Genomic DNA, 57,671 nt, shown 5'->3' with positions numbered 1-57,671 from the left:
CGAGCCCGATCGTGACGGCCGCCGACCTCGACGTGCCGCTGACCTACGAGGATCTGGCCCGGCTCGGGTCCGGCATGGGCGCCGGCGCGCTGATGGTCATAGACGAGGACGTCGATCCCATCGCCCTGGCCCAGGGCGTGTCGCGCTTCTTGGCCGTGGAGTCCTGTGGCCAGTGCCGGCCGTGCAAGCAGGACGGCATCGAGATCGCCTCGATCCTCGAGCGGGCCCTCTCGTCCGCCCCCGCCGGCCGCGACCGGACCGAGCTGGACTCCCGGCTCGCCTCCATCACGGTCGGCGCCCGCTGCTCGCTCGCCACCCAGCACCAGACGGTGGTGGGCAGCATCCTCGCCGCGTTCCCCGGCGCCTGGGAGCGCCACGCCGAGGCCGGGGCCGCGCCGGCGACCCCGGTGCAGATCGCCGAGATCGCCCGCATCGACGACGACGAGGCCGTCCTCGACGCGGGCCAGGCCACCAAGCAGCCCGACTGGAGCCACCACGACACCGACTCGGGCGCCGCGCCCGCCGATCGGATCGACCAGCGGGCCGACGCCCAGATGGGGCTCGCGGCGGAGGATGCCGTCGAGCGCTAGGCCCTACGCCAGGCCGAGGCGCCGGGCCAGGGCGGCGTGGTCCGCCGGCTCCAGCACGGTGCTGGCCAGGCCGAACACGCCCTGGAACACCTCGGGCGGAGCGCCGGCCTGCATGCCGCTGAGCATGTCGGTCCGGTCGTCGAGGTTCATGGCCGGCAGCATCATGGCCAGGGCCCGGGCCATGTCGTCGGGGGCGATGCCGGCCAGGATCTGCTGGTGGATGGCGAAGGTCTGCTCGGGGCCCACGGCCGCCTCCAGCGCCGGCATGATCGTGCGCTCCTCGATGTCCTGGTGGGCCAGGTAGATGCTGGTGAAGCCGGCCAGGTCGAGGTAGAGGGCGTGGAGCAGGATGCGGCGGTCGTCGGGGTGCGCCTCGGCCACCGCGTCGGCCAGGTCCACCAGGTAGGCGCCCCGGCCCTCGAACAGGCGGTGGTCCTCGGTGATCTTCTCGCCCAGCTCGGGCAGGTGGACCTCGAGCACCGGGGCGACGGCACCGTCCTCGTGCTCGGCGTGCTGGTCGAGGAAGTCGACGAGATCCCGCACCGACAGCGCCAGCCCGGCGCGGGCCGCGTCGTCGTTCGGGTCGGTGCGACCGGCGGTCGCGGTCGCGGTGAAGAGGCCCACCCGGATGGCCTTGTGGACATCTCGGTAGAGGTCCTCGACGACAGCGGTGGGGACTTCGAAGGTGTCGAGCGCAGTCATGTTCTGTTCCTTTGATCGGTGCGCCCGCCGTCTCCGGTGGCGCTGCTGGTGTGTGCTTCGATCGTGCGGGAACGCCGTGAGCTGCGCTGCTGAAAGGCTCGTGAGCGAATGCTAAGAATTCGCTCACTTCGCGCCGATCGCCCATGGAGGGGCTGGCACCCGTGCTGAACGCAGAGATCCAGGCCCACCTCGAGGCCGGGTCGTCCGAGGTCATCGGGCTCGTCGGAGCCGACGGGCGCCCGTACGCCACGCGGGGCTGGGGCATGCGGGTCCTCGATGCCCAGGCGGGGACCGTCCGCGTGCTGGTGCGCGAGGTCGACCTCCAGCCGCTGGGCCTGAGCGCGGGCGCCGAGCCCGACGTGGCGATCGCCCTCACCGCCACCGACGTCCCCACCCTGTTCTCGCTCCAGCTCAAGGGCCGGCTCGAGGCGGTGGAGGCGGCCGCCGCGGCCGATGTCGCCATCGTCGAGCGCTACTGCGACCAGTTCATCGATGACGTGGTCGGCATCGACCACTTCTCCCGCGAGCTGATGGACCGGTGGCGGCCCTCCGGGACGATGGTCGCCTGCCGCATCCGGGTCGACGAGCTGTTCGGCCAGACCCCAGGGCCCGATGCCGGCGCCCGCCTGAGCCGGACGTGAGGGGCCCATCCCGATGAGCGACGACACGGCGGCCGCCCGGCCGCTCACCCTCGCCGACCTGCGCGGCTGCTTCGAGGGCACGGTGCCGGCGGTGCTGTGCACGTCGTCCGCCGAGGGCATCCCGAACGTCACCTTCCTCTCGAAGGTCCGCCAGGCCGGCCCCGGCCGGATCGTGGTGTCGAACCAGTTCTTCTCCAAGACCGCCCGCAACATCGTCGAGCACCCCCAGGCCAGCCTGCTGCTCGTCGACGCCGAGACCCACGACGAGTACCGCCTCGCCATCACCTACGAGCGCACCGAGCGCCGGGGCCCGCTGTTCGACCAGCTGCGCGACGAGGTCGAGGCCATCGCCGCGCTGACGGGGATGCAGGACGTCTTCCACCTCCAGGCCGCCGACGTCTACCGCGTCGACCACCTCGAGATCGTCAACCGCCGGAGCCCGACGCCCCCCGCCACCGCCCCTGCCCGACCCGACGCCGCCCAGGGCCTGGGCGAGCTGTGCGCCCGCCTGAGCCGGTGCGCCGACCTCGACTCGCTCGTGCGGGTGGCGATCGACGGCCTCGCCGACCTGCTCGGCCACCAGCACGGCATGCTCCTGCTGGCCGACGAGGACGGCAAGCACCTGTTCACCATCGCCAGCCGCGGCTACGACACCGAGGGCATCGGGGCCGAGGTGCCCATCGGCGAGGGGATCGTCGGGATGGCCGCGGCCCAGTGCGCGCCGCTGCGCGTCGGCAACCTCCGCCAGATGACCAAGTACTCGCAGACGGTCCGGCGCTCCTTCGAGGAGTCCGGCACCATCGGGCCGGGGCGGGAGGTGCCCATGTCGGGCCTGGAGCTCGCCGACAGCCGCATGGCGGTGCCGGCCATGGCGCTCGGCCAGCTCGTCGGGGTGGTGATGGTCGAGAGCGACCGCTCCGGCGCGTTCTCCGACGCCGACGAGGCGACGCTGCAGGTGGTCGCCTCCCTGCTCGGCAGCGCGGTGGAGACCGTCCGGGCCGAGGAGCGAGCGGTCGAGGCCCGGGCCACCGGACCGGCCGTCCGGCCCGCGGCACCCGAGACGGCCACCGTCACCCACGTCCGCTTCTTCCCGGTCGACGGCAGCACCTTCCTCGACGGCGACTACCTCATCAAGGGCGTGGCGGGCCGGATCCTGTGGTCGCTGCTGCGCCAGCACACCGATGAGGGCCGCGTCGACTTCACCAACCGCGAGGTCCGCCTCGACCCCTCGCTCGACCTGCCCGACTTCCGCGACAACTTCGAGAGCCGGCTCATCCTGCTCAAGCGCCGCCTCGACGAGCGCGACGCACCGGTGCGGATCCAGAAGACCGGCCGCGGCCGCTTCCGCCTCGACGCCACCACCGCCCTCCGCCTGGAAACGATGGGCGCCCCCGACTGAGCGCGGCGTGGCAGGATGCCGCCACCGCCGTCCGAAAGCAGGGTCCCGTGCCGTTCCCCCATGACGAGGTCGCCGCCGCGGCCGCCAGCTACCGCCTCCTGCGAGAGGCCATCGAGCGGGGTGAGCGGGTGTGGACCGACCTGGCCGACCTGTTCACCGAGGACGCCGTCTACATCGACCCGGCCTGGGGCCGCATCGAGGGCCGCGACGAGATCCGCACGTTCATGGCGGAGTCGATGACGGGGCTCGAGGACTGGACCTTCCCCGTGGAGTTCATCGCCATCGAGGGCGACGACGTGGTGGTGAAGTGGACCCAGGAGCTGCCCGGCACCAAGGCCGACGGCAGCCGCTGGACCCAGTCGGGCTACTCCACGCTCGTCTACGCCGGCGACGGCCGGTTCTCGTACGAGGAGGACCTGCTCAACATGGTCCAGGTGATCGACGACATCGTCGCCAGCGGCTGGGCCCCCGGCCCCGGCTTCACCGCCCCGCCGGCCCAGCCGAACCGCGACGTGTCCCGCCCCACCTGACCAGCCGCGGCCCTCAGGATTTACCGCCGCCTTACCGAGGTCGCCCCGTCTCCTGACCAGCGGGTCCATAGGTTCCCTCCAGGGTCGAGCTCGGGATGGCTGGCGTGGTCGAACAGTCGCTGCAGGAACGGACGACGGCGGGGGCCCGGCCGCGGCCCACCGACGGTGCCGCCACCGGCGGCGACGAGGGGCGACGAGCGGTCTGGCGCGCCGTCGGGATCACCGGCGGCCTCATGGCGGCGTTCGTGCTCATCGGGTTCGAGGCACCGTCGGTGCGCCGCGGCGTCGGCCGGCCGGCCCTCGCCCGCCCACCCCTCTACGGCGACTACGTCCCCCATGTCGGCACCCACCTGGTGGTCCCGCTGGCGGCAGCCGTCGTCCTCATCACCGCGGCCGCGCTCTGGCCGCGGCTCTCGGATCGGGCGGTGCCGCCGGTCGCCTACCTGGCGCTCGTGACGGTGTCGTGGGCCGTGGCCCAGACGACCGGTCAGCAGGCGCGGCTGTTCGCCGGGTACCACCGACCGGCGGAGGCCGCCGAGGCCCGCCTCGTCGGACAGATCGGGCTGCGCCGCTACGTGGCGGGCTACGGCGAGCGCACCCTGCCGCAGGTGCTCAGCAACCACCCGCCAGGGCGGGTCCTGGTGCGGGCCGGGCTCCAGCACCTCTTCGGCAGCGGCGTGGTGGGCCCGTCGATCGTCCTGTGCCTTGTGGCCGGGCTGGTCGTGTTCCCCACCTGGGGTCTCGCCCGGGAGCTCGCCGGGACCGCGGTCGCCCGCCCGGCCGTGCTGCTGCTCGCCGCGTCACCGGCGGTGCTCCTGTACTCGTGGGCGTCGTGGGAGGCCATCGAGGCACCGATCCTGTTGACCGCCGCGTTCCTGCTGGCTCGGGGCCTCGCCCGCGACGAGCTCCGGACGGGGTGGGCGCTGGCCGGCGGGATGGTGCTCGGCCTGTCCACGTTCTGGACCTACAGCGGCGCGTTCCTCGGCCTCGCCGTCGTGCTGCTCGTGCTGGTGCCCAGCCGGGGCCGGGCCTGGCGCCGGCTCCTCGCGCCCGCCGCCGGGGTCGCCATCGGGATCGGCCTGCTCTGGGCGCTGCTCGGAGACAACGTGGTCCACACCTACCTCGCCACCCGGGCTGCGCCCGAGGAGCGCATCCAGTACCGCATCGCCCACCACGACATGCGCAACGGGGCGTACTGGCTGGTCGGGGGGCCGGTGGCCTGGTTGATCGGGGCCGGTGCGCCGGTGGTGGCGCTGACGGTGCTGGCGCTGCGCCGGATCCCCTGGACCCGCGCCCTGCTCGCCGTGCTGGGGCCCCTCGTGCTGTACGCCTCGCTCCCCGCCACCGTGACGTCGTTGATCCCCGGTGAGCTCGAGCGGACCTGGCTCTGGGTGTACCCGCTCGCCGCCGTGACCGCCGCGGCCGCCCTCGCCCCGATCGTGGACCGCGACCGGCAGGGCGACGGGCCGTGGCGGCGGCTCGTGCCCGGGCTCGTCGGCATCGGCGTGGCGACCGCCATCGCCATCGAGGCGCTGTGGATGCTCCCGGCATGACATCGCCTGCTGCTCCCATCGGCGGCACCGCCGCGACCCTCGACGACCAGCGCGCCGGCCCCGCGCTGCTCGTGAAGGTCCCCGAGGTCCTCGTCTGGTTCTGGATCGTGAAGGTGGCGACGACGGCCCTGGGCGAGTCGGTCTCGGACTACCTGGTCAACCGGTACGACCCGGTGCTGGTCGTCGTCGTGGGCTTCGTGGCCTTCGCCGCCGCCCTCGCCTGGCAGTTCCGGGTGCCGCGCTACGTGGCGTGGGTGTACTGGTCGACGGCCCTCATGGTCAGCACCTTCGGCACCATGGCGGCCGACGTGGCCCACGTGGGCCTGGGCATCCCGTACGCGGTGTCCACCGCGCTGAGCTCCGCCGTCCTGGCGGCGACCTTCGTGGTGTGGTTCCGCACCGAGCAGACCCTGTCGATCCACAGCATCTCCACCACCCGCCGCGAGGCGTTCTACTGGGCGACGGCGCTGGTGACCTTCGCGCTGGGCACCGCGGTGGGCGACCTCACCGCGGTGACGCTGCACCTCGGCTACCTCTCGTCGGGGATCCTGTTCGGCATCGTGTTCGCCCTGGCCGGGATCGCCTGGCGGGTGGGGCTGAACCCGGTGGTGGCGTTCTGGTGGGCGTACATCGCCACCCGGCCGTTCGGCGCCTCGTTCGCCGACTGGTTCGCCAAGCCGACCGCCTCCGGTGGCCTCGGGTACGGCCAGGGCCCGGTCAGCCTCGTGCTGGCGGTCGTCATCGTGACGGGCGTGACCTACCTGGCCGTGAGCCGCATCGACGACCCGAACGGGTCTCAGAGGTCGTAGGCGGCGACGGCCTCATCGGGGCCGACCAGGCGCTCGCACGTGGGGCACCACGGGCGCAGCTCGATGCCTGTGCCGCAGACCGCGTGGAAGGGCTCGACCGGGGCGCCTTCGGCGGCCGCGCCCCACCCGGCCAGGGCCACCAGCGCCGTGGCCAGCTCGCGGCCCGAGGCGGTGAGGTCGTAGGTGAAGCGGACCGGGCGCTCCGAGTACGGCGTCGCCACGACCAGGCCCTCCACCTCGAGCCGGCGCAGGCGGTCGGTGAGGATGTTGGGCGCCGCGCCCACCCGGTCGGCGAGCTCGCCGAAGCGCAGCGGGCCGTCGGCGAGGGCGTCGACCACCAGGAGCACCCATCGGTCGCCGATGCGGTCGAGCGCCGCCCGCAGGGGCGAGCCGGCGACGGGCTTGGGACGGCGGGGCACGGATCCCAGTCTGCCCGTCGCAACCGGCGCACCCGGCCCTAGAGTCACTTGCAAGTCACAAGTAACCCTCTGGAGCGCCTCATGAGCACCATCCCCAACCCCCTCGCCGACCTCTCGGCCGCCGCCCGCACCGCGGCGGCCACCTCGGCCCCGTCCACCGTCGCCATCGGCCGCCAGGGCCGCGGCACCGGCGTGGTCGTCGGTCCCGACCGCGTCCTCACCAACGCCCACAACCTCCGCGACCGCACCACCCAGGTCACCTTCGCCGACGGCCGCGCCGTGCAGGGCCGGGTCGTGGGCGCCGACCCCGACCACGACCTGGTGGTGCTGGACGTCGAGACCGCCGACGCCCCTCCCCTGACCTGGTCCGACCACGAGCTCGAGGTGGGCGACACGGTCTTCGCCGCCGCCCGCGGCACGCGCGGCCACCGGGTCACGTTCGGCATGGTGTCCGCCGCCGACCGCGCCTTCCGCGGCCCGCGCGGCCGGCGGGTCAAGGGCGCCGTCGAGCACACCGCACCCCTCGCGCGGGGCTCGTCGGGCGGTCCCCTGCTCGACGCCGAGGGCCGCCTGGCCGGCATCAACACGCACCGGCTCGGCGAGGGGTTCTACCTGGCCCAGCCCGCCGACGCCGACCTGCGCGAGCGCGTCGGCCTGCTCGCCGCCGGCACCCACATCGGCGGCCGCCGCCTGGGCGTCGCCATCGTGGGCGCCGACGAGACGGCCCGCCTGCGCCGCCGAGTCGGGCTCCCGGAGCAGGCCGGCCTGCTGATCCAGGGCGTCGTGGCCGGCTCCCCCGCGGCCGACGCCGGCCTCGGCGAAGGCGACCTCGTCACCGCGATCGACGGCACCGCGGTGCGCGACGTCGACGACGTCTGGGATGCGCTCGACGCGGGCGGCGACACCGTGGCGGTCGAGGTGGTCCGCGGCTCCGAGACCCGCACGGTGTCCGTCACGTTCACCGCCGCCACGGAGGAGGACGAGGCTTGACCGGCACCGGCGCGCGCATGATCTAGGCACGCCGAGCCGAGGGACGAGATGAGCACCACCGACGACCAGACGGACGCCAACGCGGCCCTCACCCCCCAGCACATCGAGGAGCTGGCGTCGTTCGGCGAGGTGCGGGAGTTCGCAGCAGGCGATCTCCTCTACCGGGCGGGCGACCTCGAGTACGACTTCATCGTGGTGCTCGAGGGCACGGTCACCATCGAGCGCCCCGACACCGAGGGCGGCCACTCGGTCGCCACGTTCTCGGCCGGGGCCTTCCTCGGGGAGCTGAGCCTGATCACCGGCCAGCGGCCGTACCTGACCGCCCGCGCCATCGAGTCGGGACGGGCGCTCGCCATCGGCCCCGCCGCGTTCCGGACGGTGCTCAGCTCCAAGCCCGACATCGCCGACATCGTGTTCCCGGCCCTGGTGGCACGCCGGGAGATCCTGCGCACCGGCGACGGCTCGCTGGCGGTGCGGATCATCGGCTCGCGGTTCTCCCCCGAGGCGCTGGCCCTGCGGGCCTTCGCCACCCGCCTGCACCTCGTCCACGCGTGGATCGACCTCGAGGACGCCGACGACCCCGACGAGCTGCTCGCCGGCCTCGGCCTGCAGCCCGGCGACACCCCGGCGGTCATCACGCCCACGCGGGTCCTGCGCCGCACCACCCCCGGAGAGCTCGCCGACCACCTCGGCCTGACCTACCACCCGGTGCCCGGGTTCGTGTTCGACCTGGTGGTCGTGGGCACCGGCCCCGCCGGGCTCGCCGCCGCGGTGTACGGCGCATCCGAGGGGCTGCGGACCGTGTCGATCGACGCCGTGGCCACCGGCGGGCAGGCGGGAGCCAGCTCGCGGATCGAGAACTACCTCGGCTTCCCCAACGGCATCTCCGGCGAAGAGCTGGCCACGCGAGCGGCGATGCAGGCGCAGCGGCTCGGGGCCACCCTCAACGCCCCGTGCGTGGCCGCGGGCCTGCGCACGGAGGGCGGCTACCACGTCATCAGCCTGGCCGACGGGAGCGAGATGCCGGCCCGGGCGGTCATCATCGCGTCGGGGGCGCGCTACCGGCGGCTCGCCGTCGACGACCTCGCCCGGTTCGAGGGCGCCGGCGTCTACTACGCCGCCACCGACGTCGAGGCCCAGGTGTGCCGCGGCAGCGGGGTCGTGGTGGTCGGCGGCGGCAACTCCGCCGGGCAGGCGGCCATCTACCTGGCCCAGAACGCGTGCGACGTCACCATCGTGATCCGCCGGTCCGACCTGGCCGCCACCATGTCCCGGTACCTGATCGAGCGGATCGAGGCCGACCCGCGCATCACCGTCCTGGGCGAGACCGAGGTCGGCGCGCTCGATGGCGACGGCCACCTCGGCCAGGTCTCGATCTGCCACCGGCCCACCGGCGCCACCACGGCCATGGCGTGCGCCGGCCTGTTCTGCTTCATCGGCGCCGAGCCCGCCACCGGCTGGCTCGACGGAGCCGTCGCCCTCGACGAGGACGGCTTCATCCTCACCGACCGCGACCTGCCCGCCGCGGGCGACGCCGGCGCGCCCATCCCGCTCGCCTACGAGACGTCGGTGCCCGGCGTGTTCGCCGTCGGCGACGTCCGCCACGGCTCGCTCAAGCGGGTGGCCGCCGCGGTCGGCGAGGGCTCCAGCGCGGTCCGCTCCGTCCACACCCGCCTCGCCGCGAGCACCTGACGGGCCCGTTCAGGGTGCCGGCGGCCGCACCGGATCGCCGGTGATGCGGGCCACGGCCAGCGGCGCGCCCACGGCCTCGGCGGCCGCTTCGGCCTGGGCGAACCACTCGGCCGCCGCGGCCTGCTCGCCGGCCAGGGCGTCGAGCCGGCCGAGCTGGTGGGCGACGGGCCCCCAGTACGCGCCGCCGCCGCCGTAGCAGTTGAGGAGCGCGTGGTACGGCGCCGCCGGGAGGAGCTGCTCGCGGAGGGGCGCGACGGCATCGGCGTCGCCCAGCTGCACGGCGGCGTCGGCCAGCACCACCAGCGTGAGGAGCCGGTTGGTGTCGTGGGGCACCTGCCGGAACGCCGTGGCACGGAAGTGCTCGTAGCTGCGCTCGGCCGCCACGGCATCGCCGGCCTCCACGGCGCAGAGGGCGTGGACCGCCCGGTAGCAGGGGATGTGCGGCGACTCGTCGGCCGCCGCCTCCAGCAGCTCCAGCACCTCGCCCGAGCGGCCCTGGTAGAGGCGCACGTTGACCAGGTTCACGCCCAGGCACGCCTGGGCGCCGCCCTCGGCCCCCTGCAGGGCGACCGCCTCGAACGCCCGGGCCTCGGCGCCGTCGAGGTCACCGTCGACGAGGGCGCCGAGGCCCTGCCACGCGGCCGCCGCCCACGTCCAGTACGGGTGCTGCGAGCGGTCGGCGAGCGCCACCGCCTCGGCGAGCGAACGGCGCGACGCGTCGCGCTCGCCCGCCAGCAGCAGGTCCTCGTGGCGGTAGACCAGGGCGGCGAGGGTGGCGTCGACGCTGCGACCCGAGGGCGCGATGGCCAGCACCTGGTCGAGGTCGGAGATGCGCCCGCGGACCTGCTCGGGCTCGAACCGCGACAGCCGCGAGATCAGCAGGGCGCGGGCGGTCAGGCGGGTGTCGGGCGGATCGAGCCGTCGGGCCCGGGCCACGGCTCGGCGGGCCAGCACGTCGCGCTCCTCGCGCGGCGAGGTGAGCGACACGGCCAGCAGGAGCTCGCCCTCGATGCGGCAGGCCAGCGCCTCGCGCCGCACCCGCTCCGAGCGGACGTCGGGCCCGGCCGGGGCCGCGGCCAGCGGCGAGCGGACCTCCAGGTCCTCCAGGCCGTCGAGCGACTCCCGCAGCAGCGCCGCCTGCTCCAGGTCCGAGAGGCGCTGGGTCACGCCGCGCCCGGCCCGGCCGACCAGCACCACCACGGCCTCCGCCAGCTCGAGCGGCAGCCGGTGCGAACGGGCGATGGCGAGGACCTCGTCGAGCAGCTCCTCCGCCTCGTCGCGGCGGCGCTGGAGGTGCAGCGCCTCGGCCAGCCCGGTCAGCGCACCGGCGCGGATCGCGGGCTCGTCCGGCGCGGCGCGCCCGGCATCGCGGAACAGCTGCTCGGCCGCGGACCAGGCACCGGTGTCGAGCGCCTCGCGGCCGGCGAGCACGAGCATGCGCCCGGCCTCGGTGGCATGGGCGTGACCGGCCCGGTCCAGGTGGTGGGCGATGGCCGCCGTCCGGCCCGGTGCGGGCGGCGACGCGGCCAGCGCCTCGGCCACCGCGGCGTGCAGCCGCGCCCGGCGCGTGGGGCTGATCCGCTCGTACACCGCATCGCGGGTGATCAGGTGCGGGAAGGCGAACACGTCGACCCGATCGGTCTCCACCAAGAAGCCGTCGTCGACCAGCAGCTCGAACTGGTCGAGCGCCTCGTCGACGGTGATGCGGGCGCACGCCGCGACCGTGGCCACGTTGCCCTCCTCCCCCATCACCGCGGCGAGGTCGAGCCGGGAGCGCAGCGGCTTGGTGAGCGCATCGGCGCGGTGCCCGATCCAGTCGCGCACCCCGTCGGGCACCTGGCTCGGGTCGATGGCGCGGCCGCTCCGCCACGGCGCGATCGCGATCTCCGACACGAAGAACGGGTGGCCGCCCGTGCGCCGGTGGAGCTCCGCGGCCTGGGTCGCCTCCTCGAACAGCGGGAGCAGGTCCTGCTCGTCCAGTCCCCGCAGGCTGACCTGCGACGCGGGCAGGGTGCGGTGGAGGCGGGCGAGCACGTCGTGGACCGAGGCCGGGAGGCCTCGACCGGTCGTGATGACGAGCAGCGGCCCGGCCAGCTCGAGCAGCGTCTCCTCGAGGGCCGCGGCCACGTCGTCGCTGGCCCACTGCAGGTCGTCGATCACCAGGACCGCCGGCGCCGAAGCCAGCGCCCGCATGCCGGCGGTGACGGCGCGACGGGCATCGGTGCGGGCCGTGGTGGCGTCGGTCGGCTCGGCGTCGCCCCCTGGCGTGCCGGTGGCGGGCGAGGCCTGCTCGATCTCGACCGCCGAGGCCAGCGGCTCGAACGCGAGGGACGTGCCCGGCAGGCACCGCGCCCAGCGGACCGTGGCGCCCTCGGCGGCGGCGAGGGCGCCCAGCTCGTCGGCCAGGCGGGTCTTGCCGATGCCGGAGCGCCCGAGGATCTCGACCAGCCGCGGGCGGCGCTCGTCGACGACGGCGCGCCAGGCGGCCACGAGCACGGCCAGCTCCTCCTGCCGTCCGAGGAAGATGGCCCCCGGATCATCGTCGCCCTCCCGGTCGTCGCGACGAGGGAGCGGCGCCGCGGCCATCGGCGCCACCGGGACCGGAGGGCGCTCGGGCGGCGGGTCGACCAGCGCGGTCGCCGCCGCGCTCGGGCCCACCCCGAGCTCCTCGGCGAGCACGGCGGCCAGGTGATCGTGGGCCTCGATCGCCTCGCGGCGACGGCCGTCGGCCACCAGCGCCCGGATCACCAGCTCGTGCATGTCCTCGTCGAGCGGGTGCCGACGCACCCAGGCCCGGGCCGCGTCGGCGGCAAGCCCGGCGCGGCCCGAACGGAGCAGCGCGGAGGCGTGCACGACGGCGGCCCGCCTCGACAGCTCGGCCAGCCGGTGCTGCTCCGCGCGCACCCAGTCCCCGTCGCCCGCCGGCAGGAAGGTCTGGTCCAACCGGTCCGTCCAGGGCCGGACCGCCGCCCCGGCCGCCTCGGGCTCGTCGTCGGCCAGGAGGTGCTCGGCGCGGTCCACCGCGGCGCGGGCCGCATCGGCATCGAGGACGAAGCCGTCGGGCACCACGAGGCGGACGGTCCCCTCGCGCCTCGAGGCCACCTCGCCGGCGATGCCGACCTCGGCCAGCAGGTCGCGGATCTTCGACAGGACGCCTCGTACCGCGCCCTGCCAGTGGGTCGCCAGCGGCCGGTCGCCCCACAGCAGGTCGGCCAGCTCGTCGCGCCCCACGGGCCGACGCTCGAGCAACAAGAAGGCGAGGGCCACCTGGACCTGCGGACGGGTCACGAGCACCGCCGAGCCGGTCGGACCGCGCAGGGTCACCGATCCGAGCAGGTCGGCTCCCCCGACGTCCGCGGCCGTCTGCATCACCTTCAGCCACCCTCCTGGCTCCGGCTACCGGTGGCGAGCCCGCGCTCGACCGCCACCCGCAACGGTACCGCAAGGGTCCGCGACCGGGTCGGGCGACCCGAGGCCGCAGCAGCCACGCCGGACGTGGTGAGGGGGCAGAAGACCACCACGTCCGGCGCGAGTGCGCCGCCTGCTGCCGCACCGGTGTACCGCGGCCGGCGCGAACGAAGCGCGAACACGCCCCGGCCCGGGCCCCGGTCCTTCTGCTGCGCCCGGCGACAGGCCATGGCGATGGGTATACGGTTCCGGACGACCAGGCGGGCGATGCGGGCCGGGAGTGGGTCGCCGGCGTGTGGCCAGGTGCGAACCGTGCGGGTCACTCCAGGGAGGGCGTCATGAAGCCGAAGCCGGATGAGCTGCTGCGCAACGTGCCCCTGTTCGCGGGGCTGTCGAGGAAGGAGCTCCGGGAGGTGTCGCGCCTGACGGCCCGGATGCAGCTGCCCGCGGGACGCACCCTGATCCGCCAGGGCGCCCAGGGCCACGAGTTCATCGTCGTGCTCGAGGGCAGCGTCGATGTGCTCATCGACGGCGAGGTCGTCGCCAGGCCGGCGGCCGGCGAGTGCTACGGCGAGGTGGCCCTGCTCGACCACGCCCCTCGGATGGCCACGGTCGTCGCCACCAGCGACGTCATCGTCGACATCATCAGCCAGCCCGACTTCGCCGACCTGCTCGAGCTCCACCCCCAGATCGAGGAGCGCGTCCGAGAGGCGCTGGCCTGGTACCACGAACACCCACGTCAGCACCCTCCTCGCTGATCCAGCCGCACCGGCGGCCCGTTCCAGGAGCTTCTGGTGACGAGTTGTGGCAAACTCGATGCCGCGACTTCGCGGCTGCTGCGACGGTTCCAGGCCGCGGAGACGTAGGGCGAACGTGCGAGCTGCTTCCGGGGAGGTTCCGTGGGGCGGACGGTCATGGCCACCTTCGTGTTCACCGACCTCGTCGATTCCACGGCGACGGCGCAGCGCGTCGGTCCCGAGGCCGCGGAGGAGCTGCGCTCGGGGCACTTCGAGCTCCTGCGCCGGGCGGTGCGGACCGCCGGCGGCGTCGAGGTCAAGGGCCTGGGCGACGGTCTGATGGTGATGTTCACGTCGCCGAGCCGGTCGCTCGCGTGCGCCACGGCGATGCAGCAGGCGGTCGAGCACAGCAACCGCCTGGCGGCGGAGCGGTTGAGCGTCCGCATCGGCATCGGCGCCGGCGAGGTCATCGAGGACGAGGGCGACTACTACGGCGATGCCGTGGTCGAGGCGGCCCGCCTGTGCGCCATCGCCGACGGGGGGCAGATCCTGGCGACCGACTCCGTGCGGGTGCTCGTCGGCCGCCACGCCGGCCAGGAGCTCCGGCCGATCGGCGACCTCGTGCTGAAGGGCATCACCGACCCGGTCCCCACGGTCGAGGTCCGGTGGGAGCCCGATGCAGCCGACGTCACCGGGGCCCCGCCGATGCCCGCGGCGCTGACACGGGTGGCCACCGACGCCCTGTTCGGGTTCTTCGGGCGCGACCAGGCCCTGACCGCGCTCGTCGACGCCCGCAAGCACGCGCTGGCCGAGCGCTGCGTGCAGATCGTGCTCGTGTCCGGCGAGGCCGGCATCGGGAAGTCGACCCTCGTGTCCCACGCGGCGCGGGTGGCCCACGGGGAGGGCGCCACGGTCCTCTACGGCCGCTGCGACGAGGACGTCGGCGCGCCCTACCAGCCGTGGATCGAGGGGCTCACCCCGCTGGTGGACGGGCCCGGGTGCCTCGCCGACCGACTGCCCGCGGCGCAGCGCGAGGCGCTGGGCCGGCTGACCTCCCGGGGCGGCCCCACCGCCGCCGGCACCACCGACCCCGACGCCGACCGCATCGTGCTGATGGAGGCGGTCATCGGGCTCCTGGCCCTGGCGGCCGAGGCCGCACCCCTCGTGCTGGTCCTCGACGACATCCACTGGGCCGACCGGTCCAGCCTCCAGCTGATCCGGCGCACCGCGGCGGCCTCCCTGACGGCACCGGTCCTCGTGCTCAGCACCTTCCGCGACACCGACCTGCGCGACGGCTGCAGCCTGAGCACGCTCCTGGCCGACCTCCGGCGCGAGCCGCGCGTGAGCCGGCTGGAGCTGCACGGGCTGGGCGACGACGACATCACCCAGCTCATCACCTCGGCTGCCGGCCACGAGCTCGACGCCGAGGGCATCGACCTGGCCCAGGCCGTGCGCCGGGAGACCGCGGGCAACCCCTTCTTCACCGCCGAGCTCCTGCGCCACCTCGGCGAGACCGGCGCGATCGTGCAGAACGAGGCCGGCCGCTGGATGCTCGACGGCGACCTCGCCGACCTGGGCCTGCCCAACAGCGTGCGCGACGTGGTCGGGCGCCGCGTCGAGCGCCTCGGCCCCGAGGCCGTGCGCACCCTGTCGCTGGCCGCGGTGATCGGCCGCGACGTCGACATCGACCTCCTCCAGACCGTCTCGGGCATCGACGGCGACGCCCTCCTCGACCTGGTCGACGCCGCCACCAGCGCCGCCCTCATCGCGCCGACCGATCAACCCGAGCGGTACCGCTTCGTCCACGCCCTGGTGCAGCACACCCTCTACTCCGGCCTCAGCCCGCTCCGGCGGCAGCGGGCCCACCGCCGCGTCGCCGAGGCGATCGAGGCCACCGCGAACGACGACCGGCACCTCGCCGCGCTCGCCCACCACTGGCTGAGCGGGGCCGGCCCCGCCGACGCGGCCAAGGCGATGGACTACGCCACCCGGGCGGGCGACGCCGCGCTCGCCGCGCTCGCGCCCGACGACGCCATCCGCTGGTACCGGAGGGCCCTCGACTTCAGCGCGGACCACGGCGACGAGGCCCGGCGCGGGTGGCTGCTGGTCGGGCTGGGCTCCGCCGAGCAGCAGGCGGGCCACCCCGAGCACCGCGACACCCTGGTCGAGGCAGGGCGCATCGCCGAGGCGCTCGGCGACGACGACCTGCTGGTGGCCGCGGTGCTCGGCGGGAACGTGCTCATCACCATGCGCGAGGAGGACCCGGAGCTGCTCGCCCTGTCCCGGTGGGCGCTCGAGATCGTCGGCCCCGATCCGACGGCCCGCCGGTCGCGCATCCTCGCCTCGATCGCCATGTCCACCGCGGCGACCGACTACGCCGAGCGGCAGCGGTACGCCCGCGAGGCCATCGACGTGGCCCGCGCCTCGGGCGACGACGAAGCCATCGCGCTCAGCTCGGACCTCCTCCAGATGGCACCGCTCGACCCGGTCGCGGGCGACGCGGTCAGCCGGGAGGGGGTGGCGGCGGCGGACCGGACCGGGCGCCTCGCCCTGCGGACCCTGGCGCGACGGCACCGGCAGAACTACGCGCTCATGCAGGGCGACCTCGCCGCGGCCCGGCAGCGCCTCGACGAGCTGGAGCTGCTCGCCGGGCAGACCGGCCTGCTCCGCGACCGGTTCATCGTCCAGCGCGACCGGGCGGTCCTCCTGCTCCTCGAGGGGGATCTGGTGGGCTGCGAGGCGATGATGGACGAGACCCTCGCGATCGGTACCGAGCTCGGCCTCCCGGAGGCGTTCGGCCAGTACGGCGGCCAGCTGTTCGAGCTCCGGCGCCACCAGGGCCGCATGGCCGAGGTGGCCGACTTCATCCTCGAGGACGCCGCCAACAACGCGAGCTTCCCGGTCTTCGGCTCGGCGGTGGCGCTGGTCCTGGTGGATGCGGGGCGCATGGCCGACGCCCGCGAGCAGCTCCGCTCGATGGTGGCGGACGGCCCGGCCTCGGGCCCGCAGGACCTGACCCGCCAGACCTGGATCATCAACTGCGCCGACGCCGCCGCGAGCACCGGCGACCCGGACCTCGCGGCGGCCTACCGGCCGTTGCTGGCGGTCTACGCGGATGAGGTGGTGGCCCCTGGGTCGGTCGTGCTCGGCGCGGCGAGCCGGCCGCTCGGCCGTCTCGCCCAGGTCCTGGGCGATCTCGACGCGGCGGACGCGCACCTCCAGGCGGCGCTCGACGTGCACCAGCGCCTGCAGGCGCCGTACTGGGTCGCGCTCACCCAGCTCGACCTGGCCGACCTGTGCGCCGAGCGCGCCGGCAAGGGCGATGCCGCCCGAGCCGCCGAGCTCACCGCGGTGGCGCGGGCGACCGCCCGCACCTACGGCTACGCCGGCCTGGAGCGGCGAGCCGCCCCCGCTGCTACTTGATCAGCGGGTCGCGCGGCAGGCCGAGGATGCGCTCGCCGATCTGGTTGCGCTTGATCTCGGACGTGCCGCCGGCGATCGACATGCCGCGGTGCATGAGCACCATGGAGTTGCCGATGAAGGCGTCGCCCTCCATGAACACGGAGTCGGGGCCGTTGAGCTCGGTGAGGATGGCGGCGGCCTCGTGGCCGACCTCCGACAGCACCAGCTTGGTCATGGCGCCTTCGGGGCCGGGCTCGGAGCCGGCGACGGCGCGGTTGGCGGCCCGCAGGTTGAGCAGGCCCATGGCCTGGTGGGCGGCGATGTAGCGGCCGATCCGCGGCGCGCCGCCGTCGAGGCGATCCGGGTGGGCGTCGAACGGCGCCACCATCGCCGAGCCGGGGTACGACATGCCGCCGCCCCCGCCGCCGATGCTCACGCTCTCGTTGCCGAGGGTGGCGCGGGCGACCGTCCACCCGCCGTCGACCGGGCCGACCACGTCGTCGTCGGGGACGAACACGTCGTCGAAGAACACCTCGTTGAACTCGGAGCCGCCGTTGGTCATCCGCAGCGGCCGGACCTCGACGCCGTCGGCGTGCATGTCGATGACCATGGTGGTGATGCCCTGGTGCTTGGGCACGTCGGGGTTGGTGCGCACGGTGGCGAAGCCCATGCCGGCCACGTGGGCGCCGGACGTCCACACCTTCTGGCCGTTGACCAGCCAGCCGCCGTCGACCCGGGTGGCCTTGGTCTTGACGCCCGCGGCGTCGGACCCGGCGTCGGGCTCGCTGAACAGCTGGCACCAGATCACGTCCTGGTCGAGCGCCGGGCGCACCCAGCGCGCCGCCTGGTCGGGCGTGGCGTACTGGATCAGGGTGAGGATGTTCCACGCCGTGATGCCGTAGGCGGGGCGCTTCACGCCGGCGCGCTCGAACTCCTGCTCGATCACCAGCTGCTCGACGGCACCGGCCTCGCGGCCGTACGGCTTGGGCCAGTGCGGCATCACGTAGCCGGTGTCGATCAGCTGCGTGCGCTGCTCGGCGGCCGGCAGGTCCTTGATCGACTCGGCGAAGGCCCGGACCTCGGCCCGGATGGGCTCGGCCTCGGGCGGGAGCTCGACCTGCTTGCCGCGGGTCACGCCCCGGCGGGTGAGATCGACCAGGTCGGCCGCGGCCTGGTCGGCGTGCAGGAAGGAGAGCAGGGTGGTGGCCCGGCGCATGTAGAGGTGGGCGTCGTGCTCCCAGGTGATGGCGATGCCGCCGTGGACCTGGGTGTTGAGGTTGGCGCACAGGTCGGCGGCTGGAGCGGCCAGCGTGGCGGCGACCGCGGCGGTGTAGGTGAGCTGGTCGCCTCCGGTGGCGGCGGCCTTGGCCGCGTCCCACACCGCGGAGGTGGCCAGCTCGGTGGCCACCACCATGTTGGCGCAGTGGTGCTTGACCGCCTGGTACATGGCGATCACCCGGCCGAACTGCACCCGCTCCTTGGCGTACGCGGCGGCCATCTCGGTGCACTCGCGCGCCAGGCCCACCGCCTCGGCCGAGAGGACCAGCCGGTTCAGGTCGACGAGCGCCTGAGCGGCGCCGGCGATCACCGTGGCGGGGGCGGCGTCGAGCGTGACGCGCGCCGAGCGCCGGGTGGGGTCGAGGTTGGCGGGCACCTCCACGGTGACCCCGTCGCCGACGCGGACCACCGCCACGTCGTCGCCCACGCGGACCAGCAGCAGCTGGGCCAGCCCGCCGCCGAGCACCACGCCGGCGGGGCCGGAGGCGAGGCCGGCGGTGACGGTGACGGCCCCGTCGAGCGCCACCGCGGCCGCGACCGATCCGTCGGCCAGGCCGGGCAGCAGCTCGGCCTGGAGGGCGTCGTCGGCCACGGCGGCGAGCACTGCGCTGGCGATCACCGTGGGGACGAACGGCCCGGGCGTGACGGCCCGGCCGAGCTCTTCGACCACCACGACCAGCTCCTCGAGCCCGTAGCCCGATCCGCCGTGCGCCTCGGGGAGGTGGAGGCCGAGCCAGCCCATCGAGACCAGCTCGCCCCACAGCTCGGGCAGCTCCTCGGCGGGCGCCTCCAGCAGGGCGCGGGCCGCCGCTCGGGCCTCGCGCTTGCGCAGGACCTCGGACGCGGTGGCCGCCAGGGCGCGGTGGTCATCGGTGATCGCGATCGACATGGGTTCCTCGGTGCTCGGGGTGGATTCCGGCCCTGGTCTACCCGAGCCGGGCGGTGCTCGCAGGCGCCGCCCGTGGAGCAGCAGGTGTCAGGCGCCCTCGGGGGCAGCCTGGGCGGGGACGGGCACCGGCTTCACCCAGCGGAGGAGCGAGTCCTCGAGGTCCCGGGTCCGCAGCGGCTTGGTGAGGTAGTCGTTCATGCCGGCGTTGATCGCGATGTCGCGGTCGCCGGCCATGGCGCGGGCGCTGAGCCCGATGATCGGCAGCGGCTCGCGCCCGAACTGGCGCTCGAACGACCGGATCATGGCCGTGGCCTGGTAGCCGTCGGCCCCGGGCATCATCACGTCCATCAGGACGGCGCCGTAGGTCCGCTCGGGGACAGCGGTGACGGCGGCGACGGCGGCGGCCCCGTCCTCGACGATGTCGACCTCGTACCCGATCTTCTTCAGGACGCCTGCGGCGACGACCTGGTTGATCTTGTTGTCCTCGGCAAGGAGTATGCGTTGCATCTGGGTGGCCCCTTCAGGGTTGGCTGGTTCGGGTCGACTCGAGAGCCGGCTGGGTGATCAGGGCGTCGACGATGCGACGCAGCAGGTAGGAGGTGCGGACGGGTCGGATGAGCACCGATTCGATGCCGGCGTCGTGCGCCTGCTGGCGGGAGAGGTCGATGGCGGAGCTGAGCAGCAGCACCACGGTCGACGAGGTGGGCTCCTGGTGGCGGAGGATGCGGGCCAGCTCGATGCCGTTCATGCCGTCGAGGCGGTGCTCGATGATGGCGACGGCGTACCGCTCCTCAGGCGAGCCGGTCCACGCGAACTCGTGGAGCGCCTCCTCGGCCGAGGTGGCCTGGTCCACGACGAAGCCCCAGCTGTGGAGGGTGTGGGCCAGCACGCTGCGGTTGACCGCGTTGCCGTCGACCACCAGGGCCCGGAGCCCGACCAGCGCGCTCAGGCCGCGCTCGGTGCTCTGGGTCCCCACGGGCATCGGCAGCGTGACCCGGAAGACGGTGCCGACGCCGACCTCGCTGGCCAGCTCCACGGTGCCGCCCTGCAGGTCGACGAGCCCCCGCACGATCCCGAGGCCGAGGCCGGTGCCGCCGTAGTTGCGGGTGGTCGTCTCGTCGAGCTGGGAGAAGGGCTCGAACAGGCGGGACTGCTCGGTCTCGGGGATGCCGATGCCGGTGTCGATGACGAGGAAGGCGACCTGCTCGGGCTGGCCCTCCACCGGCATGGCCCGGAGCGTGACCGACCCCTCGGCGGTGAACTTCACCGCGTTGTTGACCAGGTTGAGCAGGATCTGGCGGAGGCGGACCGGATCGCCCCGGCGGTCCGTGGTCATGCCCGGCTCGCAGTAGGCGAACAGCTCGATCCCCTTGCGACGGGCGCTGTCGCCCACGAGCATCGCCACCTCGTCGAGGAGGTCGGTGAGGTCGAGGTCGATCGACTCCAGCTCCATCCGCTCGGCCTCGATCTTCGAGAAGTCGAGCAGGCTGTCGATGAGGCCCAACAGGCCCTCGGCCGAGGTGGCCACGCCCACGGCCAGCTCCTGCTGGTCGTCGTCGAGCTCGGTGTCGAGGAGCAGGCCGGTGAGGCCGATGACGGCGTTCATCGGCGTGCGGATCTCGTGGGAGACGTTGGCGAGGAAGTGCGACTTCAGCACCGAGGCGTGGACGGCTTCGTCCCTCGCCAGGCTGAGCTCGCGGCTGAGGAGCTGGTTCTCCACGATCACCGTGACGTGGAGCAGCACGGCCAGGGTGAGCACGCCGATGGTGATCCACCCGAGCTCCACGGCCACGGGCTTGCCGGTGACCTGGCGCAGGGTGGTGCCGACCACGATGAGGATCGACAGCCCCGGTGCCGCCAGCAGGAGCAGCTGGGCGCGCTCCACGGCCGGGGGAGCACCGTCGTGGGCCTCGGCCCGCCAGGTGCGCACGGCCGCCACCGCGATCGCCGAGAAGGCCAGGGCGATGGCCAGGCCGACCACCCCGGACCCGACCGACGCAGCCGGGCCGAACTCGCTGGTGGCCGTGGACAAGATGGCGATGGCGCCGATCCCGGGCAGGAGCAGCACCGTGCCGCGCGCCAGCTGAGGCAGCTTGGTCACCGCGAACACCACGACGCCCATCAGGAGGACATCGCTGATCGGGTAGGCCATCAGCTCGGCCTGGTCCTCCAGCGACCGGCCGGCGCTGGCGTCGAACGCGGCCGGGAGCACGCTCACCCAGCTGGCGAACAGCACGCTGGCCGCGATCATCAGGCCCTCGGCCACGAACCTCAGCCGGGCCACCGGGCGCTGGGGCTTCTCGAGCAGCACGAGGAGGGCGAGCGCGAACGCCACCATGGCGCCGATGGCGGCCACGTCGCCGAACGTCATCGTCACCGTCGAGCGGCCGCTGCTCTCCCACAGCGGCCGGGCCTTGGAGCCCGCGCACCACAGGATGCTGGCGAGCGCCATGGCCGACCAGCCGAGGCGCAGCCGGCCCGTGGCCTGCCAGGCGACCCCGACGGCGATGCCGGCGGTCAGGGAGGCGAGCAGCACGCCCGACGAGCGCGACGACCAGCCCCCCAGCTCGAGCCCGAGCACCACCACGAGGACGACGGAGCCGAAGCCCACCCACGTCAGCCGGTCCCAGACCGAGTGGACCGACTCGCTCAGCCAGGCGATGAACAGGTCGAAGCGATCGGGCGCGTCGAAGTCCGAGATGACGTCGAGTCGGGAATCGGACGCAACCGCCGCAGTCCCTCTCGCATGCGTCGGGTTGGACCCTCCCACTCGGTTCTCATCGGCCACGCAGGGGCACATTTCAACCACGAACCGTGAGAATGGGCCACATGCCTCAGGGCAGGTAGTTGACTCTCGGCCATGACCAGCACCTCCCCTGCCGGCGCCCGACCGGGCGACCACGACGCCACCGCCCCCGTCGAGCGCGAGCTCGTGCGGCTCCCCGGCGCCGGGGGCATCACCCTGGCCGCCGACCTGGGCGGTCCGGTCGACGGGCCCACCGTCGTGCTGCTCCACGGCGGCGGCCAGACCCGCCACTCGTGGGCCGGCACGTGGAGGGTGCTGGCGGAGTCGGGCTGGCGCGTCTGGTCGGTCGACCTGCGCGGCCACGGCGACAGCGACTGGGCCCCCGATGGCGACTACACGATCCAGGCGTTCGCCGGCGACGTGGAGGCGCTGGTCCGATCCCTGCCCCGGCCGCCGGTCCTGGTGGGCGCCTCGCTGGGCGGCATCTCCTCCCTCGTGGCCGTCGCCGACGCCCCTCGCCAGGACGAGTTCGCCCACGCGCTCGTGCTGGTCGACGTGGCCCACCGGATGGAGAAGGAGGGCACCCAGCGCATCGGCGCGTTCATGACGGGCAGCATCGACGGCTTCGCCACGCTCGAGGAGGCCGCCGACGCCATCGCCGCGTACAACCCGCACCGCCCCCGCACCACCGACCTCTCCGGCTTGGCGAAGAACCTCCGGCCGCGCGCCGACGGCCGGTGGGTGTGGCACTGGGACCCGGCCTTCGTCCAGGGCAAGTTCGGCTCCCCCGACGAGACCCGCGGCGCCGAAGCCGGGTTCCCCCGGCTGGAGCGGGCGGTCGAGGAGCTGACCATCCCCACCCTGCTCGTGCGGGGCCGCAGCAGCGACCTGCTCAGCGAGGAGGGCGTCGCCGACTTCCTCGCCCGGGCGCCGCACGCCGAGTTCGCCGACGTGGCCGGCGCCGGCCACATGGTCGCCGGGGACCGCAACGAGGTCTTCAACCGCGCCATCCTCGACTTCCTCGCCCGCCACCGCACCTGACGGTGCGCGGTGCGCCGCGCCCGGCCGACCATCATGCACAGGTCGACCGACCGAGGGAGCCGCCGTGTCCACCCAGCTGCTGAACGAGACCACGCTGGCATCCACCGGGCCCCTGGCCGGCACGGCGCCGCGGACGATGACCGTCTCTGGGGTCGCGGTCAAGACGGTCGGCTTCTTGGTGCTGACGCTGATCGGCGGCTCGGTCGGGTGGTCGCGCACCAGCAGCGTCATCCAGTCGACGTCGGGGCCGAGCTGGCTCCTCTGGTTCTTCTTGCTGATCGGCCTGTCGGTCCTCACGGTCAGCCGCCCGCAGATCGCGCCGCTCACGGGCGCCGCCTTCGCCTTCTTCCAGGGCGTCTGGATGGGCGCCATCTCCCACGTGTACGAGGTGGCCTACGAGGGGATCGTGGCCCAGGCCCTGCTGGCCAGCGTGTGCGCCTTCCTCGGGATGCTCATCCTCTACACCACCGGTGCCATCAAGCCCACGGCCAAGCTGATGGCGATCATCTTCGGCGCCACGTTCGGCATCGCCCTGCTCTACCTCGTGGCCTTCTTCTTCTCGCTGTTCGGCGTCGACCTCTACTTCTGGAACAACCCCACGCCGGTCGGCATCGGGGTCAGCGTCCTCATCGTGGCGATCGCCTGCCTCAACCTGATCGCCGACTTCGCCATGATCGACTACGGCGTCCAGCAGGAGCTGCCGGCCACCGCCGAGTGGTTCTGCGCCTTCGGCCTCATGTCGACCCTCCTGTGGATGTACATCGAGATCCTCCGCCTGCTGGCCGTGCTGCGGCGCTGACGCTCGCCCAGCGGGCGGTTCCGGTCCCGGCGCCCGCGCCCGGCGCCTACGGTGAGCGCCGCTACGGGTGCCACTGCGGGAGCGAGCACATGTCCATCGGAACGAGCCAGGTTCGGATCACCACGTCGAGGGCGAGCCGTGCTCGTCGTCGGGCGGGCCTGCTCGCCGCCGCGATCGCCCTCGGGGTGCCGCTGGCCGCGTGCGGCTCGGGCAGCGCCGGGGGCTCGCTCCCGACGATCGATCGGTCGTCCACCCTGCTCCCGCCCACCACCACCACGCCGGACGCGGCGCCGAGCACCTCCCGGCCCGGGCCTTCCCGGCCGCCCACCACGACGACGCCGGGCGCGCCGGACGCGCCCACCACCACCGCCGACCCGGCCACCACCACCGACGCCCCCACCACCACGCTGGCGCCCACCACCACCGGCGCCCCGACCACCACGCTGGCGCCCACCACGACCGCGGCACCCACCACCACCGACGCCCCCACCACCACGGCCGCCACCACCTCGACGACCGGGAGCACCACCACCACGGCGGTCGAGGCGACCACCACCACGGCGCCCGCCGCCGTGCCCACCGCTGGCGACAGCTCCGGGACCACCTGGTGGCCCTGGGCGCTCGCGGCCGTCATCGTCGCCGGCGGTGCCGCCCTGATCGTGGCCCGGAGCCGGCGCCGAGCTGCGCTCCTCGTCACCCAGACGAACGACCTCCTCGATCAGACCACCGAGGTGGCGGGCGAGCTGGCCGCGCTCGACGCTGCCGCCCTCCAGCGCCTGGCCCGCCCCACCGCCGACCGGCTGGCCACGCTCGGGGCCCAGCTCACCAGCACGGCCCAGGCCACCAAGGACCCCGCCAAGGCGGCGGCGCTCACCGCGCTCAGCGGCAGCGTGGGCGGGCTGCACCGGTCGGTCGACGCCGTCGCCCTCTCGCCCGCCCCGCCGACCGACGAGACCGTGGCCACCGTGCACCAGCAGGCGGCCCAGCTCCACTCGCTCACCGAGCAGACCCGGGCCACCACCTTCCCGCCGCCCACCGCCTGAGCACGCCGGGCGGCTGCGGTCAGGTCAGGCGGGGTCGAGCGGGTCCTGGCCCTCCACGCCGTCGTCGGCCACCCACTCGGTCCACGCGATCCCGCTCCACCAGCGCAGCTCGTGGCGTTCGGACGGGTCCTGCGCCCAAGTGGCCGGGACCCACGAGCCCGGGGCACCGTTGGGCGAGCCGGGAGGGCCCACCGGCATGGCCCCCAACCGGATGCCGGCACCTGGCGCGAACGGTGCGTGCGGCGTGATCGTCTCGTACCGCGGCATCTGCGGGCCCTGGGCCACGGGCGGCCGGTCGGGCCGTTCCTTGGCGGCGGGCCGCTCCTGAGCTTCGGACGATGTCGGCTCGGTCATGGGCCCTCCTCGAGCAGTGGCGCTGCCGTCATTGTGGCCCACCACCCGCAACCCGCAACCCCGCCCGGTTCCCGGCCGCCGCCGTCTCGGATCCGTGCCCGGTTCACGATGGGGCCGGCTCACGAGGTCACCGGCCGCATCACCTGCTGACCCGACCGGGCGGGCGTTCAGTCCACGAGGGCCTGGTAGACGCCGGCCGCGAGGTTGCGGCGCAGGGGGTAGAGGTTGGACGGCAGGAGCTGGGTCATGAACACCACGGCCAGCTCCTCGACCGGGTCGACCCAGAAGGCGGTGCTGGCCGCGCCGCCCCACGCGTAGGTGCCCGGGCTGCCGAGGGTGCCGGACGCGGCCGGGTCGACGAGGACGGAGAAGCCGAGGCCGAAGCCCGTGCCCTCCATGGCCGCCTCGCTGAAGGTGGCCTGGCCCATCTCGTTCAGGGTCCGGCCGCCGGGGAGGTGGTTGGACGCCATGAACGCGAGGGTGCGGGGCGACAGGAGCCGCACCCCGTCGACCGCACCCCGCCCGACCAGCAGGTGGCAGAAGCGGAGGTAGTCGTCGGCCGTGCTGACGAGGCCCCCGCCACCGTCGAGGTAGGTCGGCGGCTTGGTCATCCCTCGGGGCTCGGCGATCCGCATCTTGGTGTCCCAGCCCGGGAGGCGGGCGTAGAGCGCCGAGCACCGCTCGACCTCGGACTCCGGCGCCGCGAACCCGGTGTCGGTCATGCCGAGCGGCTCGAGGATTCGGGTCCGGAAGAACTCGTCGAGGGTGAGCCCGCTCATCCGCTCGACCAGGGCGCCGCACACATCGGTGGACATCGAGTAGTTCCACCGGGTCCCCGGCTCGAACTGCAAGGGCAGCGAGGCCACGCGGCGCATGGCCTCGGTCGTGTCGTAGTCCGGGGTCTGGGCGAAGTCCCCGAGCCCCTGGCGCCGGTACAGCTCGTCGACGGGGTGGGCGTACTGGAAGCCGTAGGTGAGGCCCGACGTGTGGGTGAGCACGTGGCGCACGGTGATCGGCGTCGCCGACGGCGCGGTCTCGGGCGCGTCAGCCGTCCCGCCGGTCCACACCTCCATCGCCGCGAAGTCGGGGAGCCACGTCGAGATCGGATCCTCGAGCAGGAAGTGGCCCTCCTCGAACAGCATCATCAGCGCGACCGACGTGATCGGCTTGGTCATCGAGAAGATCCGGTACAGCGTGTCGTCGCGGACCTCTGCGCCCGCTTCGACGTCGGTCCAGCCGTACCGGTCCCGGTGCACCAGCTGGCCGCGCCGGCTGATGAGCGTCTGCACCCCTGGCAGCCGCCCGTCGTCCACGTACCGGTGGAGGACCGCATCCAGGCGGTGCAGCCGTTCGACGTCGAACCCCAGGTCTTCTGCGATGGTCACCGGCGGATGCTGCCACAGCCCCCGGACCGGGGAAGACGGGACGTCGGCGCCCAACGACGAACGGGGATCAGGACTGCTTGAAGTTGGTGGTCGTCCAGGTCTTGTTGTTCATCTCGGTCTTGACCCTGGTGATGTAGCCCTCGGCCGACGAGGTGTGCCAGCGTCCGGCGTACCAGGCGCCGATGCAGCCCCAAGCGTCGCCGGCCTGGTAGGTCGATCCGCGCTCGACGGTGTTGAGCCAGGTGACCTTGCCCGTGTAGCAGGCCCGCCACCAGGCGTAGACGTAGTCGAGGTTGTAGGCGGTGGAGGTCATCGCCTCGGGGAACCCGCCTTGGTAGTACTGGTACGTCAGCGCCAGGAGCCCACCGCTCGCCGGGCACTGGCCGGCGTGGCCGTCGGCACCCATCGCGTGACCCGGGATGCAGGCCTTCGCGTCGCTGGTGAAGTCGCCCAGCGTCCCCTGGTCCCACCACGACTCGACCACGGCCTGGGCCCGGACGATGTCCTCGTCGATGCCCCACTTGCACGATGCCCACTGGATGAGCTCGTCGGTGGTGCCCACCTTGTTGCCGTCGACCCGAGCCATCTCGGGGAACGGCGTGGTCAGGTTCTTCTGCTTGCCGCGCGTCTGGTTGGCCGTCTTGTTCCGGGCCCGCACCTCGGGCGTCGGCCGGACCTGTCCGGCACAGGTGGCCCCCGAGGGGAGCGCTGCCGTCGAGGCCAGCGTTCCGAAGTGGGCCGTGCTGGGCTCGCAGCCCGCCACGAGGATCATGCCCACGACCAGGGAGATCGCCATCGCGGCGGATCCCCCGATCCGCGCTCGGCCGGTCGTCTTGTTACGCATTCGTTACAAAGTAACGGATCTCGGGGCGAGGACAAGGGACATCCGTCACCGATTCGTCATATGTTCGCGGGTCGCCTTCGCCTTGCTCACCGACGGGAGCAGATCTGAGGAGGGCTCCCGATGTGGAGGGCCCCTCCTTAGGCGCACCGTGAGGTCTGTGCCACCGACCCGGTGGCCGGAACGAAAGGACCTCACCATGCCCACCACCTCGGTCTCCACCCGCTCGAACCCCGCCTCCCGGTCGAGCGCCCGTCGCGCGGTGGCTGCCACGACGATCGCGCTCCTCTCGTTCGCCGGGAGCCAGATCCCCGCCGCCACCGCCCACGCCGCTCCGTCCGTCGAGGCCGTCACCATCGTGCGTCCCAACTGGGGCTACTGCAGCACCCCGGGCGTGCCGTGCTGAGCCGGCCTGACCTGCGGCCCGGCGTCCGATGGACCTGAACCCGCCGGCACCACCCCTCGACCGTTCGCCGGCCCAGCGCGAGACTTCCACCGTGGGACGACGGAGCGCTTCTCTGGAGTTCGTCGGCCGCGAGGACGACCTCGCCGCCCTCCAGGCCACCTTCGATCGGGCCTGCGGCGGGGACGCGGCGATGGTGCTGGTCACCGGCGAAGCGGGCATCGGCAAGACCCGGCTGGTCCGCCGGTTCTTCGACCTCGTGCCCGAGGGCACGATCATCGCAACCGGATCCTGCGTGCCGATCGACGACGGCGGCCTCCCCTACGCCCCCGTCGTCGGCATCCTGCGATCGCTCGCACGCCAGCTCGACGAGGAGGCCGCCGCCGGACCGACCGGGGCGCTCGATGCGCTGATGCCACCGCTCGGCGCCCCGGCGGAGGCGCCACCTCCGTCCGACCCCAACGCTCGGCGCGGCGGCCTGGCCGACACCATGGCGAAGCTGCGGCTGTTCGACTCGATCACCTCGTGCCTCACCGAGGTCGCGGCCCGTGATCCCCTCATCGTCCTGCTCGAGGACCTCCACTGGGCCGACTCCACCAGTGCCGAGCTGCTCCACTTCCTCACCCGCAACTTGGTGGAGGCACGGGTCCTGATCATCGGGACGTGCCGCACCGAGGAGCTGTCGGTCGACCACCCGTTGCGCGGCCGCCTCACCGAGATCGGCCGCCACGAGATGGTCAGCCACATCGACCTCCAAGGGCTCGAGCGCGAGCAGACGGCCCGGCTCATCGAGGGGATCATCGGCCAGCCGCCCGATCGGTACCTGGTCGACGGCGTGTGGGCGCGCTCCCAGGGCAACCCGTTCTTCGTCGAGGAGCTGACCGCCACCCGCCACAGCCAGGCCCTGTCGGACGGGCTCGTCGACGTGGTCCGGTCGAGCGTCGAGCGGTTGTCGCCCGACGCCCAGCACCTCCTGCAGATCGTCGCCGCCTGCGGCGCGGGCGCCGATCACCGCCTGGCGGCCCAGGTCAGCACGCTCGGAGCGGACGACCTCGACCGGCTGCTCGGCGAGGTGGTCGACCGGCACATCCTCGTCGTCGACACCGACGAGGGCACCTACGGCTTCCGGCACGCCCTCCTCCGCGAGGCCGTGTACGCCTCGATGCTGCCCGCCGAGCGGGAACGGCTCCACCGGCGCCTGGCCGTCGCCCTGACCGCCGACGCCACGCTGGGGCCGACGGAGCCCGGCCGCCGGTCGTCCGAGCTGGCCCAGCACTGGTGGGCGGCGCGCGAATGGGGCCAGGCGCACGAGGCGTCGGTCGAGTCCGGTCACATCGCGTCACGGATGCGCGCCTTCCCCGAGGCGTACGACCACCTGGCGCGCGCCCTCGAAGCCGTCTCTCGCATGCCCGCCGACGAGGTTCCCGATCGCGTCCCGATCGTGGAGGAGGCGGCGGAGCTCGCCGGGCTGTGCGGTGATGGTGCACGCGCCGTCGAGCTCGCGTCCGAGCTGGTCGACCTCATCGACCCCACGGTGGATCCGCGCCACGCCGCTCGCGCCCTCACGATGCTCGGGCGGAACACCTGGAGCACGGGCGACGCCACCGCCGTCCTCGATGCCTACGCCCGGGCGAGAGACCTGCTCCCGCCCGAACCGTCGCCCGAGCTGGCGATGGTCCTCGCCGAGGAGGGCGGGATCCTGATGGTCACGTCGCGCCTGGTCGAGGGCGAGCACCGGTGCCGCGAAGCCATCGAGGTGGCGCGGGCGATCGGCGCCCGGCAGGTGGAGGGCAAGGCCCTCAACACGTTGGGCTGCTGCCGGTCGCTCCTGGGCTTCAGCGACGAGGGCATCGCGCAGCTGCGCGAGTCGCTCGCCATCGCCCACGAGCTCCACAACCCCGACGACCTGAACCGGGCCTACGGCAACCTCGGCGGCTGCCTGCTCGACGCTGACCGCCTCGAGGAGGCGGCCGCGCTCGTGTACGAGAGCGTGGAGGTGGCCGAAGGCATCTGGGGCATGGGCCTCGAGATGGCGGTGACCAACAGCGCCGAGGCGCTCATCCGGCTCGGCCGGTACGACCAGGCGGAGGGCCTCCTCAGCAACCTCGGCGACCGTGCGCTCGGGAGCTGCGAGTCCGGTCCGCCCATCCAGCGCATGGCCCTCGACATCCGTCGCGGCGACCTCGACGCCGCGGATCGGCAACGTCTCGTGCTCGACGACATGACCGCTCCCTTCAGCGACGTGCAGGTGCGCGGCGGCTTCCACCTCCTGTGCGCCGAGCTCGCCGCCGAGCGCGGGCGACCAGAGGAGGCCGACACCGAGATCGAACAGGCCCTCGCCCTGGCCGCGACCACCGATGACCACCAGTTCTCCTTGCAGATGTGCGCGGTGGGCGCCCGGGTGATCGCCGACCAGTTCGTCCACGGGCGCAGCGACGGGCGCCCCGTCGACCGCACCAAGCTGGAGCTCCGAGCCGAGGGGATGGCCGACGAGGCCGGGCGGCTGCTCGCCGCCTGTGCCGACCGGGGCGGCGAGGTCACCGCCCGCCTCCGTGGGCTGGAGATGACCGCCCGGGCCGAGCGGTCGCGCACGGGCGAGCCCGACCCCGCACCCTGGGCCGAGGCGGCGGCGCAGTGGGAGCAGACCAGCGACCGCTACGACCTGGCGTACTGCCGGTGGCGGCAGGCCGAGGCGCACCTCGCCGGACGCTCGAACCGATCAGCGGCGGCCGAGTGCCTTCGTGCCGCCGCGGAGATCAGCCGAGAGATCGGTGCCCGGCACCTCACCGATGAGATCGAGGCCCTGGCCCGGCGGGCGCGCATCGCGCTGTTCGACGCGGAGGTGGCGGTGGACCGGTCGGCGACCGTCGCCTCCGACCTCGGCCTGACCCCGCGGGAGGTGGAGGTCCTCGCCCTGCTCGCCGTCGGCAGCACCGACCGGGAGATCGCCGACCAGCTGTTCATCAGCAAGAAGACCGCCAGCGTCCACGTCTCCAACCTCATCCGGAAGCTGGGCGTGTCGAACCGGGTCGAGGCCGGCCGGATCGGCCAGACCCACCTCGCCGCCCTCGACCACGGTTCGAGCTGATCGACCCGACGGGTTCGGTCAGGCGAGGGCTTCGAGGGCCTCGGCGAGCGGCGCGAGCACGGCGGGGGTGTGCGGCGGCGGGAGGTAGATGATCGCCAGGTCGAGGCCGACCTCGGCCAGGGCGCCGACCGCGTCGACGACCGATCCCGGGTCGCCCGACGGGTCGAGCCAGACGTGGCTCGACAGCTGGATCTCGCTCGGGTCGCGGCCGATGTCGGCGCAGTGCTGGTGCAGCACCTCGCGCTTGCGAGCGAACTCCTCCGGAGGACCGCCCACGAAGTTCCAGTGCTGGGCGAAGCGGGCAGCCGTCTTGAGGGTGCGCTTCTCCCCGCTGCCGCCGATGCAGAGCGGCGGGTGGGGCCGCTGCGGTCCCTTGGGCTCGTTGCGGGCCCCGACGAGCGTGTAGTGCTCACCGGCGAAGTCGGTCGTCTCGTTCGAGAGCAGCCCGACGAGCACCTCGCACGCCTCCTCGAACCGATCGCTCAGCTCCTTGGGCGTGCCGAGCGCGATGCCGTAGGCCTCGGCCTCCTCGACGTTCCAGCCGGCACCGACCCCGAGCTCCAGGCGGCCGTCGGAGATGATGTCGACGGCGGCCGCCATCTTGGCCAGCACGGCCGGGTGCCGGTACGGGATGCCGGTGACGAGCGTCCCGAGCCGCAGCCGCGACGTGGCCTGGGCCAGGGCGGTCAGCGTGGTCCAGCCTTCGAGGCAGGGACCCGTCGAGTCCGAGAAGATCGGGTAGAAGTGGTCGAACAACCACCCCGACTCGAACCGCTCGATCTGGTCCGCCTCCTGCCACACCGCGAGCAGATCGGGCCAGGTCGTGTCCTGCGGGCTGGTCTTGAAGGCGAAGCGCATGAGGACCTCGTTCAGGAGTCGGGGCGACGTCGAACCGACGGTACCGGCACGTCCAGGGCGCGACACCCACCACGAGCGACCTCGGCCTCAGATCGTGATCACCACCTTGCCTCGGGGGCGGCCCTCCTCCACGTGGCGGACCGCGCCGGCGACGTCTGCCATCGGGAACGTGCGGTCGATGGCCGGGGTGACCTGGCCGGACTCGATCATCCCGCGCAGGTCGTCGAGGCTGGCGGCCTCCTCGGTCGAAGCGAGGAGGCCGAGCGTCTGGCCCACGAACGGCGAGATGAGCACGGCTCGGAGCGAACGGTCGAAGCCCCCGAGCCAGCGCCCGCCGGTCTCACCGCCGACGATGACGAGCGTGCCCCGAGGGTCGAGGGCCCGGCGGAGGTCGGGCAGGCGACGGCTGCCGCCTATGTCGATGATCACGTCGTACTCCTGCGAGCCGTCGTCGACGTCCTCCACGAGGTAGTCGACGACACGATCGGCGCCGAGCGCTTCGACGAAGTCGACCTTCGGGGTGCTGCACACGCCGGTCACGACGGCACCCATGGCCTTGGCGATCTGCACGGCGAAGGACCCCACCCCTCCCGAGGCGCCGATCACCAGCACTCGCTGACCCGGCTGGGTCCCGGCCTTGCGGAGGGCCTGGAGCGCCGTGGCACCGGAGATCGGGACCGCGGCCGATTGCACGAACGTGAGGTTCCACGGCTTCCGCGCAAGCTGGTCGGCCGGCACCGAGGCGTACTCGGCGAACGACCCGTCGCCGCTGCCGTAGACCTCGTCGCCGGGCGACAACGAGCTCACCGACGATCCGACCGCCTCGACGGTGCCCGCAAGCCCGCGTCCCGGGTTCAGCGCGCTCGGAGACCGGAGGCCGAACCCGGTGAGGCGCATCGCGTAGGGCATCCCGGTCATGCAGTGCCAGGTGCCCATGTCGACGCCGGCGGCGGCGACCCTCACGAGGACGTCATCGGCTCCGATCGCCGGTCGTGCGACCTCGGCGACGGCGAGGACGGCGTCAGGATCGGAGCCGTAGCGGTCCTGCACCACGGCTCGCATGGTCACGGCGTTCCCCTCCCCCGGGACGGCTGGCTGGTCGATCTGCTTGGCGTTCACGGTTGCTCCTTGGAATCGTTCGGGTCGTTCGGGTCGTTCTGGTGGGTGGATCGAGCTCACGGCAGCAGCCCGACCACCTCGTCGAGCACCGCCTGCGGCTGGTCGATGTGGATGTCGTGGCCCGTGTGGTCCACGGTGACGATCTTCGCCGTGCTCGACAACCGGGCCCATCGCTCCTGACCGTCGGCCCACCGCCGATCCAGGCGCGCCTGCTCCTCGGGGGTGAGCCCGTCGGAGCTCCGGTGGGCGGCGGTGATGACGGTGAGCGGGAGGTCGCCCACCGTCGTGATCTTCGAGACCTGCTCGAACGCCGCGAACACGTCGAGTCGCTCGCCGTCGCGCTCCGGGTGCCGCATGAGGTCGCAGCCGTCCCAGTACGCGGGAACCGTGCACACGACGGAGGGCCAGGTGTCCGGGGAGGCATCGATCAACACCACGCCGGTCAGCTCGCCCGGGAACTTCGAGGCGAAGGTCACGGCCTCAGGGCCGCCGAACGAGTGGCCGACGACGAGGTAGGGGCCGGGCTCACCGGCGGCCTCGAGCGCGGCGTGGAGGTCGGTGGCCTGCGTCGCGAAGGTCTGGTTCGCGGCGGGCGCATCGCTGGTACCGGTGCCGAAGCGGTCGTAGGTGCAGGCACGGGCGTGCTCGGCCACCGCACCCTCGAACGGGCCCCAGCCCGCGGCGCCCTGGTCCCATCCGGCGAGCATCAGCACCGTGACCGGACCCTCTCCGATGCAGCGGAGGTGCAGCTTCCCGTGATCGACCTCGACCAGGCGGTCGGTGGGCTGGGTCGGACGATGAGCGGGCACGGTGGTCGACGAGGCGACCGGGTGGTCCGAGCCCGGCGAGCGGCGTGTCGCCGCGTCGACGTCGTTCGACGAGGTGGAGCTTCCACAGGCGGCCGCGGCCAGGGCGAGCGCGGTGGCGAGCAGGGCGGTGCGAAGGGTCGTGGTGGTCATGGTCGGGGTTCCTTTGGTGAGGTGGTGTGCGTTCCACCTTCTGGGTAAGGCCCCCCTCAGCGCATCGGGAACAGCACCTCAGATCTCGCTGAAGGGCGATACTTGGGCACCATGCCCGAGCGCTCCCGAAACCCTGGATTCGTGGGGCGCAGCCAGGAGCTGCTCGCCTTCGAGGGCGCCGTGGCGAGCGCCCGTGACGGTCTGCCGGTCGTGGTGCTCGTAAGCGGCGAGGCGGGCATCGGCAAGACGGCGATCCTCCAGGAGGGCGCGGCCCGCTGCGAGGTGGCGCTGCACGTCGGCCGCTGCGTCCAGATGGGCGGAGCTGCCATTCCGCTCGCACCGCTGGCGGATCTCCTGCGGCAGGTCGACCGGGCCAACATCGGGGTGCTGGGCCAGCGGCCGGAGTTGGCGCCGTTGGTCCGGTGGATGGGATCGGACCGGGGAGATCGCGCCGACACCGGCGCCACCCTGTTCTCTGCCGTCCTCGAGCTCGTCGCCCACCTCTCCGAGGCGGACCCCGTGATCGTCGGCTTCGAGGACCTGCACTGGGCGGATGCCGTCACCTGGGACCTCTTCGAGTTCCTGGCGCGGAACCTCATCGACGAGCGGGTGGTGCTGGTCGGCACCTACCGCACCGACGAAGCCGGCTCCAGTACAGGGCGACGCCGGCTCGCCGCGCTTCCCCGCCTCCCGAACGCCACCCGCGTCCACCTCGAAGGCCTCGGGCTCCAAGACGTCCATGCCTGCGTCGTCAACCGGCTCGGCGGCTCGGCGGCGCCTCAGCTCGTCGATGAGATCCTCGCCCGCGGGCAGGGCAACCCGTTCTTCACGGAGGAGCTCATCGCCGCGCACGCGGCAGGAGAGGACATCCCCGCCGTCCTCTCCGACCTGATCAGCGCAGACGTCGCGGCTCTCGACGATCCGGCCCGTCACGTGCTGGGTGCGGTGGCCGCGGTCGGGCGCGAGACCAGCCACGACCTGCTCCGCGCCGTCGTCGGGCTCGACGACGCCGCGGTGGAGTCCGCCGTCCGGAGCGCGCTGGATGCCCACCTGTTGGTGGTGGACCGCGAGACCGAGGCGTACCGCTTCCGCCATGCGCTGATCGGGGAGGTGGTCTACGCCGACCTCCTGCCGCCGCAGCGCACCCGCCTCCACCGTCGTGTCGCCGACGCTCTGCGCGAACAGACGACGGACGCGTTGTCGAGGGCCGATCGCGCCGGGGAGCTGGCCTTCCACCTGGACCGGACCGGCGACCACGAGGCCGCGTTCACGGCCTTGCTCGCGGCGGCCGACGCCGCGGAGGAGGTGGCTCCGGCCGTAGCCCTCGCGCAGCTCGAGCGCGCGCTCGAGCTCTGGGACGAGGTCGGCTCGGCCGCAGAGGCTGAAGACCGCAGCCGTCGCTTGTGGCAGGCCGCGGAGCTCGCGGCAGGGGCCGTCGGCAACGATCGGTCGGTCGTGCTGGCTCGGACCGCCTTCGAGCTCGGGTCGCCGCCTGAGGGCGAGGCTCGAGGCCACGAGCGGCTGGCTCGCTACCTGTGGGGCGCCGGTCAGCTCGAGGCCAGCCGCGTCGAGCTCGAACGGGCGGTCGCGCTGCTCCCGGGCACCGACGCGGTCGAGTCTGCTCCTGTCTACGCGGGGCTCGGCCAGGCCGAGCTCATGGCGGGTCACTACGAGGAGTCGGAGCGGTGGTGCGTCAAGGCGCTCGAGGTCCTCGGAGCGCCTCACGTGGACATCTCGTCCTGGGTCATGGCTCGTCGCGTCCAGGGGGTCGTGCACAGCTGCCTCGGGGATCCCGATGGTGGCGTGGTCGTGTGCCGGGAAGCCTGGAGCTCGGCGCCGACCGCCCTCGGGCGAGCGCTCGCCACGCTCTACTACTGCGTCACCTTGCTCGACGCGGGACGCAACGAGGAGTGCGTCACCGTCGCCCTCGACGCCGTCGCCCAAGCTCGCCTCTCCGGCCTGGACACGAGCTACGGCGGCTATTCGGACGCCCTGGCGGCCGAGGGGCTGATGCGCCAGGGCCACTGGGCCGAGGCCACCGATCTGCTCGCCCGCCACGCCGATCACGAAGGGAACCTGCCGGTCGGCCTGCTCAGGGTGGCGCGGGTCGAAGCGGGGCTGGCCGCTCGGCGCGGCGACCCCGATCGAGCCCGTGCCCTCCTCGCGATCGCATCGGCTCAGCCGGTCGACGGCTGGCACCAGGCCCTCCTCGACCTGACGATCGCCGAGGTGCACCTCGCCCTCGGCGACTGGGCGGATGCGGCCCGGGCCGCGGCGCGCGGCGGGGCCGCCATCACCTCACCCGTCGTCCTCTGGTCCGCCCGCTTCGCGATGGTCGCCACCGAAGCCGAGGTGGAACAGGTGCTGGACGAGCTCGCCGCCCAACGACCGATCGACGTGGACCAGGTGGTCGATCGCCTGCAAGGGCACCTGGATGGCGTCGGCGCTGCGGTCGCGGCTCGCTCCGCTCGCCCGGCCCTCGACACCGCCGCGAACCTCGCCCACGCCAGGGCCAGCCTGACCCGCCTCACCTCGCCCGATCCGGATGCCTGGGCCGAGGCCGTCGAGCGGTGGAGCGACCTCGGCGACATCTGGTGGGTCGCCGTGGCGAGCCTGCGAGAAGCCGATGCTGCCGCCGCGACGGGTGCGGCCGATCGGGCGGCGACGATGCTGCACGAGGCCCACCGCCTGGCCTCCGAGCTGGGCGCCGAGCCGCTCCTCGCCCAGATCGAGGCGGTCTCCCGTCGGACCCGCCTCAGCCTCGAACCTCCGGAGCGCGTGATCCTCAGCACCACGTCGATCGATCAGCTCGGCCTGACCACCCGAGAGGCCGAGGTGCTGGTCCTCCTGGCTGCCGGTCGCACCAACCGGCAGATCGGCACCGAGCTCTTCATCTCGGGGAAGACGGCGAGCGTCCACGTCAGCAACATCATGCGCAAGTTGGGCGTCACCAGCCGCGTGGACGCCGCCGCGGTCGCCCAGCGCCTCGGTGTGCCACACCCCCCGCCCGCCGCCTGAGGCGACGAGCGGGCTGATCGGAGCGGCGTCGTAGGATTCTCCCCTCAGCCGGCTCGTGCCCGTGGTCAGGGATTTCTCCCACGTGCTCTGCCGGCCCACCCTCGTGGGCCGGTAGAGAACCCCGTTCGACCTGGTCAGATGCTCGTGCGATGTCGGCCCGGGAACGGATCTCGCTGATCCGGGATCGGGTTCACGAACGTTCCCGTCGTTGTTCGGCGGCTGCAGGGAGCCGGCAGCTCAGCCCGGAGCGGGCGGCGGACGATGGATCGGACCCGCGGCCGGAGGAGGGCCGGCGACGGCGGCCGCGAGCAGTGCCTGGGCGGACCATCGCATCAGCTCGCGCGCGTCGGTCCGGGACAGCCCGGCGATGTCGACGAGCCACACGAGCGCCTCGATGCCCGTGGTGGCGCGCAGCGCGAGCACCAAGGTGCGGAGCTCGGCGTCCGACAGGGCCACCCGGCCCTCGAGCGCTTCGTTGATCCAGCCGATCGCCCGGCCCTGGCGCAGAGGCAGCTCGGTTTCGACGTCGTGGTCGAGCGACAACCGCAACATCGTGCGCTGTTGCGCCTCGGTGTCGACGATCATGGCGGTGAACGCGCTCACCACTGCGTCCAGTCGAGACGCCGCATCGTCGGGCGCGTCCGCCGGCAGCATGCTCACCTGCTGCATCTCGGGATGGGCGGCCAGGAGCAGGGCCCGTCTGCTCGGGAAGTAGCGATACGCGGTGGTGCGCGAGATCGACGCTGCCGTGGCCGCATCCTCCACCGTCACCGGCACGCCCGCCGCCACCAGTTCGCGGGCAGCGGCCACGAGCGCCTCGCGCGTACGGCGCTTCTGCTGCGACCGTCCGCCTTCCTCGTACGGGGTTGACACGTTGTACATGTTACGCGACGCTCGTCATGGGACTTGAGTCCCATAAACGAGGAGGCAACCATGGACCCGACGCCAGGTTCGATCGTGCGAGCAAGAGGCGAGGGCGAGCAGCGCTGGTTCCACGGCGGTGGGGTCCACACCTGGAAGGCCACCGCCGAGGAGACCGGCGGTGCGTTCCTCCTGTTCGAGGATCGGATGACCCAGGGGAAGGTCACTCCCCTCCACATCCATCCCGACTCCGACGAGTCCATGTACGTCCTCGAGGGCGAGATCGTCATGCACATCGACGGGACCGACCACCGGGTCGGTGCCGGCGGCCTCGCGATGGCCGGGCGGGGCGTGCCCCACGCGTTCATGGTGACCTCCCCCGAAGTGCGGCTGCTGTGCCTGCACACCCCGGCTTGCTGCCAGGCCTTCTACTGGGACGCCAGCGAGCCGCTGGCGGAGGGCGACGAGGGCGACGGCGTCGACATGGCCAGCGTCAGCGCGTCCGCCGAGAAGAACGGTGGCATCGAGATCCTCGGGCCGCCACCCTTCAGCCCGTCCGAAGGCGCCCCGCTCGAACCCAGCGAGGGCGCACGATGAAGCGCCGTGCGCTCAACGCCATCGCCGCGGCGTCGCATCTCCACTCCGCCGGATCCTGAGCAACGCTCTCGGGCGCCACCACGCGCGCCAGGACGAACCACCACTGCCGCTGGCAGTCCGACCGGTCCCCGGATCAGCGGCTCGACGGCTTCGGCGCGCCTTGGCTCAGATCCAGGCGCTCGATCCGGCGCCATGACCGCTCGAACGGCTCGCGAGCGGTCCGAACTGGCGTCGTAGGATTGTTGACTCAGCCGGACCCGTGATCCGCAGGAGGCTTTCTCCCGCGCTCGCCCGGCCCCGCCCTCGTGGGGCCGGTAGGAAACCCCATCTGACCAGGTCAGACGCTCGGGATCCGCGGGCGCGGAACGGATTTCGCCGATTCTCGAACGGATTCTCGGCGCCGGTGTCCACGAATGTCCACGAATGTCCACCTCACACCTGGATTTCCACCGCCTGGCTCGTGCTTCATTTCACGATCAACCGGACCACGGAATCCTGTTGACATGGCTGTAATTCCCGTGCTGTAGTTCCCGCCACACATTCAGTGCAGAGCCCTCGGCTCACAATGTGGGTGCCCGTGAGTTCGTCCGCACACGCTGCGGCCGCTCCCCCTGCGCTCCGCGCTGCGATGACTCAACTGCTCGGTAGGTCGGCAATGGCGACGGCAGCCGCAGCCCAATTTGTCGACGTCGATGAGGTACACAAGATGGAAATCCGAGCAATCCGTGTTCAGAACTATAAGAGCATTCACGACTCCGGGCGGGTCACGATCGAGCCCGACGTGACCTCGCTTGTTGGCAAGAACGAGAGCGGCAAGACGAGCCTCCTCGAGGCGCTCTACCGTCTCGACCCTGTCGAGTCGGGGCTGCCGACGACGTTCGATCCGCTTCGCGACTATCCCCGTCGCTTCTACGGTCGCGATAAGGCCAGCGTGCCTGGCTACCCGGTCGTCGAGGCGGAGCTCGAGTTGAGCGACGCCGACGTTCGAGACCTCGAGTCCCGATTTGGCACTGGCTGCGTCACGAAGAACCGCGTCACCGTCCGGAAGGGCTACGCCAACTCCCTCGAGTGGGAGCCGGTCCTGCATCAGCGTGCGGTGGTCGAACGCTTCAAGAGCAACCCGGCCTTCGCCAGCATCGACGTCGAAGCAGCGACGACCATCGAGGAGCTGCGTCTGATCGCTGGCTCAGTTCCAGAGCCCCAGCCCGCCCTCGAACAGCTGATCACTGGTCTGGCCAAGGATCCAATGGCCCAGTTCAACAAGCGGCTCTGGGATCTCGCCCCCGCGTTCATCTTGTTCACGCAGTACCACACGCTCCCGGGGGCCGTTTCGATCCGACGACTGCAGTCCACTCCCGAGCAGGACCTCCAGCCGGACGAGCGCACGGCACTGTCCCTGCTCCGCCTCGCCGGGGTAGCGACCGAAGAGTTCAACGAGAGCAACTACGAGGCACGCAAGGCCGCGCTCGAGGCCGCCGCCAACACCTTGACCGACGAGGTCTTCGAGTTCTGGACTCAGAACACCGAACTGGAGGTCGAGTTGGACATCGAGTTCCGTCCAGTCGCCGGCACCCCGGCGCCTGCAGATGAGCCCTGGCTCCAGATTCGGATCCGAAACACGCGTCACCGGGTCACGCTGAACTTCTCAGAGCGGTCTGCTGGGTTCATCTGGTTCTTCAGTTTCCTCGCCTACTTCTCCGAGTTCCGAGATGAAGCGAGCCATGTGTTGCTGCTCGATGAACCAGGGCTGAACCTGCACGCCACCGCGCAGGCCGACCTCCTTCGCTACATCGAGAAGCGGTTGGCCCCGGACCACCAGGTCATCTACACGACGCATTCGCCGTTCATGGTCCAGGCCAATCATCTGGAGCGAGCCCGACTCGTCGAGGACGTCGACCGCGATGGAACCAAGGTGGTGGATGATGCGCTGGGAACGACCGAGGAGACGCAGTTCCCCCTCCACGCCGCGATCGGCATGGAGGTCACCCAGACGCTGTTCATCGGTGCCGCCACCCTCATCGTCGAGGGCAACGCGGATCTCATGTACATCCAGACCTTCAGTCGAATCCTTGAGGAGGAAGGCCGGACGGGCCTGGATGCCGGGTGGACGGTGCTCCCGGTCGGGGGCCTCGACAAGATGCCCACCTTCATGGCGCTCCTCACGCCCCAGGTGTACGTGGTCGCGGTCCACGACGGCGCCGGCCACACGCCACAGCGACTGAAGGACCTCGTGGACCGCCGGATCATCGATGCATCGCAGCTCCTCGCTCTCACCGACATCACGGGCACCAAGCAGGCGGACATCGAGGACATGCTCGACGAGACCTTCTACTTGGAACTCGTGAAGGCATCTCAGACCGCGCAGCCCGATCGGGATGCGATGCGCCCTGGTCCACGCATCGTTCCCCGAATCGAGGCGCAGGTAGGACCGTTCAGCCACTACGCGCCCGCTCGTCACCTGGCTGATCACGAAGTCGAGCTGCGCTCGTCCATCCCCGACGCGACCCTGAACGCCTTCGAACAGCTCTTCGAGGAGCTCAACGGCAAGCTCGCGGCGCACCGCTCGGCCTGATCGCTTCCAGCCTGCTGCCGGAAGCCGCGGGGCAACGGCCTCGATCCCGAGCGTGGGCGCCAACAACGACACCCACGCCGGGATCGCCCGATGCCATGTCGGTTGTCAAGGAGCAGGTGCGGGCTACGAGCCGGCCCACGCCGGAACTACTCCGCCCAGGGCGGGAGCTTCTTCGGGCCGCCGGGGTAGAGCCGCTCGCCGGGCCGGATGCGCGGCGGACGGCGGGTGATGGCGCCCATCCGGCCGTGGACCTCTTGGTCGTGGCCCGTCAGCGTGAGGCCGGGCATCCCGCGAACGACCGAGCCGCTCAACGCCTCGTGCATGGGCTGGGCGGCGGCCTCGCCGAGGAGTTCCTGGGCCAGCAAGAACAACGCCATGGCCACGTCGTCGGTCTTGACCGACCCCGAGGTTGGAGCGGCGATGCGGTTGCCCACCTGCTCGAGGAAGAGGAGCTCGAGGCGGAGCTGCTTGTGTACCGGGCTGTGGATCTGGCCGAGGGCGAGGGCTTCGGCGACCAGGTTGGCGGCGGCCAGCTTAGAGGTCTGGTTCCAGGCCTCTTCTCGGATGATGGAGAAGGGGTTCAGGGCGCTGTTGCCCAGCTTGCGGTTCAGGTGCTGGACGACGAAGGGTCCGCCGTACTGGTCGGTGACGACCTGCACGGGATGGAAGTAGCGGATGTCCTCGAGGAGGGCGTCCAGGACGTCGTTGATCTCGAGCTCTCCCCCGTGGTCCTCGGGGACCCAGCGGCGGATGGCGTCGAGGACGAGGTGGGGTCGGCCGAGTTCGTCGATCGGATCGAGGTGGCCGATGATCCAGGCGAACGGGTCGTGCTTGATCCCGGGGTCCACGGCGATGACGTACTTCCTCGAGAGGGGTGCCGTCGTGGCCTCGGTCAGGATCGAGCCCTGGTAGGGGCCGAACATGGCGTCGACGTCCTCGGCGACGAAGAAGGCGGCGGCCGAGGTTCCCCACTGGGCGAGGCGTTCGACGCTGAAGGTTCGACGCTTGGCCCGCTGGAGCTGGCGCATCTGGGCGTCGTTGGAGGAGATGGCTCGGCCGGTGGGCGGGAAGCAGCGCGGCTTGCCATCCTCATCGGCCATCTCGGGATCGGCGTCAGCCTCGGCCTGGGTGACCATGGGGATCTCGGTGGCGATCTCGCATTGCTCGTAGGGGGCCCAGGACGGCAACTGGACCGTCACCATCTCGGGGTACATGGCCTCGCCGGTGCGGGGGTCGAGCTCGAGTGCTCGACGGTGGATGGCAAAGAACTCACCGGTCTGCTGGTGGGGGCTCGAGAGCTCGGCGACGAACGCCCAGTCGCCGAACTGGTCCAGGGCCGGGGTCGCCGCGTCATAGATAGCTTCGGCGGAGGCCTGGCTGGTGGCTGGGTCGACGAAGGCCATCTCGTCGTAGAACTGGAACGGCGTGGCCGGACCACGGCCGGCGGTGGAGGTGGCCTCCTTGGCGATGATCTCGATGGAGCCTTCGTGGAGCCGGTCGGGTCGGGTGAGGTCAGCGGGCGTCGCGATGACCAGACGGTCTCGATAGATGCCCTGCAAGAACGGAGCGAAGCACGGCGCCTCGAGGAGCAGGCCGGCGATGTCGGCGAACAGGTTGAAGCGCGCTTGCTCTCGGTTGCCGGCGAAGATCGGGATGGCGACCTTCTTGTTGGGCGGGATGCCGAAATGGGCGTGCGGGTCGCCGAGGGCGAGGAGCTCCCACAGGAGTCGGGCGCAGGCGAGCGAGCCGATGTGGCCCTTGCCGCCACGGCGGCCGATCACACCGTTGAACTCGCGCAGCCACCGCCGGCCGGCGGCCCGGCTGAGGCGCATGCGCTCGATCACGTCGGGCGTGGTGCCCTTCGTGTACTCGGTGTCGCGGGACGGCTCGTAGTGCCACGTTGTGGCACCGGGTTCGAGGGGTCGCTTCTCGAAGCCAGCGCCCCAGGTCCGTAGGGCCTCGTGGTCGAACTCGGTGAGGCCCTCGACGTCGCAGAAGATGACCCGCAGCATGGTCATCTGGAGCGGGTAGATCTTGGGCTGCTTCATGAACTCAGGCCCGAGGTAGAACTTGGCCAGCGGGGGCACCTCGAGGTTCGAAGTATCGACCTGGTTCAGCTCGTAGCGGGCCTTGACGAGGCGGAGTTGCTCGCGCATCTCCTCGATCTGGGCATCCCAGTCGTCGCTCATGACCCCGCCACCTCGATGGGGCCGCCCCCGCCCAGGATCTGCTTCTTGAGCCAGTCGATCTCCTGCTGCAGGTCGGCCATGCGCTCGGCGGTCGCCGAGTCGGACCGGAAGAGCCGGAACTCGTTGAAGATCAAGCCCGCCGCACGAAGTTGATCGGACGTCTTCTCAGAGGTGAGACCGCGCTTGGTTGCTTCCACGGCCTCGGGGAGAAGGGCACCGAGCGCGGCCGCGGCTTCCGAGGCACGCTGCATCTTCAGCTGCTGGACGTAGTCCCGCAGACCAGGCGTGTCGCTCAGCGCCCGCTGCACCCACTTCGGGGTTCGCCCGACGGCCATGCCGGCCACGGTGTGCGACTGCCCGGCGGCCAGCAGGTGGGCCACGATCAGGTGGTCAGGCCCGAAGGGGTCGGATGGGTCCGGCAGGTCGAGATCTTCCGATCCGGCTTCTTCGGCCATGGCTTCAACCTCTCTGCCACCGCGATCCGCCACCTGCGGCGACGACGATCGGTGGATGCTCGATAATGCTAGGCGAGAGAGTCGCGTATTTTCACGAAATGGTCAACGTCATCTTCGGGTGACATATATTCCCGAGTAGCGATCCTGTCGAACCCGCCACGAGACCACCCTCCGTTTCAGCAGCCGCACCATAAATGCAGGTCAACGATACTTGACGCGGTCTTACGGGCGCCTCCAGCGAGTCAAAGGCCAAGACCGAGTCAAGGATGCCTAGCGCACACTATAAGAAGGCTTAGAGAGGCTGCTTTGACAGTCATTTAGTACCTAATCCTTAGATGTTCACCGATCAGCCTCTCCAACTCGGACTCGTCCCGCCGCTCACTGGCGGTGCACACGTCAGACATCTCGGCAGACGCGAGAACTAGCCTGAGGGCATGGCCAACAGCGTGAAGAGCCGTGGTGGACGAGGGCTTCGGTTGTCGAGATCGACGGTCGCCCGGTGACCATCTACACGTCGAATGTTCCGCCCCCGGGAACCCCGCGCCGCCCGTACTGGTTCTCAGCCCCGCCCACCACCGCGATGGAGGCTGAGGTCCTCAGCGAACACATCGAGGACTTGCACGACATCCTCGAGCGTTCCGATCCCCACGGTGGCTGACTCCGAGTTCCCCTTGGGCGCCTTGGCGCTGATCTCCGGGCCGTCCTAGCGGTGAACAACCCTCGACCTGCCTACCGGTGGCAGGCCGGAGGGGTCGACGACCACTTCGGCCTCGTCGCGATCATCGATCATCGCCAGGATGAACTCGGGCTGGATCGTCATCTCGAAGACCAGACCGGATTCTGAGCCGGACGCGGTCCGCACCCGCCGTGGCCGACCACCCAGCGAACGAGGCTTCCTCGAGGGCGACCCGACTGGCTCAGTGGGGGGACGACTAGGACGCTGCCCGGCGGCGGGCAGCCTCAATATCGGCCTCCGTGATAGTCGTCAGCGGAGCCTCCGGTGCCGTTGCGAGGCGGCGCGCCTGCGCTTCGATTAGTTGGTCGGTGATCGACCGCGCCGATCGGCCCGAGGCGAAGTCTTCGCGAGATGCTGCCTCGCCGCACAGGACCTCGAGCACCGGCATGGCACCTTCGCAGAGCTCAAGGCGCTGCGCACCCAGCAGGTTCGTCACGTGCTCGAGGAGCATGTCCCCGGCCCACGGCTCGAACTGGAGGACCTTGCCGAAGCGGGATCGCAAGCCGGGGTTCGAGTCGAGGAACCCCTCCATCTGATCGGCGTACCCGGCGGCGATCACGATGAACTCGCCCCGGCGATCCTCCATCATCTTCAGGAGGGTGTCGATGGCCTCCTGACCAAAGTCCTCGGCGCCCACGCTGTGGGGCCGGTAGAGCGTGTACGCCTCGTCGATGAAGAGGACGCCACCCATCGCACGCGAGATCACCTCGGCCGTCCGGATCGCGGTCTGGCCGATGTAGCCCGCGACCATGTCGGAGCGTTGCACCTCGACGCACTGGCCTGAGTCCAACATGCCGAGCTCCCGGTACACCTGACCGATCAGGCGCGCCACGGTGGTCTTCCCCGTCCCGGGTGGACCGGCGAAGACGAGGTGCCCACTTCCGGAGTCGAGCTTCGGGAGCCCCTGGTCCTGTCTGCGTCGCTGTAACAGCTGGAACGCGATCAGGCCTTCGACATCCTCCTTCACAGACTCGATGCCGACGAGCGCACCCAGTTGATCGCGGATGCGATCGATCGATTCGGCGGACACCGACGCGACCTTCGGGGCATCGCGCAGGTCCACAGCAGCCAGTACCGCCAACGAAGGGTCGTCACCCGCACGCACGGCTCGGCGCTTGTTCGACGCGTCGAAGGTATTCCTCACCCACCTCGCGTTGGCGAAGTTCTTCTTGGTCCGAGCCTCGGCCGCGAGGTCGATGAACGCCGGTCGAACATCGGCCGCCACGGTCACCTCGGCTCGCGTCGAGAAGTCCACGAGAAGCTCGTAGAGCTCGTCAGCCGAGTAGTCGTCGAAGTCCCAGGTCTGACCGAACCGGGATGCAAGGCCGGGGTTCGAGTCGAGCAGGCGGTCCATCTCGGCCGGGTACCCAGCTGCGACGACCACGAATCGGCCACGGTAGGCCTCCATGTAGGTGAGCAGGCTGTCGATGGCCTCCTGCCCGAACGAGTCGGAATCCATCGCCGAGCGATTGAGGGTGTACGCCTCGTCGATGAACAAGATGCCGCCCATCGCGCGGGTTACGGCGGCGTCGACCTTCGGCGCCGTCTGACCGACATACTCGCCCACCAGGTCGGTCCGCGTGACCGTCACGACATGTCCCGAATCCAAGAGACCGAGCAAGGCAAAGGTCTCACCGAGGATCTCTGCCACCGTGGTCTTCCCGGTCCCCGGGTTCCCACGGAAGACGATGTGTTGCAGCGGTAGCGAGCCCTTCTGGTCGCCGGTCACCTGTGCGGCCATCGATCTCAGGTCGCCCTTGATCGGCTCGAGCCCCACCAGTTGGTCGATGCGTGCGAGGTACTGGCCAGAGCTGATCGCATCGCGCCGCCGCTGCTCCCGTTCGCGATATGAGGCGGCGTGCGCCACGAACGCATCGATCGTGCCCTTCAGAGCAGCCGCCCGGCGATGCGTCGGGTAGTGGTGCCTGGCAAGGATGCGCACCTGCAGGTCCGACAGCACCCGGTAGTAGCGGTCGGCCTCGTCGGCGTCGGTGAACGTGATCCCTCGCGCGGCCGGCCACATAACGATCCGGTTCAGCGCTTCGAACGCACGCTCGTCTGGGAGCTCAGTGCCGAACTCGAGCGCGTAGGGCTCCGGATAGAGCATCGATCTCGCGTTCGCGAACCCTTCGTCCTGGCAGAGGGCTTCGAGCGTCTCGGAAGCGATCTCACGCCATTCGCGGACATCGTCAGCGACATACGGGCCCAGGAAACAGTTGGCGAAGCACTTGAGGACCTCGTAGCGCGGGTAGATGCTCACCTCCCCCCCGCCGTACATCTCGTCCAGGGCGGTTCGCGCCTCCGCCGCGTAGACGGCGAGTGGGTCCGGGGCGAAGCCTTGGGCTCGATCGAGGAACGCGCTCCAGTCCTCGATGGGCGCCGATCCACCCAGACCGAACATGGTGGCGGCATCGGTGAACCGATAGCCAACGAGTCGGCATATCTCTGTCAGCAGCTTGCACGAAGCCGATGCCGAGAGCTCCCCGATCGGGACCGCGGGGTATTTCACGGAGACCTCACGCCAGATGCCGTCGAACCTCCGGAGCATTTCGCCGCCCTGGACACGTTGGAAGCCCTCGACGTAGTTCTCCCAGGAGCTCCATCCGATCGTGCCGGCGAGATCGCGGGGGTAGTCGTCGAACCAGGCGACCCTCAGCTGCTGCTGGGCCATCCCGTCCTCGAATGTCCACGTGTGGCCTGTTCCGTGGATGCGGACCAGCCAGTCGGCGATGCTCAGGTAGGCCCGAGCCATCACGAGCTGGCGGGCGTCTCGAATCGACTCGTCCGAAGATCCGAGTTGGTCAGCCAAGAGGCCGATGAGCGGTTCGTGGTCGTCCAGGTAGGACTTCACACCTGCGGCATACGGGCCAGCTGCCGCCAGGGTCACGGGGCTGACGGGCCACCCCGGCCGGGTCGGCGACCACAGGCGGGCCATCCCCTCCTCGCTCAGGTCGACCAACGGCTCGCGCGGCGCAGGCGCATCACCTGCGGATGCGGGCGTCAACGGGGGGGACGGTGCGCCGGAGACCTCGCCCGGGGCAGACGCCACGGCACCATCACCGACTCCTGCGGAGCGGTGTGCGCTCGACTCCGTCATTTCGGTACCTCCCACCCCGACCGGCATCGACCAAGGCTCTCGGTCTCCTGCCACCGGCATCGTTCGAAGCGATCATGCTGCCCGAGGAGCCGGATCCGCGCCACCGTGGAGGGCATGAACGGCACCCACGATCTCGGGTCGCCTTCAGTCCTCGCGGACGAGATCCTCGCCAACGCCGATCTGAAGCCCACCGTCCGACCGACCGAGTGCTCGACATCGACACGGGCAGCGCATGTGGTTTCCGCGCAAAGCGTTGTCTTGCGCGCGGCTTGCGGCGATTGATGGCAAACGGTCATGGTCAACGGACACGTCCCCCCGGCGACGGCCTTGACGGCCCTGATGGTGGCTCCGTTCATCAGGTCCCTCAACGCAACGGTGCCTGCTGGCCTATCGGCTCTCGCCCGATCTGCCCATGGCTCACATCAGGAGGTGCTCGCGTGTCGAGCTGGAGACCGCCACGGTGTGGAGAAACCGCGAGGTCGGGAGATCAGCGGGTTGGAAGCACCAGCAGCTCGAGGCGCGTGGATTGGTTGGAGTCGATCAGGTAGCCCCGGTCACCCCTCGTGGAATCGCCGCGGGATGTGTTGTTCCAGTCGACGTTGTCCATGAAGACCAGATCGTCGCGAGTTGGTCGAATCAAGATGCCGAGCCGACCGAGCGTCGAGACGAAGTCACGGAGCCACCAGAGCGAGGAGCGGGAGAAGCCGTCGTAGGTGACCCCCGCGAGGATCGTCAGCGTGCCGGCGGCGTCCTCGACTTCGTCAGAGAGCCTAAGCTCGGAGCGGGTAGCGAGCCGTTGCGCATCGTCGACGATCAGCAGCCGGGAGTTCGTCGCCTTAATCGCGACATCGAAGGCCTCGGCGGCCTGCGGGAGGCCGAACGTCTTCACGGAATCAGGGAGCACGAGCCCATCGGGCGGGGCGATGGCGAAGATCTCGTCGTACACGCCCGAGCGATGGAGCACGTCGACGAGCGCTCCGATCGTGGGGGTCCGGGCCGAGCCCGTGGCGCCGGCGACGAGGAAGACGGACTTCGGTGAGGCGGTGACCCATTCGACCTGTCCGGAGGCGACTCCGATGCCGACGGGGAGGCGCACGATGCCGTCATCGATCGTTGCCTTGGGCAGATCGGCGCTCCGAAGATCCTCTGGGAGCGCATCGACGGTCTCCACGATCCAGTCGGAGCTTCGCGGCGACGCCGCGTTCGCCAGCCGGACGGCCTCGGCCATGCCGTCAAAGGCCAGCTGGCCGAACAGGCCGTTCTCGACGCTGTAGAACCGGCCCGGCGGAGCCGTTCGGATCGTCTGCTGGACCGCACGCGATCCATCGGCGTCGAGCCCGTTGGTCCCCATGAGCGAGAGCATCTCCGAAGTGCGGAGCACCCAACGACGCGAGGTCTCCCACATGTTCGGGAAGCGGTTGGTCACGCCAGTGATCGTGCAAACGTCGACGCGGTCGCACGAGATCGCGAACTGGATGTTGGTGGAACGCCCAACCTCGACCAGGCCTCGGAACCTCGTGGCCATGCGGTCATCGGAGCCGAGGAGCCCGAACATGGTCGAGTATCCGTCGATCACCACCAGGATCCGACCATGGGACCGGCTGGCTCCGGCGTTCCTCGCTACCATCTCGTCGTACAGCACGTCGATCGCCCGCATGACCCGCTCGGGCTGGTCGAGCTCGATTACCGCGGCGACGAATCCATCCTTGCTCGGGACCAGGTCTCGGAACGGGCCGCCCCGCCCCTGGATGACGTACACCGCCAGATCATCGGGTGTCGCCCGCTCGAGCTCCCCCGCAACGGCCGCCGCCAATGCCGACGACTTGCCGGTGTCCGGCGCCCCGATCACGAGCAGGTTGGCGACGTCGCTCGACCATCCGGACACGACGTGGCGCTGCTGGACGACATCGTCGATCACCGCCACCGGGTTGGCATCGGTCCGGAGCGATCCAGAACGGGCCGCCACCTCGCGCACCTGCAAGAAGCTGATCGTCGCCGACAGCTCATCGGTCCACGCCTCGTGGTTGGGCTGGCCCTTGACGGGGGCGAGCTGCCACCGCCGGTCCCCACAGGCCTCCTCCGCCATCGTCACGAAGGCATGGGTCTCCTTGGGCTTCTTCGACACATCGACCGCCGAGAACACGCCTTCGCCACCCCCGAACGCGCCGGAGACGAACGAGGCCAGGTCGACCGGCGCCATGGCGTGGACGTCGAGTGCGGTGGCGGTGGCGAACGGGGACTGGAAGAGCACGGTGCGATCGTCGAACCGACCGATCGTCCGGCCCGGAACCGAGCTCGGGATGTCGGCCGCGTCGCGGTTCCCGAGCAGCTGGATCGACTCGCCTCCTGTCTGGAGGCGCAGCGCCAGCCGTATGCGGGCGTTGTCGCTGATGACCGGCTTCACGGCCTCACTGGGGGTCTGGGTGGACAGGATGAGGTGCACCCCGAGGCTGCGCCCGATGCGAGCGACACTCGCGAGCTGCGCGTCGTAGTCCGAGACGTGGTTCTTCATCTCGCCGAACTCGTCGATGATGACGACGAGGCGCGGCAGGTCGACCAGGTGCTGGCCACCCGGGTGCTTCTGGGCCCGGCGGTAGTCGCGGATGTCGGCCATGCCGGCGAGCAGGCGCTTGCGATAGTCGAGCTCGGCGCGGAGCAGCCGAAGGGCGCGGTCGGCGAGGCTTCCGTCGAGATCCGAGATCACCTTGACCACGTGGGGAAGGACCTCGAAGGGCTGGAAGGTCGCCCCACCCTTGAAGTCGAACAGCAGGAACTGCACCTGTGTCGGTGGTGCGGCGGCAGCCATCGACGCCACCAGGGTGGCGAGCAGTTCGCTCTTGCCCGAACCGGTCGTGCCACCGACGAGCGCATGGGGGCCGTGGCCGACGAGGTCGAGGGCAACGGGCCCGGACTCGTCGACGCCGATCGTCATGAACAGGTGCTCCGAGGTGTCCGAGGCTTCCCATCGATCCGAGATCGTCTTCGCGGTCGCGCCCTCGAGACCCAGGAGCCGGAGCAGCCGCACGGTGTCCGGGAGCGCCCCACCGGCTCGGGCTTGCAGCGGGTCCTCGAATCGAGCGATGGCGCGGGCGGCCCGCACATGGAGGTTCCGGTCGCCTGCGTTGGTTCCGCTCGGATCGCCGGAGACCCCGACGACCCGGCAGGCACCCGTCGGGTGACCGGCCATCTCGACGGTCGCTCGTGCGCTCCCGTCGCCTCCGCGCCCCACGGTCACGACGGACCGGCACACCGCGGGAAGCTGGTCGCGGCTCGGCGCGATGGCGATGATCCGAAGGTCGGGTCGATCCAGGGACGACAGCGTGCGGAGCGCGCCGGTCGAGTTCGCATGGAGGGTGGTCGACGCATCGAGGAGCACGACCATCGTGGGGCCGCGCACTTCGTCGGTGTCGGCCGGCGGGTCGGGCGGAAGCGATGCGAGCACGTAGCTGGCGATCGCGTCGGGGGTGCTCCGGGGCGTGTCGGCGTCGGGGCTGCTCCGGGGCCTCGGCATCTCGGGGCCGGTCATGGCCAGGCCTCCGCCGGTGCGCCGCCGGACGTGGGGCGTCCACTTCATCCAATCCCACCACTCGGACAGCTCGATGTCGGCGATCACCGCGACCTCGCAGTCCGCCGGTCCGTGCAGGGCGACCACCTGGAGGGCGAGTGAGCGGGCGACGGCGAGGGTGTCGTCGCGGCGGCCACACACGCCGATCGATCCGGCCGCCAGATCAAGGGCGACCGGGGCATCGGGCAAGAGCGAGTGGGCCTCGAGCAGCTGCTCGACCTCCACCTCGCGGACGTCTTCGACCAGCGGCGCCCACGGCGCCTGGCCGTAGCCGAGCAGGACCTGGAGGAAGCTCGGATCTGAGCTGCGCCGATGCCACAGCCGGTTGCTGTACGTGAGCATCCAGCGAACGGCCGTGGGAACGTCGGGATACCGATGCTCACGAGCCGCCGACTCGACCGCTTGCTGGGTGAGGAGCCACTCTTCGAACACCTCGAGGGCGGTTGCGAAGTCAGCCTCCACGTTGCGGCGCATGATCTTCGTGGCGCGCTTGTTGGCCCACCGGCTCATCAGCGGCCCGATCACCGCGCCGAACACGAGCACGAGCGAGAGCGGGCTCTTCGTGAAGGCGTACATGGCGACCCCGGTCATCGCCGGCACGACGGCACTCGCGAGGAGCAGGGCGAGGGTCGTGTTGGCCGTGCTGACCGTCCCCCGGACGGGCGCCTTGCCGTTGACGGGGATCGGGATCGCCGGGTGATACGGGGGGCGCTCGAACGGCACGCGAGCCCGCCCGCCTTCATCGACGCCGGCCAGCACGTGGCGGTCGGTGGGCGCATCCAAATCGAACCGCAGGTCGAGGGCACCGGCATGGACCCGTGCTCCCGGGACCACGCTGAGGGGGCCCGTTGGGATGTTGCGGAGGCCCCAACCGCTGGAGTCGAGGAGCTTATGGTCCTGCCAGTCGGCGCCATCTTCCTCGCGCCGATCTGCCATGGACGTGTCCGCAGGCTTGCCCTTAGCCTTTCCGTTGATCTTGGGGTCAACGACCGTGGGCGGAGGGGCAGGACGAAGCCCGGTGGCCGCATACACGGTGCCGGCATCGAGCCCCGAGAGCTGGACGACCGCGGGACGGCTCGAGAGCCGTTCGGGTGCTACGGCTCGGCCGGCGATGTTCACCTCGGACCCGTCGACGAGCCCGCCCCGGCTCAGCTCATCAGTGGGCGACCAGTGCCGCCCGTCGATGACCAGCCCTTGATCGACCTGCTCCGGCGCAAGCCACCGCTCCCGCGCCAGAGCGGAGGCCAGCTCCTGCACGGTGGTGTCGAGGTAGCGCCAGCGGACGACGAGGTCGGTCGTCTGCTTGGGCGTGCGCAGCCAGATGTGGGCCACCGAGTCGACGATCTCTCGCTGGCTCGGCGACGTCGACCACACCCGGGCCCGGGTCGGAATCGGCGTGAAGTCATGATCCCAGCCGCCTCCGTCATCGGATGGCTCCGCTCGGGGAGGCGGCGGAGGGCTCGGCGCCGGGGGCGGCTCCTCCTCGGGGTCGACGAGCCAGCCTTCGTCTCGACGACCGGGTGGATCGGCGGCGGCCGACCGTTCCTCCGCCGTCGGCTCCTGGACCGTGGCGCGATCCTCGGGGTCGACGTACCAGCCCTCGTCGCGACGAGCGCGCGGGTCGGTGGGGGCCGACCGTTCTTCCGCGGTCGGTTCCTGGACGGTGGGGCGATCCGAGGGGTCGACGAACCACCCCTCGTCACGATCCGACATCAGGCTCCGTCCAGCGTGGAGTTCTGCAGGTCGGCCAGGGCGTATCGCTCGAGCTCGTCGAGCAGGTCGTGCCACTCGGCCGTCCATGCGTCCGAACGGCCGGCCTCGGCCGGCTCGGCTCGCAGTCGGCGGACGGCCTGGAGCAACCGCTGGTCGAGCCGCGTTCGCCACTCGTCGTGCAGATCCGCAAGCGAGACGTCCTTCAGAGCCTCGAACAGCTGGAACTGCTCGGACTCGAACTGGGTGACGGGCGCCGCGTCCCGCGCCGCGTCCAGCACCGCCCGGAAGCCGACACCCCCAGACACCCATGCCCTGCCGTCGGGGAACACGATCGTCGCCATCAGAATCCGATCCGGATGATCTTGGCCAGGTCGGCGGGCGAGAGCCTACGCAGGAACGCCTCGACCTCGGCGATCTGACTTGGGGTGAATCCCGTGAGGTCGAGCACGGTGTGGTCCGCCTTGCCGATGTGCCGGACGATCTGGTCGAGGAAGTTCTGGCGCTGGTAGTCCCAGTGAGCGGATGCCGCCTTCGAACCCATCTGGTCGTAGGTCTCGCCGAGGTCGTCCTTCCAGTCGGCGCCCGGTCCGTTGGGCTCCGAGAACTCGAGCCCATCCGCCTCCTCCGTCGCCTTGAACCGAAGGAACGAAGCCTCTTCGTCGGCGTTCTTCAGGCTCTCGTACAACTCCGACTCCGACCCGACCAGGTCCGATGCGGCAACGGCGCCCTCGGCTCCAATGATGCCCTCGGCCTCCGTGGCGGCGTCCCCAATGAACGGGCCCTCGACCTCGATGAACTCGACGACAGCGAGGCTCGCGACGGTCGCTGTCTCCAGCGTGACGATGGGGAACGCGGCCTCTCCTACCGCGAGCGCTCCCACGGAGCTGACGAGCACGGTGACAGCCTCATCGGCCACGGCCACGGCCGCACTGAGCTCCGCGGCGGCGCCGGCGGCCCCCGCCGCCTCCCCGGCGCCGAAGGTGAACACGGCGGCCACGGTGCCGGCCACGAGCGTGACGCCCGCCGCGCCCAACGCCACGTTGTAGGCGTCCTGGGCGACGTGCAGCCGGCCAGCGAAGTGGTCGAGCTTGCCCTCGAGCTTGCGAAACGAGCCCGCCAGCTCGGCGATCGCGTCGGACAGTTCCTTGGCCTCGAGGTCGAACGAGTCTCGGCTCGAACCACTCCACCCCGAGAGATGGCTTCGGATCGAGCTCGACAGGTGCCGTTCGATCGATTCGAGGCTAGACGCGGCGGCGGTCCACGCGTCAGCGTCGTGGTGGATCTTGCTCGGGTTGCCCGTGGGCTTGCCAGGAAGGTGCATCAGGTTCGCCCATCGATCATGAGTCGGACTCCAGGCGACGGTCGAGCTCGACGTGGATCGCGTCGAGCACGCCGCGCAACCACGCCTCGCGAGTCACGCCGTCATCGGTGGGGTCGTACGAGCCACCGAGGCTCTGGATCTGGCGCTGCAGCCCGTCCTCACGGTCGTCGTCCGCGACGCCGGGCTGCTCCAGGAGGCCATCGATGTCCGCCGACGCGGCAAGGAGCTGCGGCACCCGGGCGCCGTCGACGAACGCGGTCACCGCGGCCGCGGAGGACTCGAAGTCCTCGCGCCAGTCTTGGCTGAGGTAGCCCGCCAGAAGCGTCTTGAGCGCCATCAGAACACCATCCCGGTGAGGATCTGCCAACCGAACTCGAACGCCTCGTTGGGGATGAGCACCACCCGAACGAGACTGGATAGCAACACTGCGTTGCTGTTCCGGGAGATGATCTCACCGATCTCCTCACCCACGTCGAACTCGATCGGCAGGCGTGGGGTGGGGCTCGACAACCATTCCTCGATCTCCGGAAGGTTGGCACCGATGGTCTTCTCGATGCCCAATTCCGCCACCCCTCGATCGAAGAACCTCGAGGCCTCCGGGTAGTCGTTGAGCCGGTCGAGGAAGTCCTCGTCGCTGAGGTCGACGTGCTTCTCGAGGGTGTGGCCCCGGCCGACCTCGTGCTCGTCCAGATCGATGGGCCGACCGTTCTCGACCCCGAGCTCGCCGGCCTCGGACGCACCGCCGATCGCAGCCTCCTCCTCCGACGCCGCGGCGGCCACATCGAGTCCAGCGGTCTCGACCAACGCGACGCCCGAGGTGGTGGCGGCCACGGCCGTCTCGGTCGCCACCACCGGGAACGCGGCATCGGCCAGCGCCAGCGCGCCCACCTCGGTGGTCAGGACGGCCGCCGCCCCCGTCGCGATCTCCACCGCGCCGCCTACCTCGGCGGCGACGGCCGCACCGGCAGCAGCGTCGGACCCGCCGAACGTGAAGACCGTCAAACCGATCCCCACCACGGCGGTCACGCCGGCCGCAGCGACGGCGATGTTGTACTTGTTCTGGGAGTCGTGGAGCTTGTCGGCGAAGTGATCGAGACGGCCAGATAGCTTCCGGAACGACGATGCCAGTTCCTCCATCGCATCGGTCATCTTCTTGGCTTCAAGGTCGAATGAATGTCGACTGGACCCTTCCCAATCACACATCTGACCCCGAATGACGGATGCGATGTCGCGCTCGGCAGTCTCAATGGTGCGCGCGGCGGTGTTCCATGCGTCGGCTGCATGGTGGATATTGCCCGGGTTTCCCTGTGGTTTACCCGGCAGGTGCATCCGCAATCGCTATTCTGTCGACTTCTTCTCGGCGGTCGCCATGTTGGTCGAAGCCGTGTCCAATGCCTTGGCAAATGAGGCCAACGACTTGCTGAGATTGTCGAGGGCATCCTTCGAGTCGGCGATGGCCGAGCGCGCCGCATTTGCCGCGTTGCCGCCGCCGATGTCATGAGGAAGGTTGGACGCGTGGTCCTCCAGCTTCGACTTGACCTTCTTGATGGCGCTGGCCTGGTCAGAGAACGATGATGCGACCTTCGCCAGTTGATCTGGATCGACCTTGAACGATCCCATCACGCCTACTTGAACGTGTTCGCGGCCTCTGCCTGCGAGTAGTTCTGGACGGCCCGGGTGGTGTTGTCACCGATGCGGCGGAGGGCATCGTTCATCTGCTTGAACGCGGTGTCCCACTCGGTGAAAACGGTCTGGAAGGAGTCATGTGCAGTTCCCGTCCAGTAGCCCGAGACGCCGCCGACGGTGCTGCGCAGCGCGCTGATCTCCGAGTCGATGGTCCCGGACTTCGTCTTGATCTGGTCCGCCGCCGCCTGCAGTTGCTCTACGGATACCTTGATGTCCATTTCGTTCTCCCCCGATAGATAGTCACGTCACGATACTTGGGTTACGTTCGAGCTGCAACGGTAAATTTCAGGCGCTGAGCACCTGGATTCGCACCAGGGTCGCGTCGTCACTCATCAATCCATGGTCGGCTCGGCAGGAATCGACGAAGGCGCGATACGCGGCCTCGTCCATGCGGCAGAACCGGTCGAGGGTGGCCTCGTCGGTGTGCTCGACCAGCCATTGACCGAGACCGTCGGTGAAGAGGAAGAAGGAGTCGCCCGACCCGCAAACGCCCTGGCTGGTCCGAACCTCCGCGGACGTCGATCGGTCGGTGAACGCCCCAGGAACGGAGTCGTACTGACCTCGGCTCTGGAGCGACGAACGCATGGCAACCGACCCGTCCGAGCGGAGGTGCATGAGGTTGACGTCGCCCACAGCGGCAAACCACCAGTGGTGGGCGTCGGTGGCGAAGATGCCAAGCGTCGACGCTGAGGCCTTGAGGTCGACGCCGAGCGGGACCTTGGGCGGCGGCCGGTGCCTGGTCCACTCCGAGACCGATCGGACCCATGCATCGGCGAGCGCGTCCTCAAGGCTCGTGACGACGGCCTCGAGGGTTGCACCGGTGAGCTCCGCGGCCCAATCCCTAGGTGCCAAGGAGCCACCGACGCCATCGGCAATCACGGCAACTCCACGATCGGCATCGCATGCCGCCGAGTCCTGGTTCGCGTCGGGCTCGTCGGGATCGCGCGCCAGCGTGAGGGCCTCCATGTGCACGATGGATCCGCGTGGCTTCAATGCGGCTGGTCCTTGTTGACCGAGCCCCACTCGAAGATCCGCTCGAGGATCGACCAGTTTCCCGCCCCGCCCGGCCCGGGCTGACCCGCACTACCGGGGCCGCCCTCACCGGCACCGGCGGCCCGCGTGCTGGCATAGAGCCGACGACCGTGGTGGGTCGAGCCCTGCGGCAGCAAACCCTTCTGCACCGCGGTGGCGACGAGGTTCGGGTGCATCGGGCTGGCCAGGCGCCAGAGGCGCCGGACCCCGTCACCCTCCATGCTCTCGCCCGCCGGCGGAAGCTCGGCTTCGGTGGGGAACAACAGGGCATCCAACCTGGGGTCGTCCCCTTCCGGCGTCCCGATGTTGATCAACAGCGGCGGTCCATCGATCAACCTGACGGGACCGCCCTCCGGTGACGTCGGGTAGCAGTCCCCCGTCGAGAGGCGCTGCGCCCAGTGCTCGACCGGCGTGGGGGTCAGGTCATCATCGGTCGGACGGCCGTCGGTCACGTTCAGAATCACCGGTGCGGGGAGCGGAAAGCGGCGGTCCTCCCGGCCATCCTTCGTGGTGGCGAGCTGCTGGGCGACGAAGTTGTGGATCACCGTGCCGGTCCGCTTCACCGCCGCCCCCATCGGCGTCCAGCCGTCAGCCCGGGACTGGATGAACTGGCGGGTGCCATCGACCAGGTCCTCTGGTCGCGCTTCGAGATCGAAGATCTGCGAGATCGACAGCACGGGGTCGGCCTGATCGAACTGATCCGAGGTCCGGTCGAACAACGAGACGATCTCGGGATGGGCCTTGTCCTTCCCGCCATAGCCAAGGGCCGCGGCATACATGCGGTCGGCCAGCGATCCATCGTCCTTGCTGCACAACGTGCCGAGGAGCCGAAGCGTCTGGTTGACGTGCTTGTCCACCAGGTCCTTCTTGGGCACACCACCGGATGGCTCCAGCATCGATCGGGACTCGTCGATCAGAAAGACGACCAGCTTGGGGGCCTTCGTCTGCGATTTGGCCTGGTAGTAACGAGCCGATTCGGGCGATCGATCGGCATCGGTCTCGGGCATCAGGTCTCCTCGGGTTGGGATGGATCGGGCGCTTGACCAGTTGCAGTTTCGGCACCGGCCGACCCGCCGGGACCGCGGATCTCGGCGAGTGGTTCGTGGAGGACGGTCAGCTTCAAGTCGAATTGGCCAACACGGCGGACCAGCGTC

General features: G+C 71.2%; 46 protein-coding genes (2 of these 46 only partly in view). 20 read left to right on the top strand and 26 right to left on the bottom strand.

What is annotated here, in order from left to right; genetic code table 11:
- On the top strand, positions 1–590 hold the 3' end of the coding sequence (locus ACPPVX_RS15150) for an NADH-ubiquinone oxidoreductase-F iron-sulfur binding region domain-containing protein (protein ID WP_426571401.1). The gene continues 880 nt to the left of window position 1, outside the view; 590 of the gene's 1,470 nt are visible here — the last part of the coding sequence; its start codon lies off the left edge, out of view; its stop codon occupies positions 588–590.
- 3 nt (positions 591–593) lie between these two features.
- On the opposite strand, the gene ACPPVX_RS15145 is transcribed toward ACPPVX_RS15150, so the two are convergent.
- A complete protein-coding gene (locus ACPPVX_RS15145) occupies positions 594–1,292 on the bottom strand; it encodes a hemerythrin domain-containing protein (RefSeq protein ID WP_426571400.1) in 699 nt (232 codons plus the stop codon).
- Between the two features lie 161 nt (positions 1,293–1,453).
- Between ACPPVX_RS15145 and ACPPVX_RS15140 the strand changes: the two genes are divergently transcribed.
- The 5 genes from ACPPVX_RS15140 (at position 1,454) to ACPPVX_RS15120 (ending at position 6,224) form a co-directional block, all read left to right on the top strand.
- Positions 1,454–1,933, top strand: coding sequence for a hypothetical protein (locus tag ACPPVX_RS15140; RefSeq protein WP_426571399.1), 480 nt, complete (start codon positions 1,454–1,456; stop codon positions 1,931–1,933).
- Positions 1,934–1,946: 13 nt separating this feature from the next.
- Entirely contained in the window at positions 1,947–3,332 is a 1,386-nt protein-coding gene (locus tag ACPPVX_RS15135) for a GAF domain-containing protein (RefSeq protein WP_426571398.1), read from the top strand.
- 47 nt (positions 3,333–3,379) lie between these two features.
- Positions 3,380–3,862 carry a nuclear transport factor 2 family protein gene (locus tag ACPPVX_RS15130; protein WP_426571397.1) on the top strand — a complete coding sequence of 161 codons (483 nt, stop codon included), beginning with the start codon at positions 3,380–3,382 and terminating at the stop codon, positions 3,860–3,862.
- Positions 3,863–3,957: 95 nt separating this feature from the next.
- Entirely contained in the window at positions 3,958–5,415 is a 1,458-nt protein-coding gene (locus tag ACPPVX_RS15125) for a glycosyltransferase family 39 protein (RefSeq protein ID WP_426571396.1), read from the top strand.
- Positions 5,412–6,224 carry a hypothetical protein gene (locus ACPPVX_RS15120; protein WP_426571395.1) on the top strand — a complete coding sequence of 271 codons (813 nt, stop codon included), beginning with the start codon at positions 5,412–5,414 and terminating at the stop codon, positions 6,222–6,224. Before ACPPVX_RS15125 ends, ACPPVX_RS15120 begins: the two co-directional genes overlap by 4 nt.
- On the opposite strand, the gene ACPPVX_RS15115 is transcribed toward ACPPVX_RS15120, so the two are convergent.
- Positions 6,212–6,643, bottom strand: a complete 432-nt coding sequence (locus ACPPVX_RS15115) for a winged helix-turn-helix transcriptional regulator (RefSeq protein WP_426571394.1) — start codon at positions 6,641–6,643, stop codon at positions 6,212–6,214. The genes ACPPVX_RS15120 and ACPPVX_RS15115 overlap by 13 nt on opposite strands.
- Positions 6,644–6,724: 81 nt before the next feature.
- Between ACPPVX_RS15115 and ACPPVX_RS15110 the strand changes: the two genes are divergently transcribed.
- Both ACPPVX_RS15110 and ACPPVX_RS15105 read left to right on the top strand, forming a co-directional pair.
- Positions 6,725–7,633: a S1C family serine protease gene (locus ACPPVX_RS15110; RefSeq protein WP_426571393.1), complete on the top strand. Its 909-nt coding sequence runs from the start codon at positions 6,725–6,727 to the stop codon at positions 7,631–7,633.
- Positions 7,634–7,681: 48 nt separating this feature from the next.
- Positions 7,682–9,325: an FAD-dependent oxidoreductase gene (locus ACPPVX_RS15105; RefSeq protein ID WP_426571392.1), complete on the top strand. Its 1,644-nt coding sequence runs from the start codon at positions 7,682–7,684 to the stop codon at positions 9,323–9,325.
- A gap of 9 nt (positions 9,326–9,334) precedes the next feature.
- Here the strand turns inward: ACPPVX_RS15105 and ACPPVX_RS15100 are convergent, their stop codons facing one another.
- Positions 9,335–12,694 (bottom strand): ATP-binding protein, encoded by a 3,360-nt coding sequence (locus ACPPVX_RS15100; protein WP_426571391.1) that lies wholly within the window; start codon positions 12,692–12,694, stop codon positions 9,335–9,337.
- A 377-nt stretch (positions 12,695–13,071) separates the two neighbouring features.
- Between ACPPVX_RS15100 and ACPPVX_RS15095 the strand changes: the two genes are divergently transcribed.
- Both ACPPVX_RS15095 and ACPPVX_RS15090 read left to right on the top strand, forming a co-directional pair.
- The gene (locus tag ACPPVX_RS15095) at positions 13,072–13,491 is read left to right on the top strand and encodes a cyclic nucleotide-binding domain-containing protein (protein ID WP_426571390.1); all 420 of its coding nucleotides are present in this window, start codon (positions 13,072–13,074) and stop codon (positions 13,489–13,491) included.
- A gap of 156 nt (positions 13,492–13,647) precedes the next feature.
- Positions 13,648–16,893 (top strand): ATP-binding protein, encoded by a 3,246-nt coding sequence (locus ACPPVX_RS15090; protein WP_426571389.1) that lies wholly within the window; start codon positions 13,648–13,650, stop codon positions 16,891–16,893.
- Here the strand turns inward: ACPPVX_RS15090 and ACPPVX_RS15085 are convergent.
- The 3 genes from ACPPVX_RS15085 to ACPPVX_RS15075 form a co-directional block, all read right to left on the bottom strand.
- Complete coding sequence (locus ACPPVX_RS15085; protein ID WP_426571388.1) at positions 16,886–19,039, bottom strand: acyl-CoA dehydrogenase family protein; 2,154 nt, start codon at positions 19,037–19,039, stop codon at positions 16,886–16,888. The two genes, ACPPVX_RS15090 and ACPPVX_RS15085, sit on opposite strands and share 8 nt — an antisense overlap.
- Before the next feature lie 87 nt (positions 19,040–19,126).
- Positions 19,127–19,546 carry a response regulator gene (locus ACPPVX_RS15080; RefSeq protein ID WP_426571387.1) on the bottom strand — a complete coding sequence of 140 codons (420 nt, stop codon included), beginning with the start codon at positions 19,544–19,546 and terminating at the stop codon, positions 19,127–19,129.
- Between the two features lie 13 nt (positions 19,547–19,559).
- On the bottom strand, positions 19,560–21,827 hold the full coding sequence (locus ACPPVX_RS15075) for an ATP-binding response regulator (protein WP_426571386.1): 2,268 nt from the start codon (positions 21,825–21,827) through the stop codon (positions 19,560–19,562).
- A 72-nt stretch (positions 21,828–21,899) separates the two neighbouring features.
- Between ACPPVX_RS15075 and ACPPVX_RS15070 the strand changes: the two genes are divergently transcribed.
- The 3 genes from ACPPVX_RS15070 to ACPPVX_RS15060 all read left to right on the top strand — a co-directional run bounded on the left by ACPPVX_RS15070 (position 21,900) and on the right by ACPPVX_RS15060 (position 24,668).
- The gene (locus tag ACPPVX_RS15070) at positions 21,900–22,826 is read left to right on the top strand and encodes an alpha/beta fold hydrolase (RefSeq protein WP_426571385.1); all 927 of its coding nucleotides are present in this window, start codon (positions 21,900–21,902) and stop codon (positions 22,824–22,826) included.
- A gap of 64 nt (positions 22,827–22,890) precedes the next feature.
- Positions 22,891–23,625: a Bax inhibitor-1/YccA family protein gene (locus tag ACPPVX_RS15065; protein WP_426571384.1), complete on the top strand. Its 735-nt coding sequence runs from the start codon at positions 22,891–22,893 to the stop codon at positions 23,623–23,625.
- Between the two features lie 89 nt (positions 23,626–23,714).
- Entirely contained in the window at positions 23,715–24,668 is a 954-nt protein-coding gene (locus ACPPVX_RS15060) for a hypothetical protein (protein ID WP_426571383.1), read from the top strand.
- Between the two features lie 24 nt (positions 24,669–24,692).
- Here the strand turns inward: ACPPVX_RS15060 and ACPPVX_RS15055 are convergent, their stop codons facing one another.
- From ACPPVX_RS15055 to ACPPVX_RS15045, 3 genes are all read right to left on the bottom strand, one after another.
- On the bottom strand, positions 24,693–25,022 hold the full coding sequence (locus ACPPVX_RS15055) for a hypothetical protein (protein ID WP_426571382.1): 330 nt from the start codon (positions 25,020–25,022) through the stop codon (positions 24,693–24,695).
- Between the two features lie 167 nt (positions 25,023–25,189).
- The gene (locus ACPPVX_RS15050; RefSeq protein WP_426571381.1) at positions 25,190–26,407 is read right to left on the bottom strand and encodes a serine hydrolase domain-containing protein; all 1,218 of its coding nucleotides are present in this window, start codon (positions 26,405–26,407) and stop codon (positions 25,190–25,192) included.
- Between the two features lie 67 nt (positions 26,408–26,474).
- Positions 26,475–27,203 (bottom strand): hypothetical protein, encoded by a 729-nt coding sequence (locus ACPPVX_RS15045; protein ID WP_426571380.1) that lies wholly within the window; start codon positions 27,201–27,203, stop codon positions 26,475–26,477.
- A 244-nt stretch (positions 27,204–27,447) separates the two neighbouring features.
- Here ACPPVX_RS15045 and ACPPVX_RS15040 point away from each other — a divergent pair, with 244 nt between their 5' ends.
- Together ACPPVX_RS15040 and ACPPVX_RS15035 are read left to right on the top strand one after the other, a co-directional pair.
- Positions 27,448–27,654, top strand: coding sequence for a hypothetical protein (locus tag ACPPVX_RS15040; RefSeq protein WP_426571379.1), 207 nt, complete (start codon positions 27,448–27,450; stop codon positions 27,652–27,654).
- Between the two features lie 91 nt (positions 27,655–27,745).
- Positions 27,746–30,739: a helix-turn-helix transcriptional regulator gene (locus ACPPVX_RS15035; RefSeq protein WP_426571378.1), complete on the top strand. Its 2,994-nt coding sequence runs from the start codon at positions 27,746–27,748 to the stop codon at positions 30,737–30,739.
- An 18-nt stretch (positions 30,740–30,757) separates the two neighbouring features.
- Here ACPPVX_RS15035 and ACPPVX_RS15030 read toward each other — a convergent pair whose 3' ends face one another.
- The 3 genes from ACPPVX_RS15030 to ACPPVX_RS15020 all read right to left on the bottom strand — a co-directional run bounded on the left by ACPPVX_RS15030 (position 30,758) and on the right by ACPPVX_RS15020 (position 33,675).
- Positions 30,758–31,597, bottom strand: coding sequence for an LLM class F420-dependent oxidoreductase (locus ACPPVX_RS15030; RefSeq protein WP_426571376.1), 840 nt, complete (start codon positions 31,595–31,597; stop codon positions 30,758–30,760).
- Positions 31,598–31,684: 87 nt separating this feature from the next.
- Positions 31,685–32,659, bottom strand: coding sequence for an NAD(P)-dependent alcohol dehydrogenase (locus ACPPVX_RS15025; RefSeq protein WP_426575044.1), 975 nt, complete (start codon positions 32,657–32,659; stop codon positions 31,685–31,687).
- Positions 32,660–32,772: 113 nt separating this feature from the next.
- Positions 32,773–33,675 (bottom strand): alpha/beta fold hydrolase, encoded by a 903-nt coding sequence (locus tag ACPPVX_RS15020; protein ID WP_426571375.1) that lies wholly within the window; start codon positions 33,673–33,675, stop codon positions 32,773–32,775.
- A gap of 141 nt (positions 33,676–33,816) precedes the next feature.
- Between ACPPVX_RS15020 and ACPPVX_RS15015 the strand changes: the two genes are divergently transcribed.
- Positions 33,817–36,693 carry a helix-turn-helix transcriptional regulator gene (locus ACPPVX_RS15015; RefSeq protein WP_426571374.1) on the top strand — a complete coding sequence of 959 codons (2,877 nt, stop codon included), beginning with the start codon at positions 33,817–33,819 and terminating at the stop codon, positions 36,691–36,693.
- A gap of 237 nt (positions 36,694–36,930) precedes the next feature.
- On the opposite strand, the gene ACPPVX_RS15010 is transcribed toward ACPPVX_RS15015, so the two are convergent.
- Positions 36,931–37,575: a TetR/AcrR family transcriptional regulator gene (locus tag ACPPVX_RS15010; protein ID WP_426571373.1), complete on the bottom strand. Its 645-nt coding sequence runs from the start codon at positions 37,573–37,575 to the stop codon at positions 36,931–36,933.
- Between the two features lie 51 nt (positions 37,576–37,626).
- Here ACPPVX_RS15010 and ACPPVX_RS15005 point away from each other — a divergent pair, with 51 nt between their 5' ends.
- Entirely contained in the window at positions 37,627–38,151 is a 525-nt protein-coding gene (locus tag ACPPVX_RS15005) for a cupin domain-containing protein (protein ID WP_426571372.1), read from the top strand.
- 628 nt (positions 38,152–38,779) lie between these two features.
- Positions 38,780–40,723: an ATP-dependent nuclease gene (locus ACPPVX_RS15000; RefSeq protein WP_426571371.1), complete on the top strand. Its 1,944-nt coding sequence runs from the start codon at positions 38,780–38,782 to the stop codon at positions 40,721–40,723.
- Between the two features lie 146 nt (positions 40,724–40,869).
- Here ACPPVX_RS15000 and ACPPVX_RS14995 read toward each other — a convergent pair whose 3' ends face one another.
- Positions 40,870–42,912 (bottom strand): hypothetical protein, encoded by a 2,043-nt coding sequence (locus ACPPVX_RS14995; protein ID WP_426571370.1) that lies wholly within the window; start codon positions 42,910–42,912, stop codon positions 40,870–40,872.
- The gene (locus ACPPVX_RS14990; protein ID WP_426571369.1) at positions 42,909–43,400 is read right to left on the bottom strand and encodes a hypothetical protein; all 492 of its coding nucleotides are present in this window, start codon (positions 43,398–43,400) and stop codon (positions 42,909–42,911) included. Before ACPPVX_RS14990 ends, ACPPVX_RS14995 begins: the two co-directional genes overlap by 4 nt.
- Before the next feature lie 466 nt (positions 43,401–43,866).
- Here ACPPVX_RS14990 and ACPPVX_RS14985 point away from each other — a divergent pair, with 466 nt between their 5' ends.
- Positions 43,867–44,025 carry a hypothetical protein gene (locus tag ACPPVX_RS14985; protein WP_426571368.1) on the top strand — a complete coding sequence of 53 codons (159 nt, stop codon included), beginning with the start codon at positions 43,867–43,869 and terminating at the stop codon, positions 44,023–44,025.
- A gap of 274 nt (positions 44,026–44,299) precedes the next feature.
- On the opposite strand, the gene ACPPVX_RS14980 is transcribed toward ACPPVX_RS14985, so the two are convergent.
- Positions 44,300–47,107 (bottom strand): AAA family ATPase, encoded by a 2,808-nt coding sequence (locus ACPPVX_RS14980; protein ID WP_426571367.1) that lies wholly within the window; start codon positions 47,105–47,107, stop codon positions 44,300–44,302.
- 207 nt (positions 47,108–47,314) lie between these two features.
- Here ACPPVX_RS14980 and ACPPVX_RS14975 point away from each other — a divergent pair, with 207 nt between their 5' ends.
- Positions 47,315–47,482, top strand: coding sequence for a hypothetical protein (locus ACPPVX_RS14975; protein ID WP_426571366.1), 168 nt, complete (start codon positions 47,315–47,317; stop codon positions 47,480–47,482).
- Positions 47,483–47,687: 205 nt separating this feature from the next.
- On the opposite strand, the gene ACPPVX_RS14970 is transcribed toward ACPPVX_RS14975, so the two are convergent.
- The 10 genes from ACPPVX_RS14970 to ACPPVX_RS14925 all read right to left on the bottom strand — a co-directional run.
- Positions 47,688–52,478: an FtsK/SpoIIIE domain-containing protein gene (locus tag ACPPVX_RS14970; RefSeq protein WP_426571365.1), complete on the bottom strand. Its 4,791-nt coding sequence runs from the start codon at positions 52,476–52,478 to the stop codon at positions 47,688–47,690.
- A complete protein-coding gene (locus tag ACPPVX_RS14965) occupies positions 52,478–52,819 on the bottom strand; it encodes a hypothetical protein (RefSeq protein WP_426571364.1) in 342 nt (113 codons plus the stop codon). Before ACPPVX_RS14965 ends, ACPPVX_RS14970 begins: the two co-directional genes overlap by 1 nt.
- Positions 52,819–53,799, bottom strand: coding sequence for a hypothetical protein (locus tag ACPPVX_RS14960; protein WP_426571363.1), 981 nt, complete (start codon positions 53,797–53,799; stop codon positions 52,819–52,821). The genes ACPPVX_RS14965 and ACPPVX_RS14960 overlap by 1 nt, the downstream gene beginning before the upstream one ends.
- 16 nt (positions 53,800–53,815) lie before the next feature.
- Complete coding sequence (locus ACPPVX_RS14955) at positions 53,816–54,136, bottom strand: contact-dependent growth inhibition system immunity protein (RefSeq protein ID WP_426571362.1); 321 nt, start codon at positions 54,134–54,136, stop codon at positions 53,816–53,818.
- Complete coding sequence (locus tag ACPPVX_RS14950; protein ID WP_426571361.1) at positions 54,136–55,128, bottom strand: RNase A-like domain-containing protein; 993 nt, start codon at positions 55,126–55,128, stop codon at positions 54,136–54,138. Before ACPPVX_RS14950 ends, ACPPVX_RS14955 begins: the two co-directional genes overlap by 1 nt.
- A gap of 9 nt (positions 55,129–55,137) precedes the next feature.
- Positions 55,138–55,419: a WXG100 family type VII secretion target gene (locus tag ACPPVX_RS14945; protein ID WP_426571360.1), complete on the bottom strand. Its 282-nt coding sequence runs from the start codon at positions 55,417–55,419 to the stop codon at positions 55,138–55,140.
- Positions 55,420–55,424: 5 nt separating this feature from the next.
- Complete coding sequence (locus tag ACPPVX_RS14940; RefSeq protein ID WP_426571359.1) at positions 55,425–55,703, bottom strand: WXG100 family type VII secretion target; 279 nt, start codon at positions 55,701–55,703, stop codon at positions 55,425–55,427.
- 67 nt (positions 55,704–55,770) lie between these two features.
- Positions 55,771–56,451, bottom strand: a complete 681-nt coding sequence (locus ACPPVX_RS14935; protein WP_426571358.1) for a protein phosphatase 2C domain-containing protein — start codon at positions 56,449–56,451, stop codon at positions 55,771–55,773.
- Between the two features lie 23 nt (positions 56,452–56,474).
- Positions 56,475–57,524 (bottom strand): hypothetical protein, encoded by a 1,050-nt coding sequence (locus ACPPVX_RS14930; RefSeq protein ID WP_426571357.1) that lies wholly within the window; start codon positions 57,522–57,524, stop codon positions 56,475–56,477.
- Positions 57,524–57,671: the 3' end of a hypothetical protein gene (locus ACPPVX_RS14925; RefSeq protein WP_426571356.1), read on the bottom strand. It continues 386 nt past the right edge of the window; only the last 148 of its 534 coding nucleotides appear in the window; the start codon falls outside the window, past its right edge; its stop codon occupies positions 57,524–57,526. Before ACPPVX_RS14925 ends, ACPPVX_RS14930 begins: the two co-directional genes overlap by 1 nt.

The sequence above is a fragment of the Aquihabitans sp. McL0605 genome (assembly GCF_049993875.1).
Taxonomy (GTDB): domain Bacteria; phylum Actinomycetota; class Acidimicrobiia; order Acidimicrobiales; family Iamiaceae; genus Aquihabitans.
Note: the sequence above shows the minus strand (reverse complement) of the source record. Positions and strands in the feature narration are given on the sequence as shown.

What these genes read in the sequence shown, in the direction of transcription:
- ACPPVX_RS15110 (WP_426571393.1), top strand. Translation starts at nt 6,725, where the DNA reads ATGAGCACCATCCCCAACCCCCTCGCCGACCTCTCGGCCGCCGCCCGC.
- ACPPVX_RS14965 (WP_426571364.1), bottom strand. Translation starts at nt 52,819, where the DNA reads ATGGCGACGATCGTGTTCCCCGACGGCAGGGCATGGGTGTCTGGGGGT.
- ACPPVX_RS15055 (WP_426571382.1), bottom strand. Translation starts at nt 25,022, where the DNA reads ATGACCGAGCCGACATCGTCCGAAGCTCAGGAGCGGCCCGCCGCCAAG.
- ACPPVX_RS15125 (WP_426571396.1), top strand. Translation starts at nt 3,958, where the DNA reads ATGGCTGGCGTGGTCGAACAGTCGCTGCAGGAACGGACGACGGCGGGG.
- ACPPVX_RS15145 (WP_426571400.1), bottom strand. Translation starts at nt 1,292, where the DNA reads ATGACTGCGCTCGACACCTTCGAAGTCCCCACCGCTGTCGTCGAGGAC.
- ACPPVX_RS14975 (WP_426571366.1), top strand. Translation starts at nt 47,315, where the DNA reads ATGAACGGCACCCACGATCTCGGGTCGCCTTCAGTCCTCGCGGACGAG.
- ACPPVX_RS15010 (WP_426571373.1), bottom strand. Translation starts at nt 37,575, where the DNA reads ATGTACAACGTGTCAACCCCGTACGAGGAAGGCGGACGGTCGCAGCAG.
- ACPPVX_RS15060 (WP_426571383.1), top strand. Translation starts at nt 23,715, where the DNA reads ATGTCCATCGGAACGAGCCAGGTTCGGATCACCACGTCGAGGGCGAGC.
- ACPPVX_RS15100 (WP_426571391.1), bottom strand. Translation starts at nt 12,694, where the DNA reads ATGCAGACGGCCGCGGACGTCGGGGGAGCCGACCTGCTCGGATCGGTG.
- ACPPVX_RS14950 (WP_426571361.1), bottom strand. Translation starts at nt 55,128, where the DNA reads ATGCACCTGCCGGGTAAACCACAGGGAAACCCGGGCAATATCCACCAT.
- ACPPVX_RS14960 (WP_426571363.1), bottom strand. Translation starts at nt 53,799, where the DNA reads ATGCACCTTCCTGGCAAGCCCACGGGCAACCCGAGCAAGATCCACCAC.
- ACPPVX_RS15030 (WP_426571376.1), bottom strand. Translation starts at nt 31,597, where the DNA reads ATGCGCTTCGCCTTCAAGACCAGCCCGCAGGACACGACCTGGCCCGAT.
- ACPPVX_RS15085 (WP_426571388.1), bottom strand. Translation starts at nt 19,039, where the DNA reads ATGTCGATCGCGATCACCGATGACCACCGCGCCCTGGCGGCCACCGCG.
- ACPPVX_RS14940 (WP_426571359.1), bottom strand. Translation starts at nt 55,703, where the DNA reads ATGGACATCAAGGTATCCGTAGAGCAACTGCAGGCGGCGGCGGACCAG.
- ACPPVX_RS15095 (WP_426571390.1), top strand. Translation starts at nt 13,072, where the DNA reads ATGAAGCCGAAGCCGGATGAGCTGCTGCGCAACGTGCCCCTGTTCGCG.
- ACPPVX_RS15000 (WP_426571371.1), top strand. Translation starts at nt 38,780, where the DNA reads ATGACTCAACTGCTCGGTAGGTCGGCAATGGCGACGGCAGCCGCAGCC.
- ACPPVX_RS14945 (WP_426571360.1), bottom strand. Translation starts at nt 55,419, where the DNA reads ATGGGATCGTTCAAGGTCGATCCAGATCAACTGGCGAAGGTCGCATCA.
- ACPPVX_RS14995 (WP_426571370.1), bottom strand. Translation starts at nt 42,912, where the DNA reads ATGAGCGACGACTGGGATGCCCAGATCGAGGAGATGCGCGAGCAACTC.
- ACPPVX_RS15020 (WP_426571375.1), bottom strand. Translation starts at nt 33,675, where the DNA reads ATGACCACCACGACCCTTCGCACCGCCCTGCTCGCCACCGCGCTCGCC.
- ACPPVX_RS15070 (WP_426571385.1), top strand. Translation starts at nt 21,900, where the DNA reads ATGACCAGCACCTCCCCTGCCGGCGCCCGACCGGGCGACCACGACGCC.
- ACPPVX_RS15005 (WP_426571372.1), top strand. Translation starts at nt 37,627, where the DNA reads ATGGACCCGACGCCAGGTTCGATCGTGCGAGCAAGAGGCGAGGGCGAG.
- ACPPVX_RS15105 (WP_426571392.1), top strand. Translation starts at nt 7,682, where the DNA reads ATGAGCACCACCGACGACCAGACGGACGCCAACGCGGCCCTCACCCCC.
- ACPPVX_RS15120 (WP_426571395.1), top strand. Translation starts at nt 5,412, where the DNA reads ATGACATCGCCTGCTGCTCCCATCGGCGGCACCGCCGCGACCCTCGAC.
- ACPPVX_RS14970 (WP_426571365.1), bottom strand. Translation starts at nt 52,478, where the DNA reads ATGTCGGATCGTGACGAGGGGTGGTTCGTCGACCCCTCGGATCGCCCC.
- ACPPVX_RS15080 (WP_426571387.1), bottom strand. Translation starts at nt 19,546, where the DNA reads ATGCAACGCATACTCCTTGCCGAGGACAACAAGATCAACCAGGTCGTC.
- ACPPVX_RS15025 (WP_426575044.1), bottom strand. Translation starts at nt 32,659, where the DNA reads ATGCGAGCCGTGGTGCAGGACCGCTACGGCTCCGATCCTGACGCCGTC.
- ACPPVX_RS14930 (WP_426571357.1), bottom strand. Translation starts at nt 57,524, where the DNA reads ATGCCCGAGACCGATGCCGATCGATCGCCCGAATCGGCTCGTTACTAC.
- ACPPVX_RS14935 (WP_426571358.1), bottom strand. Translation starts at nt 56,451, where the DNA reads ATGGAGGCCCTCACGCTGGCGCGCGATCCCGACGAGCCCGACGCGAAC.
- ACPPVX_RS15135 (WP_426571398.1), top strand. Translation starts at nt 1,947, where the DNA reads ATGAGCGACGACACGGCGGCCGCCCGGCCGCTCACCCTCGCCGACCTG.
- ACPPVX_RS15090 (WP_426571389.1), top strand. Translation starts at nt 13,648, where the DNA reads ATGGCCACCTTCGTGTTCACCGACCTCGTCGATTCCACGGCGACGGCG.
- ACPPVX_RS15045 (WP_426571380.1), bottom strand. Translation starts at nt 27,203, where the DNA reads ATGGCGATCTCCCTGGTCGTGGGCATGATCCTCGTGGCGGGCTGCGAG.
- ACPPVX_RS15040 (WP_426571379.1), top strand. Translation starts at nt 27,448, where the DNA reads ATGCCCACCACCTCGGTCTCCACCCGCTCGAACCCCGCCTCCCGGTCG.
- ACPPVX_RS14955 (WP_426571362.1), bottom strand. Translation starts at nt 54,136, where the DNA reads ATGGCGCTCAAGACGCTTCTGGCGGGCTACCTCAGCCAAGACTGGCGC.